The sequence below is a fragment of the Tateyamaria sp. 7Alg 36 genome, from assembly GCF_059882455.1.
The window spans coordinates 1357055-1414137 of the sequence record NZ_CM187613.1 but is presented as its reverse complement, the minus strand read 5'-3'; the positions used below and the strand labels follow the sequence as shown (position 1 = coordinate 1414137).

Genomic DNA, 57083 nt, shown 5'->3' with positions numbered 1-57083 from the left:
ATAAAGCTGTAGGCGCTGATATCCATCGAGTTCTTGAAGTTGGCGCGGCTGGTGTTCAGGAACCGCCCCGTCAGTTCGGATTTGTCGGAAAAGGCAACGGCGTGCACGACGAAGTCGATTGTGGGCCAGCGCGACGACAGGGCCGCAAACGCGGCATCCAGCGACGCGTCATCGGTCACGTCCACATCCACCATGAAATCCGACCCGACGCTTGCCGCCAGCGGCTCAAGCCGTTTGCCGAAAGCCTCGCCCTGATAGGTAAAGGCAAGCTCTGCGCCCGCGTCTGCCATCGCCTTGGCAATACCCCACGCAATAGAGCGTTCATTGGCGACGCCCATGACGAGGCCGCGTTTCCCTTTTAACAAATCCGACATGTCTATTTCTTACCCGTGAAATTTCGAAAGGATCATCGACCCGTTGGTGCCACCGAACCCGAAAGAGTTCGTCATCACGCTGTCCAGCCCCGCATTGCTGCGCAATTCGGTTGCGATCTCGGATGGATCGATGGCGGGGTCCAGTGTTTCGACGTTGATGGAGGGCGCAATAAAGTCGTGTTCCAGCATCAATAGGCTAAAGATCGCTTCGAGCGCGCCGGCGGCCCCTTGGGCGTGGCCGGTCATCGACTTGGTCGAGCTGACGGGCGGGGTGGAGCCTTGGCCGAAGACGCGGCGCACGGCTTCGATCTCGCCCACATCGCCCACGGGCGTCGATGTGCCGTGCGCGTTGATGTAGTCGACGCTGCGCCCTTCGGGCAGGGTTTGCAGGGCGACACGCATGGCGCGTTCGCCGCCTTCGCCGGACGGGGCAACCATGTCGTGGCCGTCGGATGTGGCGGCATAGCCGGTCACTTCGGCATAGATTTTTGCACCACGGGCGCGGGCATGTTCCAGTTCCTCCAGAACAACGATGCCGCCGCCGCCGGAAATCACGAACCCGTCGCGGTTGGCGTCAAAGGCGCGGCTGGCCGTGGTGGGGGTGTCGTTGTATTTCGAGGACATCGCGCCCATCGCATCGAACAGGCAGGACAGGGTCCAGTCCAGTTCTTCGGCACCGCCTGCGAACATGACGTCCTGCTTGCCCATCATGATCTGTTCGGCAGCGTTGCCAATGCAGTGCAGAGAGGTCGAACAGGCCGAGGTGATGGAGTAGTTGATGCCCTTGATCTTGAACGCGGTCGCAAGGTTCGCGCTGATGGTCGAGGACATGCATTTCGGCACCGCAAAAGGGCCGATCCGCTTGGTCGCACCGGTTTTCAGCACCGTCTGGTGCGCGCTGAGCATGGCCGACGTGGACGGCCCGCCCGAACCGGCCACAAGTCCGGTGCGCGGGTTTACGATATCGCTTTCCTCAAGACCCGCGTCGGCAATCGCCTGACTCATTGCGATATGGCCGAATGCCGCGCCGGGGCCCATGAAACGCAGGGTGCGTTTTTCCACATGCTCGGTGACATCCAGTTTCAGGGTGCCCGCTATCTGGCTGCGAAAGCCGTGTTCGGCCATTTCAGGGCTGGCGACGATGCCGGACGTGCCCGATTTGAGCGAGGCCAGAACCTCGTCCACGTTATTCCCGATGGACGAGACGATGCCCAATCCTGTGACGACGACACGGCGCATACGCGGGCTCCTTCATCTATTATGTTGCGCCCCATGTAGGACACAGGAGCACGGGCGCGCAACCATATTGGCAGGGGGATGCGGGGCTTGGGCGGTGATTTGGGCAAGAGGTCGCGCTTTTGTCGCAGTGCGATCGGCAAGCGCCGCTGCGGGGCCGCACGTCCTATCCGTCGCGGGCGGGGTCGTCGGGGTTGGAGGAGAACAGCGCGATCTTGTTGCCTTGGGGGTCGCGCAGATAGCTGACATAGAAACGCGCCCCGTAGTCGGCGCGAAATCCCGGCTGGCCCTCATCCGTACCACCCACCGATAGCGCGGCGGCATGCAGGGCGCGCACGCTATGCTGGTTTGGGGCCTCGAAGGCCACCATCGCCGCGTTTCCGGCAGAGGCCGCGCCGCCATCAAAGGGCGGTTTCACATAGAAGTCGGGAAACACGGGTTTGTCACCTTCCGCCACGGGCAAGGCAAAGGTGAGGCCCTCGGGCCCTTCGGACAGGGTATAGCCAAGGGCAGGCAGGAAGGCGCAGTAGAAGCGTTTGGCGAGGGCAAGGTCATCGGCACCCACGGTGACATATGAGATCATCCCGCCCGTGCCCCCTTTGCGTCACCTTGCGGTCGTCGCGGGCAGCCCGTTGGCCCCCCGCGTTATGTTTCGGTCGTGACAGCGATATGCGCGATGGCATCCGCTTTGCCGCCTCAGCTTTCGCTCAGCGCGACTTTCATGTCTTTGACCTCATAAATGACCTCGCCATCCGCCTCTACGATACCGTCCGCGACACCCATGGTCAGGCGGCGGGTTTGCACGGCTTTGGTAAAGTCGATCTTGTAGGTCAGCATCTTGCGGTCAGGGCGCACCATGCCTTTCAGCTTCACTTCGCCAACGCCAAGGGCATAGCCGCGCCCCTGCCAGCCGCGCCAGCCAAGGTTGAAGCCAGTAAGTTGCCACAGGCCGTCCAGTCCAAGACAGCCGGGCATGATCGGGTTGCCGGGAAAGTGGCAGTCAAAGAACCACAGGTCGGGCGTGATATCGAATTCGGCCGTGATGTGGCCCTTGCCATGCGCGCCGCCATCGGCGGAGACATCGGTGATCCGGTCCATCATCAGCATCGGAGGCGCGGGCAATTGTGCATTTCCAGGTCCGAACAATTCGCCGCGGGCGCATTTCAGCAATCCCTCTTTGTCAAAGCTGGTGGGATAATCTGCCATATTTTCCTCATAATTGCGCACATTTACCGGTCTGTACCGGACTTTGATCCATCTAGCACCGCGTGACCGTGCCACGCAAGGGCGCGCCGGATGCCGCCGGATGTGCTGCGCGCGCTGACTGCGTGGCCAGCAAATTCGCATCCAAGGCAGGTCCGGCATATGTGCATCGCGCCCGTAGCAAATCGGGCGTGGCCCTATTTCCAATTGAATTCGGCTTCTACGGCCCTTTATATAGCGGGAACGGAAGTTGAGGATCGCAATGGCACTGGATCAACACGAGGTGGGAACCACATGGCTGGCGGGCGCGGGACTGCGCCCTACGCGCCAGCGTGTGACGCTGGCCGCTTTGCTGATCGGTGACGGGCAGCACCGCCATGTCACCGCCGAGAGCCTGTTTGAGGCCGCCAAATCGCAGGGCGAGGCCGTGTCCCTTGCCACCGTCTACAACACGTTGCGCGCTTTTTGCGACGCGGGCTTGGTACAGGAAGTCACCGTTGACGGCTCCAAAAGCTATTTCGACACAAACACCCATGATCACCCGCATTTCTTCTGGGAAGATGATGCGCGCCTGACCGATGCACCTTCTGACCAGTTGGTGATCGCGCAATTGCCCGATGCGCCCGAAGGGGCCGAGATTGCCTCGGTCGATGTGGTGATCCGGCTGCGCCGCAAGTCCTGATCCGTTATGTCCTTTGCCAGTTCGGATGACGCCGCCACCTATCAACGGGACGGGGTTGTCCTGATCCGTGGCCTGTTTGCCGATTATGTGGAGGCGTTGCGGGCAGGGGTTGCGCGCAACATGGCCGAACCTGGCCCCTATGCGTCGACCAATGACCGCGCGGGTGAAACGGGGCTTTTCTTTGACGATTATTGCAATTGGCACCGGATACCGGAATTTCATGGCGCGGTGCGCAGTGCCGATGTGATCGACACCGCCGCGACGCTGATGGGGTCGCAGTCGGTGCAGATGTTCCACGATCATGTGCTGGTCAAGGAACCGGGAACCTCGATGGCGACCCCGTGGCATCAGGACGGGCCCTATTACTTTGTGCAGGGTACGCAAACCGTCAGTTTCTGGTCGCCCCTTGATCCAGTCAAGGACGCGACCTTGCGCTGCGTCGCAGGATCGCATCGCTGGCCCAAGGATGTGGTGCCGACGCGGTGGGTGTCTGAAACCGCGTTCTTCGAGGGCGACTACATCCCCGTGCCCGACCCCGAGGCCGAAGGAATGCGGATCGTCGAGTTCGAAATGGAACCGGGGGATGCCGTGGCTTTTCACTTTCGCACGCTGCACGGCGCACGCGGCAACCAAAGCACGTCGCGGCGCAGGGCGTTTTCGCTGCGGCTGGTGGGGGATGATGCGCGCTATGCCGATCGGCCCGGTCCGACCTCGCCACCCTTCCCGGGGCACGGGATGGTCGCCGGTCAACGTCTGCGCGAGGACTGGTTTCCGATCCTGCGGTAAGGGGGCGTTTCGGCGCGTAGGTCGAAAACGTGCGCCATCAGCGAAGCGCGAGTGCAGCCCTTAAAACCACTGCCCCGGCTCCATCAGCCCCAGATCAAGCAACTGGCGCGAATGCCATTCAAACGGGGCCGAGTTGTGCCATTTGAACGTTCTGATATCGAAAGTACTGCCGGGATTCAGCTTGAGCGCCTTGGCCGTGCGGAAGGAACAGATGGCCGATGTCAGGTTGTGGTGCCACTTGCAGGAATAGGTGTTGTATTCCTCGTCGTTGAACGTGTGGTCATCACGCACTTTCAGACCCGCCTTGGTTTTGAACAGGGCGATGCGGTCGATTTTGCGCCGCGCTTCGGGCACGTGTTCCTCGTACCGCCAGCGCAGGCCGCCAAAGAAATCTAACTGCCGTTCTTTGGGGTGGCCATGCGCGTCTGGCCGCGCCAGTGCATAATAGCCCGAGCGGTCCAGATGTGCGCGGTCAAGCGCGACGGCGTTCGGGTACTGGTCTAGATCGTCCGCATAAAGGTCGATCACATAGGTCAGCATCGCGCTGCGCCGTTCCTCGGTATGGAAGGCCAGCATTTCCCCGATGGTCCGCGTCTCGCAGAACGGGTGGAACAGGAATTCCGCGTTATAGCAGTAATACATCCACGTCCCGACCGGCAGCGTCTGGATCATCGTGTTGACCGCATGTTCCATAGCGCCGGCGACAGACATGTCGTAATCAATGCGGATCACACTATCGACAAGGTCGCGGGGCAGGTCGAACCCCGCAGGCATACAGGCGATCACATGTTTGAACCCCGCCTGCTGGTTGTGACGCAGGGTGGTGTCGACCTCGATCTCGTCTTCGACCAGTACCAGCGCCACAGGGCCTTTCTTGGGAACCGCGTCGCGGTCTTTCTGGAAACTGGCAAGGTTGTCAAAGTGCATGGCGTGTCGGGTGTTGGGGATATCCCCCTTTCATTCGGCCAAACTGCGACGCATTGCAAGAGAAGTGCCGCACTGATACATCGCCACCTTGATCTTTCCCTAGCCTTGGATGCCCCAATGACGACGCCGAAAAAGCTGTTCATCAAGACATATGGTTGCCAGATGAACGTCTATGACAGTGAACGCATGGCCGAGGCGCTTGGCGGGCAGGGCTATGTCGAGACGAAGTCCGCCGACGATGCGGATATGATTTTGCTGAACACCTGCCACATCCGCGAGAAGGCGGCGGAGAAGGTGTATTCCGAGTTGGGGCGTTTGAAAGCACTGAAAACCGACAAACCCGATCTGAAGATCGGTGTTGCCGGATGTGTGGCGCAGGCCGAAGGGGCCGAGATCATGCGCCGCCAGCCTGCTGTCGATCTGGTGGTCGGCCCGCAAAGCTATCACCGCCTGCCCGAGATGGAGGCGAAGGCCCGCGCGGGTGAAAAAGCGCTGGATACAGATTTCCCCGAAGAGGACAAATTCGAACGGTTGAAATCGCGCCCCAAAGCACCCCGTGCCCCTGCGGCGTTTCTGACCGTGCAGGAAGGGTGCGATAAATTCTGCGCCTTCTGCGTGGTCCCCTATACCCGTGGTGCCGAAGTCAGTCGCCCCGCCGGTCGCATTCTGGACGAAGCGCGCGATCTGGTTGAACGCGGCGTGCGCGAGATCACTCTGCTGGGCCAGAATGTGAACGCCTATCACGGCGCAGGGCCGGACGGATCGGATTATACTCTGGCCAAGCTGATCTGGGATCTGGACCGTATCGACGGGCTCGAGCGTATCCGCTTTACCACCTCGCACCCCAACGACATGTCCGACGATCTGATCGCGGCCCATGGCGAATGCGCCAAGCTGATGCCCTATCTGCATTTGCCCGTGCAATCGGGCAGCGACCGCATCCTCAAACGGATGAACCGCAGCCACACCGCCGAAAGCTATTTACGTCTGATCGAACGTATTCGCGCCGCGCGCCCCGATATTGTGATGTCGGGCGATTTCATTGTCGGTTTCCCCGAAGAAACCGAAGAAGATTTCCAAGCCACGCTCGATTTGGTGAACGAAGTGAAATACGGCTATGCCTATTCCTTCAAATACTCGACCCGTCCCGGAACGCCGGCGGCAGAGCGCGCGCAGGTCGATGTGGCCGAGGCCGACGACCGCCTGCAACGCCTGCAAGCACTAATCACCCAGCAGCAGCAAGAGATCCAGCAAGGCATGGTGGGGCGTACCGTTAAGGTCTTGTTTGAAAAGGCAGGTCGCCTTGAGGGACAGATGGTTGGCAAGTCCGATTATCTGCATGCGGTGCACGTAGCGGACGCAAATGTTGCCGTGGGGGATATCGCGCCGGTCAGAATCGTGTCAGCCGGTACAAATTCGCTTGCGGGAGAATTGATCTAATATCCCCTATTTGGCGAAATTGTCGCTGTAATGTGCCCTGTTCTTGGTAAGTGTCGCCAAAATCGACACAATATCTGGTAATTACCGCTTCACAGATCATTAAACTTTGCCTACTGTTTGCAGCAGTGTGGCAAGGGTCGGTCTCGTTTAAACGTGTTGTCGACCCCTGCGGGGGACCAACAATAAAGGGACAGAACTGTGAAGAACTTGTTTTCCCGAACAGCAAAGAAATTTCTGACAACAGCGGCTGTCACCGCTGTGGCACTGACGTCCTTGATTGCTTCGGACGCGGCCGCACAGGCATTCGGTCAGACACGCTCGCAAGGCGGACGTGACAAGGGCCAGTATATTCCAACGATCTGGGTTGATCCCGACGGGTGCGAGCACTGGGTTATGGACGACGGGGCCGAAGGTTACATGACCCCGCACACCAACCGCAAAGGCATTCCGGTTTGTCGCCGTGGCAACCTGTGCGGCGTGATGCAGTCCGACCAGTTCTTTGCCACCGACAGCCACCGCATCCACGCAGCGGGCCGCCAGCGTCTGGCGCAGTTCTTTCAGAACTCGACCGCGACCAGCTTTATCATCGTGGGCCACACCGACAGCCGCGCCTCTGACGCTTATAACATGCGTCTGTCGCTGAACCGTGCCAACGCCGTTGCCTCTGTGGCGCAGCAGGCCGGTGCACGGATCGCCGATGTGCGCGGTCTGGGTGAACGGGTGCCAGCAGCCTCCAACAGCACGGCGGGTGGCATGGCCAAGAACCGTCGCGTTGAAATCATTTGCATTCAGTAAGGGGCATTAAAATGACTAAACTGAAATTCGTCCCCCTTCTGATCGCGGCCCTTGGCGTCGCGGCCTGTGACGGCGGTTATCCGGCGGACAAAACAATCGACCGTGGTTTTGACAGCAAAGACCTGAGCCAGCTGCGCGCCGGTATCTGGGTCGACCCGAACGGCTGTGACCACTGGATCATCGACGACGGCCTCGAAGGGTACCTGTCGGCGCGTCTGGACAAATATGGCAAGCCCGTCTGCTCTGGCGTGGCGCAGCCCACACAGACCGTTGGCGACTTCAAAGGCGGATCGGGCGTTGGCGACCCGAACTAAAATCGGCAAGAATTGTCTGAAAGGCCGGAGCGTGAGCACGCTCCGGCCTTTTTTGTTGCAGAAATGCGAAAATGGCCCAGACCGCATTGCGCCGCTGTTTGGAACTTGCGACGCTTGGGAAACACCGACTCAAAGGAGCAGGCATTGACTTTGGATCAACCGCCGAAAGAAGTGGTTCTTGAATTTCCCGACAACAGATTGCTGATTGATCTGTGTGGCCCCTATGACGGGCATCTGACCGCCATAGAAACCGCGCTGGAGGTGCAGATCGTGCGCCGTGGCAATGTGCTCGCCATCCTGGGCGAGGAAGACGGCGCATCCCGCGCGGCCGCCGTGCTGAACGCGCTGTACCTGCGTCTTGAGGCAGGCAAGGGAGTCGAGCCGGGAGATGTGGATCGCGAATTGCGCATGGGCGGGTCCGAAGAGGACACCGGCACGCAATCGGGCGATCAGCTGGAAATGCCTGTGGGCAACCGGATCGAGATCAAGACCCGCAAGAAACTGGTCGAACCGCGCACTGACGCGCAAAAGGCCTATGTCCAGTCGCTGTTCGACAATGAAATGGCCTTTGGCATCGGGCCTGCGGGTACGGGCAAGACCTATCTGGCCGTGGCTGTGGGCGTGTCGATGTTCATCTCGGGCCATGTGGACCGGATCATCCTGTGTCGTCCCGCTGTCGAGGCGGGCGAGCGGCTTGGCTTCCTTCCCGGCACGCAAGAGGAGAAGGTCGATCCCTATATGCAGCCGCTTTACGACGCGTTGCAGGATTTCCTTCCGGGCAAGCAGTTGGCCAAGCTAAAAGAGGACAAGGCGATCGAGATCGCGCCATTGGCCTTTATGCGGGGCCGCACCCTGTCGCGCGCATTTGTTGTGCTGGACGAGGCGCAAAACGCCACCACGATGCAGATGAAGATGTTCCTGACCCGTTTGGGTGAAGGGTCGCGCATGGTCATCACCGGTGACCGCACGCAGGTTGACCTGCCGCGTGGCGTGGCTTCGGGGCTGGCGGATGCGGAACGGTTGCTGAAATCCGTACCCAAGATCGGGTTCAACTACTTCACCTCGAAGGATGTTGTGCGCCACCCGCTGGTTGCGGCCATCATCGAAGCCTACGAGGCCGATACCGAAGCGAACGCGCGCGCATGATCTTATTGGCAGACGCGCACCCTAGTGCGGCTTCGTATTGCATGGCATGGGACCGCGCCGCGAAATGAGCATGGATATCGTGATTGAGGATGAACGTTGGGCCGCCTGCGATTTAGAAAGCATTGCGGGCCGCGCAACGGATATCGTGCTGGCCGAGTTCGGTCTGGGCGACGCGGAATTCTCGATCCTTGCCTGTGATGATGCGCGCATCGCCACACTGAACGAGGAATTTCGCGGCAAGCCGACCCCGACCAATGTGCTGAGCTGGCCCGAAGAAGACCTAAGCGCGGAAGATGATGGTGACGCACCTTTCGCACCAAGCGCCGATCCGGACGGCACGTTTTCGCTTGGCGACATTGCCATCGCCTATGAAACATGTGCCCGCGAGGCCGAAGAACATGGTAAGCCGTTTCAGGCCCATGTGACGCATTTGATCATTCACGGGGTTTTACATTTGCTCGGCTATGACCATATCCGTGACAAAGACGCCACGCGTATGGAGGCCATTGAGGTCAAATTGCTTGGCATGCTGGGGGTTGCTGACCCATATTAGGGCAAATCGCCTGCACCCCGCTGTGGGGGGCAGGGTAAATTGGACAGGAGCCGATGGGCGAAAACGACGGATCGTCTGACGCGGCGCAACGCGCGCAGTCAGAAATTGACACGGACCAACAGGGTCCACAGGGCGGATTTTTTGCACGCGTGATTGGCGCGCTCAGCCCGTCCGAGGACATGACCGAAGGCGACCACTTGCCGCTGTCGCCGCGCCCTCAAAGCCACGGCATCATGAACCTGCGCCGTATGCGGGTCGAGGACGTGGCCGTGCCCATGGCCGAAATCACGGCTGTTCCCGATACGGTGTCGCTGGAAGAACTGGTGGCGGTGTTCAAGGAAAGCGGTCTTACGCGCTTGCCTGTGTTCGAAGGCACCATCGACACGCCCATCGGGTTCGCCCACCTCAAGGATATTGCGCTGGATTACGGCTTTAACGGCGGGTCCAAGGATTTCGACCTGCGTGCGGGCCTGCGCCCGTTGCTGTTTGTGCCTCCGTCCATGACTATCGGCGTGTTGCTGACCAAGATGCAGACCGAACGGCGCCACATGGCCCTCGTCATCGACGAATATGGCGGGGTCGACGGGCTGGTCACCATTGAAGACCTCATCGAACAGGTGGTTGGCGAGATCGAGGACGAGCATGACGTGGATGAGGACGTGCTCTTTACCCGCGAGAAAACGGGGTCTTACCTTGTTCTGGCCAAGACACCGTTAGACGAGTTCGAGAACGAGATCGGTGTATCCCTGACCACCCATGATGATGTGGACGAGGAAGAGATCGACACGTTGGGCGGCTTGGTCTTTATGCTGGCCGGTCGTGTGCCTGCACGGGGCGAGGTTGTGCCACATCCCGACGGGCCCGAGTTCGAGGTGATCGACGCCGACCCGCGCCGGATCAAGCGGATGCGCGTGCGCCTGCAAGGGCGGGACGCCGCAGAATGACCAAACTGGCCGCGCGTTTCGCGGCGCTGCCGCGATGGGCGCGCTTGGCACTTGCCGCAGCGGCGGGCGCGTGCGGTGCGCTGGCCCATGCGCCTTTCGACTTTGTGATTGCGATCTTCGTGCCAGTGCTGGCGGGCTTTGCGCTGCTGGGCATAGCGCGCAACGGGCGTGAGGCCTGTTTGCTGGGCTGGGCCTTGGGCTGGGGCTATTTCGCGCTGACCCTTACGTGGATTCTTGAGCCGTTTCTGGTGGATGCGGCTGTCACGGGCTGGATGGGCCCCTTTGCGCTGGTGCTGCTGGCGTTGCTGCTGGGCAGTTTCTGGGGCGCGGCCCTTGGTCTTGCCGTTTGGGCGGGGGCGCGTCCGTGGATGCTGACGCTGACATGGGCAGGGGCCGAGATGTTGCGCGCCTATCTGTTCACGGGATTTCCATGGGCGACGCCTGTGCAGTCACTTGTCAATGTCTGGGCGGGGCAGGGGCTGGCGTGGCTGGGGCCGCATGGTCTGACCCTCGCGCTGTTCCTGCTTGTCGCGCTGTGCGTATCGGCCGGGCGCAAGGTGCTTGTCGCGCCGCTTGTTTTAGTCATGGCGCTCGGGTTGATCCCCGTGGGGCAGGGGACTGCCCCAATGACCGCGCACACGGTTCGGCTGGTACAGCCCAACGCACCTCAGCGTGATAAATGGGACTCTACGAAAATCCCGATCTTCATGAACCGCCAGATCGAATACACGGCTGCGGGCAAGACGCCGGACCTGGTGATCTGGCCGGAAACCGCGCTGCCCTATCTGGCCGAAAATGCGCAGGTCGTGTTCGATGTGATTGCCGAGGCCGCCGAAGGTGCCCCCGTGGTGCTGGGCGTGCAACGACGCGAGGGCATGGATTATTTCAACAGTCTGGTCGTGTTGGACAGTTCGGGCCAGATCGAACAGACCTATGACAAGCATCACCTCGTGCCGTTCGGGGAATACATGCCGTTCGCATCGCTGTTCCGGCATATAAATGTGGGCGGCCTCGCGCAGCGTGCCGACGGCGGCTATGCCAAAGGGCCGGGGCCTGCATTGCTGGACCTCGGCGCGATGGGCCATGCACTGCCCCTGATCTGTTACGAGGCAGTCTTTGCCCATGATGTTGGCGGCACCGAAGAACGCCCTGCTTTCCTGATGCAATTGACCAATGACGCATGGTTCGGCGCACGTTCGGGCCCGCAACAGCATCTGGCGCAGGCGCGCATGCGTGCGATCGAACAGGGGCTGGCGATGGTGCGGGCGGCGAACACAGGCATCTCGGCGGTGATTGATCCCAAGGGCCTGATTACCGCGTCGCTTGGCCTGAACAAGGCGGGATATGTCGATGCATCTTTGCCCGCTGCTGCCGCGCCGACCCTCTATGCGCGCACGGGCGACATGCCATGGGCGCTGATCCTGCTGATCGGCATCGGGGCGCTGGTGTTGCGCCGCGCATGGAGCTTGCGTGCGCGCAGGATTGACGCCACGCTGCCCAACGCGTAAGTGCGTCCGAACCTGTCACAACGGCTTCCTGACGTGACGGATGGTCTTTAAATGGAGCACTTATGTCCCGCAAGAACTATACGTTTACCTCGGAATCCGTTTCCGAAGGTCACCCCGACAAGGTCTGTGACCGCATTTCGGACGCCATTCTGGATGCTTTTCTGGCTGAAGAACCCGAAGCGCGTGTGGCTTGCGAGACTTTCGCAACCACGAACCGCGTGGTTATCGGCGGTGAGGTCGGCCTGAGCGATCAGGACAAACTGCACGATTACATGGGCAAGATCGACGGAATCGCCCGCGCCTGCATCAAGGACATCGGCTACGAGCAGGACAAGTTCCACTGGGAAACCTGCAAGATCACCAACCTGCTGCACGAACAGTCGGCCCATATCGCCCAAGGCGTGGATGCGGCGGCCGACAAGGACGAAGGCGCAGGCGATCAGGGCATCATGTTCGGTTTTGCGACCAAGGAAACGCCCGAGCTTATGCCCGCGCCCATCCATTACGCCCATGCGATCCTGCGGCGTCTGGCCGAAGTGCGCAAGAACGGCACAGAGCCTGTCTTGGGCCCTGACGCGAAATCGCAGCTTTCAGTGGTGTATCGGGACGGCAAGCCGGTCGGCGTGTCCTCGCTGGTGCTGTCGACACAACACCTCGACGAGTCACTGACCAGCAATGATATTCGCGAAATTGTCACCCCCTACTTCCACGAAGTGCTGCCCGAAGGCTGGCTGACCGATGCGACCGAGTGGCACGTGAACCCCACCGGCAAATTCGTGATCGGCGGCCCTGACGGGGACGCGGGCCTCACAGGCCGCAAGATCATAGTGGACACCTATGGCGGTGCCGCGCCCCATGGCGGTGGTGCGTTCTCGGGCAAAGACCCGACCAAAGTGGACCGCTCCGCCGCCTATGCCGCGCGCTATCTGGCGAAAAACGTTGTGGCGGCAGGACTGGCCGACAAATGCACGATCCAGTTGAGCTATGCCATCGGTGTGTCCAGACCGCTGTCGATCTATTGCGACACGTTCGGCACCGGCGAGGTCGAGAATGCGGCCATTGAGAACGCCGTAGCAAAAGCGATGGATTTGACACCACGCGGCATCCGCGAGCATCTCTCGCTTAATCGTCCGGTCTATGAGCGCACGGCGGCCTATGGCCACTTCGGGCGCGCGCCCGATCCGGATGGCGGCTTTAGCTGGGAGCGGACCGATTTGGCCGAAACCCTGAAGGCATCCTTGTAAAGCCAACGTTGCGTCTTTGGGGCTCTGCCCCAAACCCCGAGGTATTTTTCACCCAAAGACGCAACGGTTTATTAACCAGAATCCGATCTTCTCGGAACTGCGGTACAGGCGGAGGCGCCGATGGCCGTACCCGAAGACGCCCTTGGTGAGTTTCTTGCCAAGGGCGCGCTTTGTCTTTGGGTTCAAAATACCTCGGGGAGCGCGAGGGGCTGGCCCCTCGTTCCCGCCAGAAGCCATCCGGCACCTTCGTTCTACCATGTTGCGATAGGTGCCGTGCGTCCGAGAGGCCTTGCTCTTATGGCCAACAAGCGCTATACGCCCGCACGTCGCTAAGGTGTAAACACCACGCAGAACATCGAGAAGAGCAGGGTCGGAACAGTCCGGCCCTCTTTGTTTTGCGGTTTATATCCCGAATGGCCACATAAAGCCCGCTTTCGGCGGGGCGAATCCCAGACCGGCGGAGACAACCGCACGGCCCGATAAAACAGATATAGTTAGGAAAACGACGCCACATGGCTGATAAAATGATGGAGGAATTCGAAGCCCTCCTTGAAGAAAGCTTCGAAATGGACACACCCGAAGAAGGGTCTGTCGTTAAAGGCAAAGTACTCGCGATCGAAGCGGGTCAGGCCATCATCGACGTAGGCTACAAGATGGAAGGCCGCGTCGAACTCAAAGAATTCGCAAACCCAGGTGAAGCCCCTGAAATCGCCGTTGGCGACGAAGTGGAAGTCTTCCTGCGCTCGGCTGAAAACGCCAAGGGCGAAGCGGTTATCTCTCGCGAGATGGCACGCCGCGAAGAAGCTTGGGACCGTCTGGAAACTGCATACGCTGGCGAAGCACGTGTCGAAGGCGCGATCTTTGGCCGCGTCAAAGGTGGCTTCACTGTCGACCTCGGCGGCGCTGTGGCGTTCCTGCCCGGTTCGCAGGTTGACGTGCGCCCCGTGCGCGATGCGGGCCCACTGATGGGTCTCAAGCAGCCGTTCCAGATTCTGAAAATGGACCGTCGCCGTGGCAACATCGTTGTGTCGCGCCGCGCGATCCTCGAAGAATCGCGTGCCGAACAGCGCGCCGAAGTCATCGGCAACCTGACCGAAGGCCAGACCGTGGACGGCGTCGTCAAGAACATCACCGAATACGGGGCCTTTGTGGACCTTGGCGGTGTGGACGGCCTGCTGCACGTCACCGACATGGCATGGCGTCGTGTGAACCACCCGTCGGAAATCCTGACGATTGGCGAAACGATCAAGGTGCAAGTCATCAAGATCAACAAAGAAACGCACCGCATCAGCCTTGGCATGAAGCAGTTGCAGGAAGACCCATGGGATCTGGTTGCGGCCAAGTACCCGCTGGAATCCACGCACACCGGTCGCGTCACCAACATCACCGATTACGGTGCCTTTGTTGAGCTGGAGCCAGGTGTTGAAGGCCTCGTGCACGTTTCCGAAATGTCGTGGACCAAGAAGAACGTCCACCCAGGCAAGATCGTGTCGACCAGCCAAGAAGTCGAAGTCATGGTTCTGGAAATCGACGGTGCCAAGCGCCGCGTTTCCCTTGGCCTGAAACAGACCATGCGCAACCCATGGGAAGTGTTTGCAGAAACACACCCCGAGGGCACAGAAGTCGAAGGCGAAGTCAAAAACATCACCGAATTCGGTCTGTTTGTTGGCCTGCCAGGCGACATCGACGGCATGGTTCACCTGTCCGACCTGTCTTGGGACCAGCGTGGCGAAGAAGCCATTCAGGATTACCGCAAGGGCGACATGGTCCAAGCGGTTGTGTCCGAAGTCGACGTTGAGAAAGAGCGTATCTCGCTCTCGATCAAAGCGGTTGGCGGCGACAAGTTCGCCGATGCCGTTGGCGGCGTGAAGCGTGGCTCGATCGTGACTGTCGAAGTGACAGCCATCGAAGACGGTGGTGTCGAAGTGGAATACGAAGGCATGAAGTCCTTCATCCGCCGCTCCGACCTGTCGCGTGACCGTGCCGAACAGCGCCCCGAGCGTTTCTCGGTTGGTGACAAGGTTGATGTGCGCATCACCAACATCGACAGCAAAACACGTCGTCTGGGTGTGTCCATCAAGGCGCGCGAGATCGCAGAAGAGAAAGAGGCCGTCGAACAGTATGGTTCCTCCGACTCCGGCGCGAGCTTGGGCGATATCCTTGGCGCGGCTCTGAAGACCGAAGACTAAGTCAGACGGTTTACGCCGACTTGAAATTCAGGGAAGGGGCTCGGAAACGGGCCCCTTTTCGCATTTCAGCGCCCCTGCTGTGCGCTCCGAATCGGCAGTGTTAGCGCGACCGGTGAAAGCCCCCTGTTTGCCATGGCGGCGGGGGATCACTGCCAATTTCCCGCGCGCGGCGCGCTTCCAAGCGGTCTTGAGGCGGTAAAAACCCGCTTAGACCAAAGGCTTCCTATTCACGGGACGATTTATTCTTCCTATAGTCGGGTCGGAAGAAACAAGCAGGCGACGCGTCGCTTCGGGGGGAATTGCTATGATCCGGTCTGAGCTGATCTTGAAGATCGCCGACGAAAATCCGCATCTTTACCAACGCGACGTTGAGCGGATTGTGAACACCATTTTCGACGAGGTCACGAACGCGATGGCGCGCGGCGACCGTGTCGAGTTGCGCGGCTTTGGCGCGTTTTCGGTCAAGAAGCGTGACGCACGTGTCGGGCGCAACCCGCGCACCGGCGAGACTGTCGAGGTCGAGGAAAAGCATGTCCCGTTCTTCAAGACCGGCAAGCTGTTGCGCGACCGACTGAACGGGAAAGCCTGATGCGTTATATCCGCTATGCCTGCATCGCCTTGTTTGCGGTGGCCCTAATTGCTGTGGCGTTGGCCAACCGTGGTCTGGTCACCTTGCAACTGTTGCCGACCGAGATTGCGGGCCTATTTGCCGTGGCCCCCAGCATCCAGTTGCCGCTGTTCCTTGTGATCATGGGCGGTATCCTTGTGGGGCTGCTGGTCGGGTTTATCTGGGAATACCTGCGCGAACATTCGGTGCGTGCCGAAAACGCCCGCAATGCGCGCGAGGTGCGCCGGCTGGAGCGTGAAGTGAAGCGCCTGAAGGCCGACAAGCACCAAGGCGAGGACGAGGTTCTTGCCCTGCTGGACGGCACCAGCTAAGCCGCCCCTATGCCCCCTGTCTCTGTAAAGATTTGCGGCCTCAGCCGCCCCGAACATGTTGCCGCCTGCGTTGAGGCGGGGGCGAGCTATGTCGGGTTGGTGTTCTTTGAGAAATCGCCGCGCAATGTCTCGCTTGAGACCGCGCGCGCGCTGGCGCTCGAGGTGCCTGTGGGTATCGCCAAGGTGGGTCTGGTCGTGAATGCCGACGATGCAGCGCTTGATGCGCTGACCGCGACAGTGCCGCTCGACATCTTGCAACTGCACGGCAAGGAAAGCCCCGAACGTGTGGCGCAAATCAAGGCCCGCTATGGCCTGCCGGTGATGAAAGCCGTGGGCGTGGCCGGACCCGAAGATCTGGCCGCGCTGGACACCTATGCGCGGGTGGCGGACCAGATACTGGTGGATGCCAAGCCGCCGAAAGACGCCGACCTGCCGGGGGGCAACGGATTGTCCTTTGACTGGCGGTTGATCGCGGGTCGCCGCTGGCCTGTGCCGTGGATGCTGGCGGGTGGGCTGACGCCGGACAACGTGGCCGAAGCGGTGCGCCTGACAGGGGCGCGGCAGGTCGATGTCAGCTCTGGCGTCGAAAGCGCACCGGGCGTGAAGGATGCGGATATGATCGCGGCCTTTGTGGCGGCGGCCAAAGCGTCGTAAGTTCGGAAATTCACAGAGCATTCCGCGACCAAACCCGCTCCGATCTACACGAGGTGCGTACCTGCGCACAAAGGGTCGCACCGATCCGGCCCCATTCAGGCGGCGGCTTGGCTTTACCCCCTCGCACATCAGGTATAAACGCGACCTAAGCTGATGGCGCGAGGGATCTCATGGCGAACGACCTTTTCAACTCTTTCATGACCGGCCCCGACGAACAGGGACGTTTTGGCGACTTTGGCGGGCGGTTTGTATCCGAAACGCTGATGCCGCTGATCCTGTCCCTCGAAGAGGAATACGAGAAGGCCAAGACAGACGACAGTTTCTGGGCCGAGATGGATTTCCTGTGGAAGCACTATGTGGGCCGTCCAAGCCCGCTGTATCATGCCGAGCGCCTGACCGAGCATCTTGGCGGGGCCAAGATTTATCTCAAGCGGGACGAACTGAACCATACGGGCGCGCACAAGATCAACAACGTGCTGGGCCAGATCATTCTGGCGCGCCGCATGGGCAAAACGCGGATCATCGCGGAAACCGGCGCGGGCCAGCACGGGGTGGCCACGGCCACTGTCTGTGCCAAGTTCGGGCTGAAATGCGTGGTTTATATGGGCGCGCATGACGTTGAACGTCAGGCCCCGAACGTGTTCCGTATGCGCCTGCTGGGGGCCGAGGTTATTCCCGTCACGTCCGGTCGCGGTACGCTGAAGGATGCGATGAACGACGCGCTGCGCGACTGGGTGACCAACGTGCGCGACACGTTCTACTGCATCGGCACGGTGGCGGGGCCGCACCCCTATCCGGCGATGGTGCGCGATTTCCAAAGCATCATCGGCAAGGAAGTCCGCGAACAGATGCAAGAGGCCGAGGGCCGTGTGCCCGATACGCTGATCGCCGCGATTGGTGGCGGGTCGAACGCGATGGGCCTGTTCTATCCCTTCCTTGATGACAAGGATGTCGCAATCATCGGCGTCGAGGCGGGTGGCAAGGGCGTGAATGCCAAGATGGAACACTGCGCCTCCCTGACCGGCGGACGGCCCGGGGTGCTGCATGGCAACCGGACCTATCTGCTACAGGACGATGACGGACAGATCCTCGAAGGGTTCTCGATCTCTGCGGGGCTCGACTATCCCGGGATCGGGCCGGAGCATGCGTGGCTGCACGATATCGGGCGCGCGCAATATGTCTCGATCACCGACAAAGAGGCGCTTGAGGCGTTCCAGCTGTGCTGTACCCTTGAGGGGATCATTCCTGCGCTGGAGCCCAGCCACGCGCTGGCTCATGTGATGAAAATCGCGGGCGATCTGCCTGCCGATCACATCATCTGCATGAATATGTGTGGGCGCGGGGACAAGGATATCTTTACCGTCGCACGCGCGCTCGGCTTTGACATGTCCGGCCCCGAAGGGCGCAACGTCGAATAAAACCTGCGCCAGCGCGCCGTTACAGGCTGTGCTGGCGCAATACGTCCAGTGGCACGATGTCGAGCGCGCGCATATGCGTGGCCGTCAATGCCACCTTGGGCGCGCAGCCCTCGTCATGGGTCTGTAGGAAGCGCGCCGCGCACAGGCACCAGTGATCGCCCGCCTTCAGACCTGCAAAGTTGTACTCGGGGCGGGGGGTGGACAGGTCGTTGCCCACATATTTCGAAAAGGCGAGGAATTCGGCCGTCATCACGGCGCAGACCGTGTGGCTGCCCTGATCGGCAGCGCAGGTGTTGCAGTGGCCGTCGCGGAAAAATCCGGTGACCGGATCCGCGCCGCACAGGGTCAGGGCGGTGCCAAGTACGTTGACGCTGTCATCGGGTTCCATGGCTTATCCTTTTGTGGCTGCGACGATCTGGCGGAACATGTCGATATTGCTATCACTCACGCCCGCCTCGCGGAACTGGCGATCCGCCGCAGTGGACACGATCACCACGCCCGCCTCTTGGTCGATATAGAGGTACTGGCCGTAAATTCCGCGCCCCATGAACTGCCCGCTGGTCGCGCCGACAGGGATCCACCACTGATAGCCATAGCCGATCTCGCCCTCTTGGGTGGGGGCACTGGGCACGGTCGAGGCCGCGACCCAGTCGGCGGGAACGATCTGGCGGCCTTGCCATGCGCCGTTTTGCAGGATCATCTGGCCAAAGCGCGCATAGTCGCGGGTGGTGATGTTAAGCCCGCCCAGCACAAAGGCGACGCCGACCCCGTCGGTGAGGTACAGTGGCGTGCGTTCCAGACCCAGCGGCGCAATCAGTTTTTGCGACATGAGGTCGGGGATGCTTTGCCCCGTGGCACCGCGTGCCACCATGCCGACCACATGGGTGTCGATCGAGGTGTATTTCCATGTCTCACCTGCGGGGGCAAAGGTTTCTGTCAGCCCCGCGGCAAAGTCGTCCATCTTGCCTCCCAAGGCCAGAACGCGGCCCATCCGGTTGATATCGCTGTCGTAATCCAGATAGTCCTCGTCAAAGGTAATGCCGCTGGCCATCTGCAACACGTTGCGCACGGTGGCCCCGTCATAGGCGCCGCCGATCAGTTGGGGCGCGTATTTCGTGACCGGATCATCAAGGGAGTCGATGGCCTCTTCGTCCACCAGAATGCCGAACAGGGCCGACAGATAGCTTTTCGCCACCGACCAGCTGATCCGCAGATCACCCGGCCCCGTGCCTCGGTAATAGGCCTCGTGCACGATCTTGCCGTCCTTGAGAACCAGCGTGGATGTGACGGTGCGCGCCTTGACCCAATCGTCATAGGCGGCGGGCATGGTCATCTCTCGACCTGCAGGCAGGGGGCTGACCGGATTGTCGCCTCTGGGGATATCTCTGTGCAGGAACGCGGCCTGCATGTTGGAGAAATTCGATATAATGTGATCTTCGTCAAAAAGAGTGTTCACAGCCAGCAGGCGGCTGATCTCTTCCCGCTTCCAGAATCCAACCAGAAGCGCGGCGATTATCAACGCCAGACCTACCCTGATTGTCCATTTTAGAACCACACGCATGACATACCCCCATTGCCGGTTCTTCATGCATAGCGAACGGATGTCAGCCCGTCCAATTGATCCAGCGTCCATGGAAATCGGCCCGCCCAAGACGTAGGGTCACATCCCCCGGCCACAGGCGCAGGGTCAGCGCCGCGCCGATGGCACCGGTGGTGTCGCCATCGGTTTCCATCTGCATCCACGCAAGGGGTGTTTCGGGGGTGGCACGTGCGCCTGCCTGTTCGATCAGGGCGGTGCCACGGGCCTGCGCGTCGGGCGGGAAATACTGCCATGCGACGGTGTGCTGGATGATGTGCATATGCCCTTCGGGCACTGCCTCAAGACGGTGCGCCAACCAATTGATCGCATCGCCTTTTTCGACCTTACCCGCAGAAACCGACGCCGCCGCGCGGGTGAGGGTAAGTCTGTGGGGTTGATCGGCCCAGAGATAAGCAGTGAGCCGCAGCAGGTCCGCCGGATCCTTTGGATTCAACGGGTTCAGGTCCACGCCTAACCTGTCCACAACCTGTGGATGTGCGGGCGGCGGTGTTGGGCCGGTCCAGTCGGGGCTGAGGGTCAGCGCCGCGTCCTGCGGGCCATGATCCGTGTCGCCTGTGCGCAAGGCAAACCTGTCCCACATCAGGTTCAAACCGGCGCTTGCGCCAAGCTCTGACAGGACGATGGGGCGGTTGAAATGCGACCAAGCCACATGGGCCATGGCGATTAGTGCCGCGCTGCGCCGTACCTCGTTGGTTTGGGGGGCGCTGGTCGTCCAGTCGATCAGGGCGTTTTCGTGCGTTTTCAGCGCGCTAAGCACCGCCTGTTCAAGCGTTGCATCATCGGCGTCATGTGGTGGGAAGACAGCGGCAAGGGCCGTATCCTGCCCCTTGAGCACCAGCGCATGTAGCCCGCCCGCGATGCGCAACGGCAGGGAATGGCCCGCCGGTCCGATGTCGCCCGTATAGGCGGCCATGGCGCGCCCGAGGGCGCTGTCCCTGTCCCAGTGGTCGGCCAAGATGTTCAGCAGGCGGCCCATGAAGGGCGAGTCCATCCGCGTACAGGTCGCCGCCTGATCGCGCAGCGCCGCCTCGAGCGTCACGAGAAGCGATCCTTGAGCCGTTGCAGTGGCGAGCGTGTGTCCGGTTCCTCGACCACTTTTGGCGCGGCGGGGGCCTTCGGTTTTGGCGTGGCGGCACCGCCACCGGAACGGGGCGGGGCGACGCGCAGGGCAACGGCGTTCATGAACTTGGGGCCATCGCCACGTGCCAGATGCGGCGCGCCGTCCGAACAGCCGCGCAGCACATCGTCCAGCCAGTCCGCGTCCGCCTTGGGGAAGTCGCGCAGCACATAGCCGGGCACGGCGTCCTTGTGGCCCGGATGTCCCACGCCCATGCGCACGCGGGCATAGTCCGCCCCGATATGTGCGTGGATCGAACGCAGTCCGTTATGGCCCGCGTGACCGCCGCCGACTTTCCAGCGCACCTTGCCCGGGGCGAGGTCGATTTCGTCATGCAGCACGATGACATCTTCGGGGGTGAGTTTGTAGAACCGCATCGCCGCGCCGACGCTATCGCCGGACTTGTTCATGAAGGTTTCGGGCTTGAGCAACACAGCGCGGTCCGAGCCAAAGCGCCCTTCGGAGACGACGCCCTGATGCTTGGACTTCCATGCGGGGAACCCGTGATCGGCGGCCATCATGTCCAGCGCCATGAAGCCGATGTTGTGACGGTTGCGCGCGTATTTCGCCCCGGGGTTCCCGAGACCGACAATGAGTTTCATGGGATCCTCCTGCGGGTTTGCTGCGGCGCAACATAAAGCGCGCCACAGGGGCGAACAAGCACCGTACGCGCAACGGCGGGGCGGGGTCGGTGGACGCAACGTCAGAGGGACCGCGTTAACCCCTTTAAAACAAGGCGCGCCGCCGAAGCACATCCCGTACACAGCCCGTGCACAAACTGTGCACCGCAGATGCACGTTTTTGCGGATTTCGCGGGGTTAACGCAGCGTGCGGTCGGGTTTGTGAAGAAAGGGTTAAGGCCCTAGCCGTCCCGTGCGTCCGGCCACAGGTGCGTGCCGGAACGAAAAAGGCCGCCCAGTGCTGAGCGGCCTTAAATCATCTTGCAGAAAGCTGCGACTTAGTCGTCGTTCTGCTCGGTTGCGGGTACTTCGTCCGCATCCTGATCGTCGTTGTCGTCATCCGCAGCGCGCAGACCCGACGGCGCCGAGATGTTCGCGATCACGAAGTCACGGTCGATTGTGGGCTTGGCGCCTTCGGGCAGTTTGACCGAAGAAATGGTGATCGCGTCGCCGATTTCACATTCCGACACGTCGATGGTGATGTGATCAGGGATATCGCCCGCGGTCACAACCAGTTCGACTTCGGGGCGAATCAGGGTCAGAACGCCACCTTTTTTCAGGCCGGGCGAGACTTCTTCGCCAGTCACTTCCACACCGATGAACAGGTTGATCTTTGTGGTACGCTTGAGGCGCATGAAATCAACGTGGGTCGGCAGGTCTTTTACAACGTGGCGCTGAACGTCGCGGCAGATGACGCGGACGTCGTCGTGGCCTTCAACCTTCAGGTTGAACAGCGTCGAGCGGAAACGCCCAGCGCGCAGCATTTTCAGCAGCTTGTTGAAAGGCAGATTGATCGGCAGCGGATCTGTGTCGCCACCAAATACAATCCCCGGAACCATGCCGTCGCGGCGTGCCTGACGAGCGGCGCCCTTGCCTGTCCCCGTCCGTTCCAGAGCTTCGAGATCAGGAATCTCTCCAGCCATGATAATTCTCCATATGTTTAGGGCGGGATGCCTCCAAGGCTGTCACCCCGCGTGAAGTGCGCGACGTACACCGGTTTGTCCGTTTTGAAAAGTGCAAATCCGTGCGCCTTTGCGCTGGACGGGGCAGGGGGATCGTGACAGCCCGTTGCCATGCGACTTTTGAATGATCTTGTGGCCTCGCGCCGCGCCTTGGCTGCCTTTGCCGTGATCGGTATCGGCTGGGCCAGTTTTTCGGCCCAGATGCCGGTGATCAAGGCGCAGGTGGGCGTCGGTGACGGGCTATGGGGGACGTTGATCCTTGTGGGTTCGACGGGGGCGCTGATGGCGATGTGGCTGGCGCCGCTTGTCTACCGTCTGGTGGGGGCGTGGTCGATTGCCGTGGGGGTGCTGGCGATGGTCGTCGGCTTCCTTGTGACGGGCGCGGCGGACAGTCCGGCGATGGTGGGCCTTGGCCTTGTGGTTGCGGCGGGTGGGTCGGGCGTGGCGGATGTGCTTGCCAATGCCGAAGTAAGCGAGGCCGAATCCGAGACAGGCCGCAGCCTGATGAACCTGAACCACGGGTTGTTCTCGGTCGCCTATGCAATCGCCGCCATCGCGGTGGGGGCCGCGCGCGAGGCGGGCTTTGGCCCGCTGGCGGTGTTTGCGGGCATGGGCCTGCTGGTCGCAGTCCTGATGGTGTGGATGCGCCTGCCGGACCGCAGAGCGGCGCAGGAACTCTCTGAACAGCCGCAATCCATGTCTTTTGGCCTTGTCTGGGTCGGCGGGCTGGTCGTGTTGGCGGCGTTTCTGGGCGAGGCCGCCTCCGAAGGCTGGTCCGCCCTGCATCTGGAACGCACGCTGGGCGGTGGGCCCGCGCAAGGCGCGCTTGGTCCCGCATTGCTTGGCACAGGCATGGCCATCGGGCGGCTGGGCGCGCATGTGTTCGGCGCTGGCTGGCCGCCAATGCGTGTAATGGTGCTGGCCTCTTGCGTGGCGGGCACCGGTCTGGCGCTCGCGGGCGCGGCCCCGTCGCTCGGGCTGGCCTATGCGGGCTTCTTCCTCGGCGGGCTGGGTGTGTCGGTGGTCGGCCCGCTTGCGCTGGGCCTTGTCGGCCAAGCCGTCGCCCCGCGCCACCGCCTTGCCGCGATCTCGCAGGCAGCGGCACTGGGCTATGCCGCCTTTTTCCTCGGGCCTGTGGTCATGGGGTTTGTGGCCGAAAGCTTTGGCTTGCGCGCCGCCTTCTTTGTCATCGCCACAGTGATGTTCGCCGTGGCGGCCATCCTGTTGCCGGCGTGGTCGCGGATGCTGTCAGCGCGGCGCTGATCCAAAGGCGGGATATGCATATTTTTGGAACAATGATGGGGTGGGGTCTGTCCTGACCATCATTGTTCTTCAAATATGTACGATCCTGACTTTTGCCGCTGGCGCTGCCTTCAGTCTTGCCAGCGCCCTTCGAAATCTTGCGGGATGAGCAGGTTGTGGCGCCCGAGGTTCGAGACTTGGGTTTCGCCGCACAGGGCCATGGTGGTGTCGAGTTCTTTCTGGATGACCTCTAGTGCGGACGTGACACCTTTTTCGCCCATAGCGCCAAGGCCGTAGATGAAGGCGCGGCCGATATAGGTGCCTTTGGCCCCCATGGCGACGGCTTTCAACACGTCCTGACCGGAGCGGATGCCGCCGTCGAGGTGGACTTCGATCTGGTCGCCCACGGCGTCCAAAATCGACGGCAGGGCGCGGATGGAGCTGATGGCGCCATCCAGTTGCCGCCCGCCGTGGTTGGACACGATGATCGCATCCGCGCCGACCTTAAGGGCCATTTTGGCGTCTTCGGCGTCGAGGATGCCTTTGAGGATGACCTTGCCGCCCCATTGTTCCTTGAGCTTGGCGATCTTGCCCCAGTCGAGGGAGGGGTCGAATTGTTCGGCCGTCCATGCGCCCAGTTGGGACATGTCGGACACGCCGTGCACGTGGCCCACGATATTACCGAAGTGCCGCCGTTTGGCCGACAGCATGTCGATGCCCCAGCCCCATTTCGTGGCCAGATTGGCAAGCGTCTTGGGCGTCAGCTTGGGCGGGGCGGAGAGGCCGTTTTTCACGTCCTTGTGGCGCTGGCCGAGGATTTGCAAATCAAGCGTGATCACGAGGGCCGAGCATTTTGCGTCCTTGGCCCGCTGGATCAGGCGGTTCACGAAATCCTCGTCCTTCATGGTGTAAAGCTGGAACCAGAAGGGGGCGTTTGTGTACCCTGCCACGTCTTCGATCGAGTTGATGGACATGGTCGACAGGGTGAAGGGCACGCCGAACTTTTCAGCGGCGCGGGCGGCTTTCATCTCGCCATCGGCGTGCTGCATCCCCGTCAGGCCCACGGGGGCGAGGGCGACGGGCATGGCCACGTCCTGTCCGATCATCTGGCTTTTGGTACTGCGGCCGGTCATGTCCACAGCCACGCGCTGGCGCAGGCGGATCTGGTCGAAGTCGGAACAGTTGTCGCGGAAGGTCTGCTCGGTCCAGCTGCCCGATTCGCAGTAGTCGTAGAACATCTGCGGCACGCGCCGTTTGTAGAGCCGCTTAAGGTCTTCGATGTTGGTGATGGTGGGCACGGAGAAACCTCGCATATTGGTCAATTTTCATTACCAATCCGGCGATAACCCGTCAATCGTTCTGCGCGCCCGTGTCCCCACGTGCCATTGCGCGGGGGCGCTGTGCGCGTTACATGCCGCGCCATGACAGACAGACCCCATCGCAATTTCTATGGCCGTCTCAAGGGCAAGACCCTTAAGGACAGCCAGAAACGTTACATCGCCGAAGATCTGGACGCCTTGTCGCCCGGCCCTGTGTCATGGGAGGACAATCCCGAGCGCGCGCCGTTGGACCTGAGCGCCCTGTTCGGGGAACGGCCTGTGTGGCTGGAAGTCGGGTTTGGCGGTGGCGAGCATCTGGTACATCAGGCCGCGCAGAACCCGGACGTGGGGATCATCGGGGCAGAGCCGTATATCAACGGCGTCGCCATGTTGCTGGGCAAGATCCGCCGTGCGGGAGTCGAGAACCTTGCCGTGCACCCCGGTGATGCGCGCGATCTGATGGATGTGCTGCCTGAGCAGAGCATTTCGCGGGCCTTTCTGCTCTATCCCGATCCGTGGCCCAAGGCGCGCCATCATCGCCGACGTTTTGTCACGCCCGAACATCTGGAGCCGCTGGCGCGGGTGATGAAGCCCGGTGCGATCCTGCGCGTGGCGACGGACATTCCCGACTATGTGCGCCAAACGCTTGAGGAAGTGCCGAAGGCCGGATTTGAATGGCTGGCCGAGGGGCCGGAGGACTGGCGCGTGGCGTGGGATGACTGGATCAGCACCCGTTACGAGCAAAAGGCGCTGCGCGAGGGGCGTGTGCCGCATTACCTGACCTTCCGCCGTCAGGGCTGACACCCCACCCACCAATTTCCTGAACCTGACTGACCGCCGCCATAGACGCGGCGGCGTGCTACTTGCGCCTCGGCTCTGGACGCTTGGCGGGGGAGGCGGTAGGTGTGCGCGGACCATTCAAGAAGCGAGTTTCACATGTCCAGCCACGGCGCTCCGATCCCGATGACCTCTGCCAAATGCGGCCCCCTGAACGGGACGGCAAATGTGCCCGGTGATAAATCCATTTCGCACCGTGCGCTGATCCTTGGCGCGATGGCCGTGGGCGAAACCACGATCAACGGCCTTCTGGAAGGGCAGGACGTGCTGGACACGGCCAAGGCGATGCGTGCCTTTGGCGCAGAGGTGACGAACCACGGGGGCGGCAAATGGTCGGTCCACGGTGTTGGCGTTGGCGGCTTTGCCGAGCCGGATCAGGTGATCGACTGCGGCAACTCGGGCACCGGTGTGCGGTTGATCATGGGGGCGATGGCGACCTCTCCGATCTCGGCCACGTTTACGGGCGATGCGAGCCTGAACAAGCGCCCGATGGCGCGTGTGACCGATCCGCTGGCGCTGTTCGGGTGCAAGTCGGTTGGGCGCGAGGGCGGACGCCTGCCCATGACGCTGGTGGGCGCTGCCGATCCGGTGCCTGCGCGCTACACCGTGCCGGTGCCATCGGCACAGGTGAAATCCGCCGTGTTGCTGGCGGGGTTGAACGCGCCGGGCCAGACGGTTGTAACCGAGGCCGAAGCCACCCGCGATCACACAGAGCGGATGCTGGCGGGGTTCGGTGCGACCATCACCACCGAAATCACCGACGAAGGCCGTGTCATCACCCTGACCGGTCAGCCCGAGTTGAAGCCGCAGCATATCGACGTGCCGCGCGATCCGTCCTCGGCGGCGTTTCCGGTCTGTGCGGCGCTGATCGTGCCGGGCTCGGACGTGTTGGTACCGACCATCGGGTTGAACCCGACGCGGGCGGGCCTGTTCACCACGCTGCGCGAGATGGGCGCGGACCTGACCTATGAAAACGAGCGCACCGAGGGCGGCGAGCCTGTGGCCGATCTGCGCGCGCGCTTCTCCCCCAACCTCAAGGGGATCGAGGTGCCGACCGAGCGCGCGGCGAGCATGATCGACGAATATCCCGTACTGTCGGTGGTGGCGTCCTTTGCCACGGGCAAGACCCACATGGCGGGTGTGAAGGAACTGCGCGTCAAGGAAAGCGACCGGATCGAGGCGATGGCAAGCGGCCTGCGCGCCGCTGGCGTGACGGTCGAGGACGGGCCGGACTGGTGGACCGTGACCGGCCTTGGCCACGGCAACGTGCCGGGCGGGGCGACCTGCGCCAGCCATCTGGACCACCGCATCGCCATGGCGTTTCTGGTGATGGGCATGGCGACCAACGCGCCCATGTCCGTAGATGATGGCGGGCCGATTGCCACGTCCTTCCCGATTTTCGAGCCTTTGATGGCGGAACTGGGCGCAAAGGTAAGCCGCGACGCATGAAGACCCGTACCGAACCGTTCACCGTCGCCATTGATGGCCCCGCCGCCGCAGGCAAGGGCACGATCAGCCGCGCCGTCGCGGCGCAGTTCGGTCTGGCACATCTGGATACCGGATTGCTGTATCGGGCGGTGGGTGCGCAGGTTCTGACAGGGGCTGACCCGATCGAGGCCGCGCGCAATTTGCAGGCCCAAGCGCTGGAGGACGATGCGTTGCGCACGGCGGCGGTGGCACAGGCGGCCAGCAAAGTTGCCGTGATCCCCGAAGTGCGGGCCGCATTGCTGGATTTCCAGCGCGCGTTTGCCCGCAGGGCAGGGGGCGCGGTTCTGGACGGGCGCGACATCTGCACGGTGATTTGCCCGCAGGCCGAGGTGAAGATGTTTGTCACCGCCACGCCCGAAGTGCGCGCCAAGCGCCGCTTTGACGAACTGACTGAGCGTGGCCACGGCCCCGTTTACGAGGACGTTCTAGCCGATGTTAAGGCCCGCGATGCGCGTGACAGCGAACGCAGTACTGCGCCGCTGAAACCCGCAGAGGGCGCGCATGTGCTGGACACATCCGAGATGGGGATTGATGCCGCCGTGGCGGCGGCTATCGCAATTGTGACGGCGGCGCAGGACGCCTGATCAGGCGCTGTGCGCGCCGTCCGACAGGGATTTCACGAACGCCAGCACGTCCGCCGCGCTGTCGCCTGCCGCGATACGGCTGACGATGGCCGATCCGACCACAGCGCCGTCCGCGACCGACGCGATGGCGCGGGATTTTTCTGGCGTGTTGATGCCAAAGCCAACAATGACGGGCAGGTCCGTTGCGGATTTGATGCGCGCCACTTCGGGGCCGACATCGGTCGCTTCGGCCTCGGCCGCGCCGGTGATACCGGTGATCGACACATAATAGACAAAGCCGGATGTGTTTTGCAGCACGCGGGGCAGGCGTTTGTCATCCGTGGTGGGCGTTGCGAGGCGGATGAAGTTCAGCCCCGCCGCCTGTGCCGGAATGCAGAGTTCGCTGTCTTCTTCTGGGGGCAGGTCCACAACGATCAGCCCGTCGATACCGGCCTCTTTCGCGTCGACCAGAAATTTGTCCACGCCACGCGAATAGATCGGGTTGTAATAGCCCATCAGCACAATCGGCGTCTTGTCATCCCGCGCGCGGAAATCGCGCACCATGTCGAGTGTGCGTTGCAGGGTCATCCCCGCCTCAAGTGCGCGCTGGCCAGCCAGCTGGATCGTCGGGCCATCGGCCATCGGGTCGGTAAAGGGCAGACCCAGTTCGATGATGTCCACGCCTGCGGCGGGCATGCCACGCACGATTTCAAGCGACCGGTCATAGTCGGGGTCGCCCGCCATCACATAGGCGACAAAGGCCTTGCGCCCCTGGGCGGCCAACTCTGCGAATTTGGTGTCGATGCGGGTGGTCATGTCAATCTCCGGCTGGTTGGCCTTGACCTGCCCCAAGCGGCGCGCGAACGCAAGAGCCGCGCGGATCAACGCCCGCAGGCTTGCGCCTGTGCGCGGTCCTGCTAGAAGCGGCCAAACGTCGCAAAAAGGGGACTGTCATGGGCTTTAAGATGGGAATCGTGGGGCTGCCCAATGTGGGCAAATCGACCCTGTTCAACGCATTGACTAAAACCGCTGCGGCGCAGGCGGCGAACTTTCCGTTCTGCACCATCGAGCCCAATGTGGGCGAGGTGGCGGTGCCCGATGCGCGTCTGGACAAGCTGGCCGAGATTGCCGCGTCCAAATCCATCATCCCCACACGCATGACATTTGTGGATATTGCGGGCCTCGTCAAAGGTGCGTCCAAGGGCGAAGGGCTGGGCAACCAGTTCCTTGCCAACATCCGCGAGGTGGACGCGATTGCCCATGTGCTGCGCTGTTTCGAAGACGGCGACGTGACCCATGTGGAAGGGCGCGTTGATCCCGTGGCCGATGCCGAGACCATCGAAACTGAATTGATGCTAGCCGATATCGAAAGCATCGAAAAGCGCCTGCAAAACATCGTGCGCAAGGTGCGCGGTGGCGACAAAGAGGCCGTGCAGCAAGAACGCCTGATGCGCGCTGCACTGGCTGCGTTGGAAGATGGCCGTCCCGCCCGCTTGGTCGAGGTGGACGACGACGACCGCAAGGCGTGGAACATGCTGCAACTGCTGACCACCAAGCCGGTGCTGTATGTCTGCAACGTGGGCGAATCCGAAGCCTCCGACGGCAACGCGCATTCGGCGGCTGTCGGTGAAATGGCCGCAGCGCAAGGCAACGCCCATGTCATTATCTCGGCCCAGATCGAGGAAGAAATCAGCCAGTTGGAGGCTGACGAGGCGCAGATGTTCCTTGAGGAAATGGGTCTGGCCGAAGCGGGTCTGGATCGCCTGATCCGCGCGGGCTATGAGCTGCTGCACCTTGAGACCTATTTCACCGTCGGCCCCAAAGAGGCGCGCGCTTGGACGATTCCCGCTGGCACGTCGGCCCCCAAGGCTGCGGGCGTGATCCACGGTGACTTCGAAAAAGGGTTCATCCGCGCCGAAACCATCGCCTATGACGACTTTGTCACGCTGGGCGGCGAAGGCCCCGCGAAAGAGGCGGGCAAGATGCGCGCCGAGGGCAAAGGTTACACGGTTAAGGACGGCGACGTTCTGCACTTCCTGTTCAACACGTGAAGCGCGCACTGCGATCTGGCGCATTCGGCGCACTGCTGGCGGGGTTTGCCCTGCTGGCAGGTGTCGCACAGGCCGCGGATTTTGTCGGCAGCCGCGCGCGTTCCAGCGTGCAGATGGTGGAACGCGATGTTGCCTCACCCCGCATCGGGGGACGCGAGTTGCTGGCGATCTTCCGGCGTGCGGCAGCGGCGCAAGGCCTGCAGATGGCGCCCGAGTTCAGCTATTCCAACAGCTACGGCCTTGAGGGGCTGTCCCAGCAATTCACCACCCCGACGGGTCGGGGCGGGCGTCTGGATGTGCTGGCCAGCACCCCCGCGACCAAACGGCAGAAACAGGTGATTACGATGAACCTGACCCTGACCAAACCGCGTACTCTGTCGCCCGACGAGGCCGCGATGATCGAAACGACCATGCGCACAGCCGTCAACGCACTGCCCGCATTCCAGATCAAACGCATCAAGAAGTAGGGCCTGCGCACGCGGTGTATGGCGACGGCGCAAGAGGTCACAATCTCTGCGTTTCTGGTCTTGCCCTCCTGAAACCACATCGTTAGACGGGTCAGCGGAGACGTGGCCGAGTGGTCGAAGGCGCTCCCCTGCTAAGGGAGTAGGCCCGGAAGGGTCTCGAGGGTTCGAATCCCTTCGTCTCCGCCACCGCGCCTTGATATCATATTGATTTTTATGAAAAATACCAGCAATCACGCAAATCGTTCCCACATTTGTTCCCACATCGCGCTTCCGCTCAGATTGTGCCGTTTCAATCTAAATCAGACGTATTTCCGGTAATCAGCTTGCGTTGTTCATCCCGACTAATTTGGCCGTAACTGCGCAAAGTGGTCAATACATCCGTGTGCCCAAGGTTCTGAGACGTGGCGACCAATTCTGCTACAGATGTGCAATGTTTGGCCGCATGGCGGGCCAGCATGTGACGAAAGGCGTGTGGGCCATAGTTGGGAACGCCTACAGCCTCATACGCTATGCGAACGATTTTACGCACGGGTTCGGTAGTTTTCCAATGTTCGCGCGTAAATCCGTTTGCTGCGAAACCTGAATTTGACTTTGCAGTTATCGCGGTTGCTGGGAACAAAGGATCATCGGGACCGTACAAGGCTACCTCATCGCAATAGGTCATCCATTCCGTAAGGGCGGTTTCTGCGTCATCAAATCCTTTTGCAAAGAAAGTGTCGATGACCTTGCCAAACTTGGTTGCCACTTCGCGCGGGTTTTGGGTGACGGACTGTTCCTGCAAATCAATGTGTTTGATCTTGAGCGATACCAAAGCCGCGACACGAACGCCTGTTAGGCAAAGAAGGGCAAAGACAGCCTTGTCGCGTTTTTGTTGTGGTGTGGCGCTGGGCATAAGGTCAAGGGCGCGCTTGGCTTGGTTTATGCTGGGTGCAGGACGTGGCGGGGACGCGCGGGCCTCTGCTTCATCCCGACGCGATAGATTGAAATAATCTGCGTCCGCTGCTTTGATACGACTGCGAAACCCGTCTTGCTGAGAAAGCCACAAGATAAATTCCCGCAAGGTCGCCAATACAGACCGCATTGTCGATTTGCCCAAAGGCTTTCCAGTATTCGTCTTGCTTTGTTCCAAGTGGGTGCGGAACCCCATCGCCTGCTCAATATGAAAGCGGGCGAAGTCCTTTCGCCCGTTCCAGACGTCAAACCGTTCAAGGGCTGCGATTTCACGATCCAGCGTCTTGTCCGAAAGCTGGCGGGCAAACTTGCGATATTCCAGAAAGCGGCGTTTCAGGCGTTCGTTCTTCTCGTTGGGGCGTTTGGTCATGGTAGGCTCCTAAGCTTGGGGGCAATTTTGGGACGGGGAGTTTTGGCGGACCAGCATGGTATCTGGCAGTACAATTCCGAGTTTTTGGTAATCAGAGAACACCCGCCATTCCGGCATTACCCGCAATAGGGTCGGTATGCTCAATAGAAGGTTCAAAACAGTGCGTAGCGGGTGACTTTTGAAGGCAACGCAGGGCAGTGGTGGAATGGGAAGTACAGGGGGGCTTATGTCCACCATTATAATGTCGCTTCCGCCCGCTTTATTGTGAGGTCCAGTTTGGAACGGACTTCTTGAAGGCGGGCCAAGGATATTGGCTTGCACACGATGCCTTCACAGACGTCACACAGGGCGGTGAGCATGGCTTTGTTGCCTTCAATTTTGCAATCCGCCATCTCGCCTGCAGGGCGACGGCCCTTTCTGCAACGCAGGCAATAAAACTCACATAGATCAGTTTTAACCTTGCGGCCTTCGCGCTGGGCGGTGATGTGACTGCGCAGGTCATCGCCGCGAATGAGGGGCGGGTATGACGCGTCCAACAGGGGCAACCCATCCCGTGTCCAGTTCCCAATGGTGCGGGTGGAAACGCCGACAAGTGTCGCCGCCTCCGCTTTTGTGTAGCAATGATAAGACTTGATACCACTCAGGCGGGCTTGCTTTGGCACGGCGACCTACTCCGCACCCGTTTGGTATGACGCAAGCCATTCGTGGATGGCCTCAATCTTGATCAGGCGGCGCGTGCCAATCTTAATGCTTTTCAGATCACCTTTGGCCAAGGCGGCGTAGAGGCTTGTCCGTCCGATGCCTGCAAGGCGTGCAGCTTCATCAGGTGATACGGCAATAGGGGTTGTGGGTTGGTTGTTTTGTTTCGAAGTTGTCATCGTTCATACTCCATCATTTGACGATGGGTGAACTTTGGCGGACGTAAGGTGGATCAAAACAGATCGTGAGTTATGATCCAGTTATGATCCACTTTCGACTTCGGACACGTATCTCTTAACTGTCGATAACGATGGGCATTTTATGTCTGGAAATTGGATTTGGAACTCAGCTTGAAGCGCCTTGGCTTCGGTATTTCGTCCCTGCAACGTGCGGCCTTGGCTGGCCCGAAGTGCGATTAAATCACTTAGCGGCTTTCTGTAATCATTGGGCCGCCCACCAGTGCGTTGTTCAGGAACCCCCGCGATAGCGCGAAGGTCAGCGACTATGACGAGTTTTCCGGCTATAGGGTCAAAGCTGAGGACGTCGTGCAGTTGTGCCGTTGCATAGGGACGCACCGATAATGTGCCGTTTGAGGTTAGAACCACGCCAGAGGGTGATTTCATTTCACCTGCTAAGGCTGCTTGCAATTCCCTTATATCCTGCGCGTCCTGCAGGGTGGGATGCAGGTACAGCACGACGTCACCTATAGGGCTATCAATGGCCCCAATTCGCCATGTGTCCTTGTCTACGGGCAATGATTTGCGCCTCTTGCAAGCTAGGGCATCTGCAATCTGCGCAGCGAAAGCGCCTAGGTTCGGTTGTATCGCGATAAGCTCGGCGCGGGGTTTTGATATGAAGCCAAGATCAGGGCAATAATACCCATATTGCGAACCCTCATATGAAATCTTTGCATCGTGGGGGTATTCGCATTCATCACAAATCACGGATGATACAACGCCAGTTTCTTCGATCAGCCCTGATTTGATCAGGTCGTCATAGGCTGGGAAAGATGAATACTCGACGCTTCGAACGCGCCCGCGCTGGGCCAGCAGCGTGGCAAAAAGATCTACAGCATTCAATTATACCGCCTCGGTCACATCAAACGGTTCTGGCGGCGGTGCGATCAGTTTCCATCGATCCAAGAGTGCCATGACAAACTGGCGCTCTGCTTCGGTTTTGTTTGGAATGGTGGTGGTGTTAGGGCTGCGCAATGTCACTGTCAAAGTCTTGGCCCGCTTACCGTCGTCGGGCGTCTGCATGATCCGAAGTGTTGCCCCAATGATCGTCCAGCCCGTTGCGTGAATGGGGGATTTCCCACCAAACTGGCGCTCAAGGAATTGGTAAATGGTTTCGTCATCCCCGCGATGTTCAAACCGCGCAAAGCCGCCGCCAACAGAATAAAATTCAAGGGACGAAACTTCGACATTTGCAACACGGTCCGCAGGTTCTGTGGGAAAGCTAGGATGTGAGCGCAGGTTGGCTAATAGCACATCCCGCCGTGGCGTCTCAACGGGTGGGGCTGATTGAGGCGCAAAGTGCTTTGAAAACGATGACGCGTATTCATCGCGCATTTTCTTGCCGCCACGCGCGCAGATTTCCACAATCCGCTCTTTGGCATTGCAGGCGATCCCGACTTCCACAACCCTTTGGACGATTTGCCGCTCCAACCCTTCCGATGGCCCAAACGTCAATTCACTTTCCGCACTGGCCTCAACATAGATAGTCGCCTGTAGAATTTCTGTTTCTTCCCCTGTGATAGGGTGGACGCGGATTGAAGTGTACCAATCTGCTTCGCGTTTGCGGTGTTCTGGCAATTCAAGAATAGCGATTGCATCAGCGACAAAGCCTGCACGGGCTATGTCATCGCCCAGCGCCCAAGGTTTTCCGTCGTCCTCGAATTGAAAGGCGGACCAGTTCTTGCCACCCGTGCGCTGCATCAGGGACGCCTGTACGGCCACGCGTTCAAGTATCTTGGGATGGTCTGTGGCCAGCATGAGCAACACGTCTTGAATGCCCTGCAATCCCTCGAGATCAATGCGCTGGGCGCTGCATATCTGTTCCGCTGCGGTCATGGTCTGCGGGGTGGCCAAGCTGGCAAGGTGGTCCAGTTCCGCTTTGACGCGATCTTGGGCAGTCTCGGCCAACTCGGCAATGAGGCCGTTAATGTCATTCACAAGCGCAGTTCCGCGCCCTTCACTTTGCCAATTAAAGTCATCGGGGGCATTTACCCCTTTTGCGTTTAGAAACGACACCAAACGTGCGTCGGGAGATTTACGGATAAAGCCGCTGAATGAAGCCATATTTTGTGCCCATAATTGCTGTATAGGCTATATGTGGTGTTCACGGACGCGTGATACAAGTCTTGATTGAGAAAAATACCCACTCACTACCGATTTCGCGTTTTGCTATCTGCCTGTTACTCGGTTGGTAAGAGGGCGTCTTTGACGATATCTTGAATGCTCATTCCAGAGAGTTGGGTTTCAAACCGCACATCAATTCCGCTAGTTTTCAGCCCAAAATATGACTCCGCGTGTCTAATTTTTTGGGCCTCAAGCTCCGCCAAATCAATTGCAGTCTTTCCCTTTGTCTCAACAACAAGCCCTAACTGGGACCGACCATCTGTAGATTTCAGAACGTAGGCAAAGTCAGGCGAGTATGAGCCTCCTCCGATCAAGGGTATGCGGATTGAATTTTTGGGAATCTTAGAGTAAACAATGACTTCTAGAATGTCGGTGCGAATGTTTTCCAACTCTAATTGGCCATCGTAGTAGGCATCTTCGAATAGGTAGCTCTTAGGCGTATCACCTGCATCATGTAAAACGCCGACATTGCCGCTTTCAATTTCAGCCTTTGGCTGGCCGTCTGAAACCGTCAGTGCGGTTGGGTGTACCTTGTTGCTTGTTTCGCGATAGCCCACTTTGAATTCACTGAAGACTTTCTGCAGCAAATAATCGTTGAAACCTTTGTGCATTTTCCGAATAGTTGTTTGGCTCAAGTAGGCATTGATATCAAAATCCGCTTGGACAGCCGAAAAAGCTTTGTGTAAGCCCGCAATGCTCAAGGTAACCTTTTCAGACAACGCCTCAAGAAACGCTTTGTAGCTCATCAAGCTTAACGAAGTGAATTGGGTTTCAGATACCGAACTCTGCGTTCCGACCTGTTGCCCCAACTTCTTGATAGTGATGATTTCTGTTTTCGCGCCTGTAAGCACATAGTCCCCGACATGGGCCTTCAGATACTCTAGGAACAATTCAGACAACTTTTCTGGGCTGTCGAATTGATACTCCAGAACCACCTTACGGTTGAGTTTTTCCCATAATTCTTTCAGCTCTGCATATTGCCCAGCGCGGATCGTGGTTTTGGGTTTATCGCCGCCCTTCGTTACCTTGCCCTTTTTCAGCCCAGCGTCAAAGGCATCAGCATAGTCAGCCCTTAGCGTGTCATATCCACCATCTTTGAACTTTTGCGAGATAGAGATAATACCCGCACCGACAAGCGCCTCTAAAAGTTCATCCTCATCGTTGTTGAACTGGGGGTATTGCTTCAGCAATCGTTCTTTCAAAGCAACATCAAGCTTGTTCATATCAAACACTTCGCTCGACTTGCTGTTGATTTCAGAAACCAAGCGTTCGACAAAATCGCTTTCTGTGAAATCAACAAAGTAGTTGAGATAGTAAGTCTTGCTCTTATCCCGCGTCATATACTCATTGACTGGTAAACGGAGACCACGGCCTACTTCTTGTAGCTTGGACGTTTCAGACCCACTGGACCTTAGCTTACAGATTGTGAAAACATTGGGATTGTCCCAGCCTTCGCGCAGTGTCCACTTGGAAAAGATGAAACGTCGTGGGTTGGCAAAATCCAGCAAACGCTCTTTTTCGTGCAAAATTTCCAGCGTCTCTTTTTCAATCGCTTCGTCTTTGTCGGAGTTGTCCTTTGAGAAATATCCACCATGCAGCGCCGCAATATCTGCCAATGCAGTCTCTAGGTGGGCAACATAGGCAATATCCGTTTCAACGACTAGCAAAGCCTCAATATGCGCCTTCACCATCGCTTCAAAGTGCAAACGCATGGCACCATCTTTGTCGCGATAGCTGTCGATATTATCAATGAAGAACAGCGTAAGCGGCTTGATCCGTGGACTGGCCAAGAACAGATCGCGTTCGTTTTTAAAATGCACTTGGATAGCATTTTGCATCATCTTGTCACTTAGGCTTTCAGCATAGCTGAACGGGTTGATCTTTGACCCCTTCGACAGCTCCAGCCCGTTCGAAAGGACCAATTTGGACTTGTTCATTGCAGCAACAGTTAAGCCGTACATTTCAGCATGAATGGTTTCAAAACTCTGCCCTTTGCCCAGCGCGTGCTTTGTTTTACGGCCAGCATCGTCCAGTTCAAACTTGGCTTCATCGCCTGTCAAATCTGTCAGTTTAAGCGTGACGTCGTTACCTTCATCAAACCGTTCAACATGGGCCACAATGCCTTTGACCAAATCGTCATTGAAGGCTTCAACAGCGGTCAGCTCATTGGCCATATTAATCAAGTCGCCGTCAAAGGTTGCGCCATATCGTAAGGTGAACTGCGGCTTGAAGCGCATCATCTCTTTGTAGGTTTTGTTCCCACGGCGAAACATATGCGGCTCGTCCACGATCAGAACAGGGTTGGTGTGCGCGATACCCGCAAAGGGCTGGTTAAATTCATCCCAGAGAGCCACGTCAAACATCTTGCTCATCGTCTTGGATGTGATCATTCCCGCATTGATTACCATCACATGGATAGCCTTTGTGTTCATCGCGATGTCTGCGCGACAAAAATCGGCAATCGCCTGGGGCATGTGGTCTTTCTTGGCTTTGCTGCCCTTTTGGCTTTGAACCTCATAGACCTTGATATCCCGACCAAACTCATCGCGAAAATGTTCACGCACAGCGTCGGACTTCAAAAAGCCAACCGTGCCTGCTTTGATCGCCACGCGGGGGACGGCCACGATGAACTTGGCAATTCCTCTCTGCCTGTTCAGTTCGAACATGGTTTTGGTGTAGGCATAAGTTTTGCCTGTGCCCGTTTCCATCGAGATATCGAAAACCTGTTCGCTTGTGTCGATGGTGTAGGCTTGGCTAAAGCCGCGTTCCTTGCGAAGACCCTCCAGATTGCTACGCAATAGCGCTTCTTGCCCTTGCAGACCCAGAACGGGGTTCTGTGAGCCGCGCTGGGCCGGTGCAATACCAACCCCATCAAACGCGCTTAGGACGCCCTGTACGGCGCGGGTTTGGTGGGGCAGGTCTTTTTCAAATACAAATCCCATGATTAAAACCGCTGGATGAAGTCGAGCTGCAGGTGCTTACGGTTGGGGGCATTCACGGCCTCTGAGAACTCGCGCAATTGTTTGTCGTTGAACCTGTAGTGGAACACGACAATCTTGCGCGGGGTGAAGGTGGGGTCATCGTCAATGCGGGCCAGTAGGGCTGCGATGTGTTTGATGTTCAAACTACGGTCCACAAAATAGAGCTTATCGCCGCCCTGATAGGCGGTATAGCCGTCCAGATCGACGGGGATCAGATCTTGATGTAGGGGTAGGCCGTCATATGCTTTCCATGTTGTCAGTAGGGCCGCGATGGCGTCATCATCTAGCGCCATGCCGTTGAAAGGCACATAATCCTCTAACGTTGCGGCATCATCGAGATAGCCCCTAAACTGGTCCTCATTGGCGGGGATGGTTTTGAACTCCTTAAAGCCAAAGTCACACGTGGCGTCTGGGTGATCCTCTTTGATTTTGGCCGCTGCGCGTTTGATCCGTTCGCGGGTGATGTCAAAGATGGTGTCATAGCCCGCCTTGCGCGCCTCTGACTTTTCACCCGTGGGTTCATCGAGTTGAACAGAGATGTGTTTGCGGTTGCCCCCGTCTTGGGCATTGAGGGCCATGACGGCGTGGGCGGTTGAGCCAGAGCCCGAGAAGAAGTCTAGAACCAAGGCGTCGTTGTTCGCGCCCATCGTTGTGAGAATTGAGATTAGATGAACTGGTTTTGGAGTTTCAAAAACTGCTTTTTCATCAAATAATTCTTTGAGTAATTTCTTTGAAATTTCGGTTGTTGAGGCTTCATCTGCAAAGATAATGGTTTCCGGCGTCAGACCTCTGTCTTTGGAGTTCAAATATGTCTTGACGCGTGGCACTCCGTTTCCGGTCTTTCCGAACCAGATTTTCCCTTGCGCAATTTCTTCTTCCATCACCTCTTTGGTAAATAGCCAACACCGACCACTTTCCAGCTCATGGATTTTGCCGTTTGGTGCAACCAACTCATAGAATTGTGTCGCGGTTCCGTGTCCCGCCTGCGCCGTAGCAGGATCGGATTTCCAATCTCCTCTTGGATCATCGTCGGGGTTTTTATAATTCGCGAGCGCCTTTGGTGACATTGGAAGTTGTCGAATGACCTTTTGTCCATCGTTGGTCGCGCGATAGGTCATGATTACATCATGGCGCGTTGATACTTGTTTTCTATTTTCGCGATTTGTTCGCTTTTCCCAAATAAAGCTTGCGACGAAATTCTCTTCTCCAAACACCTCATCGCACAACAGCTTCAATTGTGCCTGCTCATTGTCATCAATGGAAATGAAGATCACCCCATCTTCACGCAACAATTCCCGCGCCACATAGAGGCGGGGATACATAAATGTCAGCCATGCGGAATGGGAGTTACTGGACGATTGCGTAAAGTCCAGAATGCGCTGGGCCTCGTCCTCGTCAACCCCTGCCAGCCGCTGCAACTCCGCAACCGTGAACTTGCGCGTGTCGTTATACACAAACCCGTCCGACCCCGTGTTATAGGGCGGGTCGATGTAGATCATCTTCACCTTTTCAGCATAGGCATTGCAGAGGTGTTTCAGCACATCCAAGTTGTCCCCTTGGATCAATAGGTTCTCGGACTCCGCATTTTCTGGCAACGTGTTGTGTTCGGCATTGGGGGACAGCAACGTCTCAGTTTTTAGGTTGGCCAGCAACCGCGCATAGGACTTGCCCAGCCAGTCTAGCTTGTACCCCTCGCGGGTAATATCCCCCCCGCTGGCCCGCACGATGTCTTCCAGCTTGTCAGGGCGAAAACGGCCATCCTTGTCAAAGCAGGACGGAAACTGGAGCTTGAGCGCTGCCAACTGTTCGGAGTTGGCCGTGATGTCTTTGTTTTTTTTAATTTCGTCTTGCACTATAGGGTCCGATGTCTGCCAAGGGTGGATTGTTCGCCCCGTTAAACAGGATCAGACCCGTTCAGGAAAGTGCAATCACGTTCGCGCCCAAGTTTTCGGGGGTGGCCGCATTGGCCCAAGCCTGCATCAAGTCGTGGCGTTTGTCGAAAAGGTCGGATCGCGCATAGGCGGCTTCGGCCTTGTCCTTAATCCCGTGGGCCAGCGCCGCTTCGATAACTTCGCGCGGAAAACTGGTGGTTTCGCCCGCCCAGTCACGAAAGGTGGACCGAAACCCGTGAACGGTAATGTTGTTGTATTCCATGCGGCGCAAAAGGGCGGTCATGCTCATATCTGAAATAGGCTTGCCTGCTTTCGTTTCGCTACCAAAGACAATGTCTATGTCCTGTCCCCGTGGTCCAAGTTGAGCAATGGTGGCGGGCGTTAGTGGAACGCGGTGTTCTTTGCCTGCTTTCATGCGCTGGGCAGGGATGGTCCAGATGCCGTTTTCCAAGTCGATTTCTGCCCACGTCATGCCACGGGTTTCGCCCGACCGTGCCGCCGTTAAGATTGTAAACGTCAACGCCCGTGCCGAAACGCCTTTGCGGCTTGATAGCGCGGCCATAAAGTCTGCAATGTCTGCATGGGGCAAGGCAGGGTGGTGTTGCACCGCGCGCACCTTTGTGGGCTTTGGCAATAGATTGTCTAAATGCCCGCGCCAGCGTGCAGGGTTGTCCCCTTCGCGGATGCCCAGCGCGGACGCATAGTCTAAAACCGCTTCGATCCTTTGACGAACGCGATTGGCCGTTTCAGGTTTTTGGGACCATATCGGTTTGAGCGCCCCAACCACGTCTGCAGTCGCAATCTTTGTGACTTGCATTGGACCAAGCGTGGGGAAGACATAGGCCTCCAGCGTAGACGCCCACTGGGCGGCATGTTTCGCGTTCTTCCATCCAGACCGTTTGCTTTCGATCAATTCAAGCGCGGCGTCTTTGAACGTCTTTGGTTGGGCTTGGCGGCGTTTGGCAATCGGGTCGTCCCCGTCCAAAATCATACGTCTTGCGTCGGTCGCCTTTTGTCGTGCCATTGCCAAAGTCACATCGGGATAAGCGCCCAAGCCAAGATCATGGCGTCGCCCCTGCACTTGATATCTAAGCACCCATGACCGCGCCAAGGTGGGTTTCACATACAGGAAAAGCCCGCGCCCGTCGCCGTGGCGTCCAACCCCTGCCGTTTCCACCTTGCGCGCGCTGAGCTTCATGTCGTTCCCACACCTGTTCCCACACTTAAGTTAGATTTAAGATGAACGGGTCCGAACGTCAATGCGCGTATGTGGATTTAAAGCATTGAAGTTAAACAGTTTAGATGAACCTTGGCGAATGTGAGCGAACCCTCAAAGACAGGGGGCATACGGACTTCGTCTCCGCCATAATTTGGCTAACCCGCTGACCGGCCTTCAGTTTACCTTGGGCGAAACTGGTAAATGTGCCCTTGGTCAGAGAATTCTCCCTAACAATCGAAGCCCACTCACGTGTTCCTATTTGGACCGCACGCTGCAGCCTGTTGCGTTGTGGCCGGAACTGTCTACGCGCTGGAGGGATCTCCAATCTATACAGCACGCGCTGACCACTACGATGGAACAATTCCCGCTTAGGTCCGTTTTTCCTACAGAAACAACTTTGGAGGAAGCCATGAGTGACGACAAAAAGCACCCGAAGAACGACGAAAAGGGCAAGCGCCGTCCTGATAAGGAGGATGAGCTGCATCGTCCCGAAGCGACGTTGGGCGAGGCCCCTGCAGGGGGGCCGAATGCGCAGGAGCGTTCGCGTTTGGCGGACTGACGTCTGTGAGAAACAATATGCCCCGCACCCGGTGCGGGGCATATTTTTTGCCCTGTGGGTTTATGCGACGTCTTGCCAGCCGGGGACGAACTGCCGCCAATCGGGGGTGCTACCAGCGGCGTAGTCCATTCCGATTTTTACCCAGTCGATGTCACCGCCGCGGAGCGACGATGTATCGCTATGCCCGCCGTAGTGAATAACCCTCTGACCCTCTTCGAAGTTAGCCAACGACTGTTCCCATCTTTCACCTTCCCAATGCAGGGCCATGCGTCGGTGCAGGGGCTCGTATTCTGCGGTGAACAACGTGCCGAACCCCTCGGCATAGCAGTCCTGTTTTAGTGGCGATTGCTGGAACCGGCCTGCCAGCGTCGCGGGCGCGACGGGGTCGGACAAAAGCGCGTTCAGGTGGTCCCTACGCTCGAACGTCTTGGTGAATGCGCCGCGGTCCGGTGCGCTGCCGTCATTCTGGTGGTTCGTTGCCACCGCGCGCGGCTGTACCTTGGCACCGCCGCCTGCGTAGATTTCCACGCTGGCCCGCGCGCCTGACGCGTCCGCGACGACGATGTTATAGGGCATGTGGGACGGCACGCGTTGCAGCACGCGCAAGGCTTGACCGACCGTTTCGCACGTCTCTAAAACATAGCGCAGGATGGTGGTGATCCCGAAACCGCGGCCCACTTCCTGCCGACCGCCATAGGCCAACGCGATGCTGAGGCCCGCGTCGTTGATGCCGTCGGACAGGCCCCACAAAAACTCGACCATGCCCATGACGGGGCGACCGGTCCATGCGGTGTGCAGCAACAGCCCCTCGTTCAGATCGGGGGACAGGTCGTAGTTTCGTACCAGCCGGATATCGTCCTTTGAAACCGCACAGGCCAGCGAGCATCCCCCGAGATAGCTGGGCGGGCACCATGTGGAGAGGAACCGCGCCGCACGGTCGGAACCGCCCGCCACCTTGACCAAGGCGGCGTGTACCGGAACCAGTTCGGGCATGTATTCCTGCAATGCGGCCTCACAGGCGGCACGGTCTGGGCCAGTGTCGCCGCCATTGCCGACAAACCACGCCTCGTAAGCGGGCCATGATCGCGCCCAGCGGGCCGCCCATTTCGGGCCGGGGGTGGCTTCGGATACCGCGTCGAAGGTTAGGGAATGGGTCATATCATGCGCCTTTCGCAGATGTTTCGAGGAAGAACCGGACCATTTCGGCGCTCGCATCGGGGCCGCTGGTGTCGGTGTAGGAACCTGCCGAGTTGCCGCCGGACCATGCATGGCCCAAGCCGTTGATGCGCCAGTGTTCGACCAGTGCCGCGCCGGTGGGCGACAGCACGGTTGTGCGAGTGTAGCCGCGCCCTTTTACGGTTGCGGCGTCGATGATCTCGGTCCCGCCCGCGTGTGCGTCTTCTGCGATGCGCTGGCCGTTTGACGCATGAACAGTGCTGTCCGCCGTGCCGTGGAAGACGATTGTCGGCACGGGCCGCGCCGCGACCGAGGGCGCGCCGGAGACGCCCGCGCCCATGACTGCAAATGCCGAGGGCATGTCGCGGGCGGATTTGTAGGGCAGGCCGGAATGCGCGCCGACGGCTGCAAAGACATCGGGATAGGTGCGTCCCAGAATGACGGCCATGGCGGCACCGGCGGATAATCCGGCGACAAAGGTGCGTTTCGCGGAAATGCCGAATTCCTGCTGAAGCTGTTGCGTCAATCCGGCGAGGATTGCAGGCTCCCCCTTGCTGCGGTGTTGATCCGTGGGGCCGAACCAGTTCCAGCATGATTGCATATTCGCGCCACGCGATTGCGCGGGGTAGACGACGATCAGGTTATCCTGCTCTGCCAGCCGGTTCATGTCGGTGCCATTCGCGAAATCCACTGGCGACTGCTTGCACCCGTGCAGCATCATGAGGAGGCCGCTGGGCTGTTCGGATCGCGGCGTAGGGATGTAGAGCCTGTAATCGCGGCTGCCTGCCGTGGTCGAGAATGTGCCCCCGTCAAAGCGCGCGCCAACGGGGAGGGGCGGTTCTGTCGAGTAGGGGCCGGGGTTGGGCATCTTAGCGGCCAGACCTGCGAGTGTTTCGCGCACTCCGCTGCGCAGTGACGGTTGCGTTATTCTCGGCGCTGATGTTCGCGGCGCGCCGGACTGTAGGCCTGTGCCATTCAGTGCCGACTGGATCATTTCCGTGGCAGCAACAGGGTTACCCGCGCGCACAAGTTTATTGGCTCGGCGCATGGCCGAGGTGAAATCGTCTTTCATCATTTTTATCCTTGGTATGTGGGCGTTAGCTGATGCGGCTGGCGAGTGCTTTCTTGACCTCGGCGCTGGCCTGTAGGGTGCCGAGCACATTGATGGACCCGATCGTCGCAAGGGCGAGTTCCGGCGTCACGTCACCGGCGATCCGCGCAAGGCCGACGACCTTGATATGCAGGACTTCATTCGCGGCTTTCACGGCTTCCAAGTCGGCAGCGGAATAGTCGCACAGGCCAAGCTCCATCGTGTGCCGGTCGATGGAGCGCGTGACCGTGTCGGATTGATTTTCCAACTGGTTGCGGATCGCGGTGCGGATGAAATCGCTGCGGTTGGAATAGAAACCCTCCTGCACCAGCAGGTCGATGCGGCCAAGGTCCACAAAGCCGAGGTTGATCGTGATCTTTTCATTCTCTGGGAACTTGTCCCTGATCTGTCTGACATTGCTCATCGCGGACTCTCCATCTGTATGGATGGTATATGGATGTTAATGGGCTGGGTGCAAGGGGTCTATCGATGCGGACCCTTGAGGAAGGCGATTTTGGCGTGTTGAGCAGACGAAGGGGTAAGCGTGGCAGGGGGGATGAAGAGTGTTTGGGGCGCCTCGTCCGTTCAGACCGGCCTTGGCGTTGCTGTCCGGTTCTGGCCTGCTAGGCGACGCCTTTGCCACCAGCGTTGTATTTCCGGCGTTCAACGGCTATATGACAGGTACGAAGTTACGGTCTTCTGCGGCACAGGCGCATCTGCTCTGCCAGAGCGGACCATAACCCTTCATCATAAAAAATTCAGCTGTCACGTCCCTTTGCGGGGATTTGATGTTTGGGAAGGTTGCCGATGATTTCGCGCACGACCGGTACCATCGTGACAATCGCCCGCCGTTCGGGGGGCAGGGCAGGCCGATGGTTTGTCCGCTGACCCCACGCGGTTTCGCCCGACGGCTCTGCCTTTGCGAGGCCGTGCTTGGCCACATGCTGACGAAAAACGACGAGTCGATCGACCTGCCAGCACGGCGGGCAGTCAATGCCGCGCGCCTTGGATCATGGCGACCAAAACAGGGCAGGGGCGCAAGATCGGGCCAGTAAAGACCAGAACATAAATAGAAACAATAAAACGGCGATTTTGCCGTCAAAGGATAGAAAATGACATTTCCCGAATGGACAAAACCCGCGGCATACGGCGCTGTAATTGGCGCAGTCGCTGTCTCTCTTCTCGGCTTTACTTGGGGTGGGTGGACCACCTCTGGCGATGCACGCGACATGGCGGACAGCTTTGCCGAAGACAGCGTCACCTTGGCCATGGTGCCGGTGTGTCTGGACCTTGCGAAAGCGGATGCCGACCGCAGCGCGAAAATGACCTCCATCCGGAACGCATCAAGCATCCAGCGGCGCAACGCGATGATGGATACAGGTTGGGCCACCTTGCCGGGTACCGAAGCGCCGAGCCGCGATCTCGCGGATGCCTGTCTTGAGGGGCTTGAGTTGAATGAATCGTAAATCACACCTCAGCAAGGTACGCGCGCCTTATGCAATCGCCGCGTCTGGCCCCGCGCAGTCACGGACAATCATCGCGTTATTGGTTGGTTCGGTCTTGGCGGTTTTGCTTCTGGCGCTGCCCGCCTTGGCCAGTGTTGGTCCATTCCCGATGCCCAACTGACAGGATGAGTTCCTAACCGGCCGCGAACTGGCGCACATCCTGCCCTCGTACGCTGCGCATTACCAAATTCCGAGACAGGTGCGTCCCGATCAAGCGCCACCTGCATCAACATGAACAAGTGAGAATCCAATGGATACGAAATCTGATACTGTCGACACCATCCGCCGTCCGGTCCGAGGGGCGCAAGCGCCACCGATGAACCGGAATCGCCCGACCCGAGCGCTGCCGAAAACGCCGGCCAACCGCCAGCCGTCGGCGGTGGTTTATTGCGAGGGGAATTTCGCGCAGATTGATGGCAAAACGGCGAATGGCCTTGTCCGCCATTCGCAAGCCTATCGCATCCTGTCAGTCATCGACAGCACCTATGCCGGTCAGGACAGCGGTGCCGTTCTGGACGACAGGATCAACCAGATACCGGTTTTTGCCGATCTGGCCGCAGCAGTCACAGATGCTGTCGCCATTCCCGATACGCTGATCTATGGCATGGCACCGTCGACAGGGCGACTTTCGACCGCGGATCGGGGCGTTGTTTTGCAGGCGATTAACCTTGGCATGAACATCGTCAGCGGTCTGCACGAATACCTGAGCGATGATTTTGAAATCGCCAGTGCGGCGGCGGCACGGCATGTCACCATCCGCGACATCCGCAAGCCGAAACCAAGCAAGGACATGCGCCTGTTCGATGGGCGTGTCGCGAGTGTAAAAGCGCTGCGGATCGCGGTTCTGGGCACCGACTGCGCTATCGGCAAGCGGACGACAGCAACCGTTCTGGCGCGCGCCCTGAATGCGAAGGGCATCAAAACAGTGCTTGTCGGCACGGGTCAGACAGGCCTGATGCAGGGCGCGAAATACGGCATCGCCATGGATGCTGTGCCACCGCAGTTCTGCTGCGGAGAGCTTGAGGGCGCGATTCTGGCGGCGTCTGACGGCGAACAGCCCGATGTGATCCTGATCGAAGGGCAGGGCGCGCTGAGCCACCCGGCCTTTTGTACCTCTGCCTTCATCCTGAGGGGGAGCCAGCCCGATGCGGTCATCCTTCAGCACGCGCCGAAACGCGCCCATCGCTGCGATTTCCCCGATATGGCGATGCCCACGGCAGCCAGCGAGATCACCTTGATCGAAGCCTTCGCAGATACAAAGGTGATCGGCGTTACGCTTAATCACGAGGGGATGTCGGAGGCCGAGATCACCGACACCATCGTGGACCTGTCGCACACCCTCGGCCTGCCTGTCACAGATGCTTTGGCACGTCCGGCCGCTGACCTGCTTGCCATGGTCACTGCCGCCTATCCGGCGTTGACGCAAAGGCCCGCCGTGGCGGCGATATGACCTGCCCGCGCATCGAGGTGGACCTGTCGAGGATACAGGCCAATACGCGGACGCTTGTCCGGCGTCTGGCCCCGCGCGGGATTGGTGTCACCGGCGTGACCAAGGGCGTCTGCGGGCACCCCGCGATTGCCCGCGCCATGCTTGATGGTGGGGCGTCGGGGCTGGCAGAGGCGCGTATCGAGAATGTGCTACAGCTGCGCGCGGCGGGGCTGACCAACCCGATCACGCTGATCCGCACCCCGATGATGAGTCAGGTCGATCAGGTCGTGCAGTGCTGCGCTGCGAGTTATAACACAGAGGTTGCGGTGATCATGGCCTTGGCCACCGCCGCGACCCGCATCGGGACGGTCCACGGCATCATCCTGATGGTCGAGATGGGCGATGGTCGCGATGGCATTCCCATCGAACAAGTGGCCGGTATCGCGCAGCAGGTTACGCAGATGCGCGGTGTCGCGCTTCAGGGGATCGGGGCAAACTTCGGGTGCCTGAACGGGCGCGCGCCGACGGCGTCGCAGATGGCCGCGTTGAGTGAACTGGCGGCTGAGGTTGAGGGCGTGTGCGGCACCGTCCTGTCGATCGTTTCGGGCGGCGGTTCTGCCAACCTGCCATGGGCGTTTGGCGATCACGCAACAGGCCGCATCAACGATCTGAGATTGGGCGAGGCGATCCTTTTAGGGGTTGAACCCCTTTCCGGCGACCGCATCGCGGGGATGCACACGGACGCCTTCACTCTTGTCGCCGAAGTGATTGAAACGGGCGCAAAACCTGCGCCTCTCTCAATCGCATTGCCTAAACCCTTCGCGGAACACGGGCGCAGCCCGCCCGCCCTTGTGGCTTTTACACGCATGATCCTCGCCCTCGGACATCAAGACACCGACATTCTGGGGCTTTTTCTGCCAGAGGGGCTGACCGTGATCGGCGCCACCAGCGATCACCTCGTCGTTGCCACGCACCGCCCCCCGCCGCCTGTCGGGGGCGAGGTGAAAATCCGAATGAACTACACAGCGTTGATGCACGCCATGGCCGCGCCCGACATCCACGTGACCCCCTTGGGCGATGCGCCCGTACGCCCGTCGCGTCCCAACCACGGCAGGGCCGAACTCCTCGCGCCGGCCTGAAAGTCGCCGGCAAGCCCAACCGGCATTGAACCACAAAGGAAACACAAAAATGAGCAAACGCACCAAAGACAACCTGTTCAAAGCCTACGACGCCAAACCGGAAACGGCCTTGGACAAAACAACCCGCGTCGTTCGCCAAATGGTCGACGAAGAGGCCGAACAGCGCGAGGCCAAGAACGCCAGACTGCGCACCGCGCGGCTTGAGCGGGAGGCGAACACGCCCCCCAAAACCGCGGCGAAAACAGCCCGCAAACCGCGCGGCGCGCCCGCCGCCGCGAAGCGGTGATCAAGCTACGTGACATTCCTGTTCCGCTCTGTCGTGACTTGGGCAATAAGCGCATCGAGCGCACAGGAATCGGTGATTGCCGCGCTTTGATATTCAAACCCACCCACCCGTCATCAAGGATCCCATCATGACAAACCCCGAGGGTTCAGCGGAAAAAGTCCACTATATCTGCCAGACATATGTCGAGGTGAAACAGGGGCGTAGTGGGCAAACGGGCCTGAAAATTGCCAAGCAGTTCGAATATTCCACAGCCCAAGAAGCGCAGAACCGCGCCGAACGAGAGGCCTTGTCCGAGGACTGCGCGGGCGCGGACGCCTACATGATCAGCGAAGACCCCGACAGCGGCGAAGTCGCCGCCCCAACCTTCCTCGTGCGGCTGGGCAATGTGCCGGAGTTCGACGAGTTTTAAGACGCTGGGGGGATGATGTGGGGGAGTCGCCCCCCTAAACCCCCGCCGTAGCCTTCACCTCTGCCTCCAGCCTCTGCGCCGCTCCGCCGGGGGCGGCGCCCCAGACGGCGATCCAGCGGTAAAAGATGGGCGTCAGGAACAGGGTGAACACGGTGGCAAAGCCCAAGCCGCCGACGATGACCCAGCCGACGGCGATGCGGGCTTCGGCACCTGCGCCGGAGGTCAGGATCAGGGGCAGGCCGCCAAAGACAGTCGACACCATGGTCATCATCACAGGCCGGATGCGCAGGCGCAGTGCGTTGCGGATGGCGTGGTCGATATCCGCGCCTTCCTCGCGCAGCTGGTTGGCAAATTCGACGATCAGAATGCCGTTCTTGGCCATGACCCCGATCAACATCACAAGTCCGATCTGGCTGTAATAATTCAGCGATCCGCCGCTGATCGAAATGGCCATGACGGCAGCGGCAAGGCCGAAGGGCACGGTCATCATGATCACGACCGCGCTGGCAAAACTTTCGAATTGCGCGGCGAGGACCAGAAGGACCACGATCAGCGCGACGCCAAACACAAGGTACATGCCGGCTTGCGAGTCATTAAGGGTCGCCGCCTCGCCGGTGAATGTGATGCCCATGCCGTCGGGCAGCACCCCGTCCGCGATGGCAAGCACGCGGTTCATCGCGTCCGACAGGTCCACGCCCTCGCCAAGGTTGGCTTGCAGTGACACCGACAAGGCCCCGCCAAGGCGTTCGATCTGCGCGTCGCTGACCACCATGTCGAGCGATGCGACCGAGGACAGCGGCACATAGGCACCGCTGGCAAGGCGGATATACATGGAGGCGATGTCGGACGGATCGTCGATAGGCGGACCGCCGGGCAGGACGTTGACGTCGACCTCGACATCATCCGAAAAGACGCTGACCGCGACGTCGCCCTGCACCATGGCGCGCACCAATCCGGTGACATCGGCGCTGTTCAGACCCATGTCGCCCGCCGCGCTATCATCGACTGTGACGGCCAGTTGCGCGTTCACGCTGTTGTTGGACAGTTGCGGGTTCAGGAAAGTCGCGTCCTGCGCCATCGCCGCCACGAGGCCGCCTGCTGCTTCGGTCATGTTGGCAAGGTTCGTGCCCGTCACCGCAAAGCTGAGCCCGCCACCTGCGCCACGGATGTTGAGACTGTTTGTCGACCGCGCACTGACCTGCACCCCGGGAACCGAGCCGAGGCGGCCACTGATCTGCGCGATGATGTCCTGCTGGGAAAAATCACGCTCGGCCCAGTCGGGCAAACGCACGATGATAAAGGCCCGTGTGCCGCCGATGCCGATGATACTTTGCACGGTAGCGATCTTTCCGCTTTCCTGAAACGGGTCGAGGATGTCCTCGACCAGCCGCACCTGCGTGTCGAGATAGTCGATGGTCGTGTCCGACGCGCCGCGTGCCTGCACAAGGAAGAACCCGCGGTCCTCTTCCGGTGTGACGGACGAGGGCAGGGTCATCGCGGCCCCCATGGCGATGATGGCAAAGCCGATGGCCACCGACAGCACCAACAAGGGCGTGCGGATGGCAAAATCCATCACCTGATCAAAACCGCGCGCAAGGGCGCTTGGCTGGGCCTGTGTCGCGTTGGCCTGCGTCTTGCCGGGGTCGAGAAGGGCGGACAACACAGGGGCCAACGTCAATGCGGTGATCGAGGACAGCGTGACCGCAAAGGCAAGGACAAAGCCGAACTCGGAAAACACGCCGCCCGCCTGTCCGGGCAGGAACGAGATCGGGATAAACACAGCAGCCAGCGTCGCAGTGGTCGAGATGACCGCAAAGAACACCTCGTTCGTGCCGGAGGCGGCGGCGGCATAAGCCCCCATGCCCGACTTGCGTTTGCGCACGATGTTTTCGACCACCACGATGGCGTCATCCACCACCATGCCGGTCGCCAGCACCAGCGCGAGAAGGCTGATCGTGTTCACCGAAAAACCGGTGATCCAGATCGCCGCAAGCGTCCCCACCAAGGCCACGGGGATCGTGACCGCAGGGATCAACGTCGCACGGGGCGAGCGCAGGAACAGGAAAATCACGGCAACCACAATGCCGGTCGCCATCAGGATGGATTTGCCCACTTCGTTGATGGAGCCGTTGATGAAAATGCCGTCATCGGTTGTGACCAAAAGCTGTACGCCGTCGGGCAATTGCGTGCGCAATTCGTCGACCGCTACGGCGACGTCGCGGGAAATTTCCAGCGTGTTACCAACCGACTGGCGGGTGATATCAAGACCGATGGCGGTTTCGCCGTTAACGCGAGTGTAGACGCTGGTGTCTTCGGGGATCAACTGGACGAAAGCGATGTCCGCCACCTGCGTCGTTTCGTTGATGGGCAACTGATTGATCGTGTCGACGGTCACATCCTTGGTCCCGACCCGCAGCGACAGCGTCTGGGACTCGCTTGTCAGCGACCCGAGTGCGGTATCGTCGCGCAACTGCGTCAGCGCGGTGGAGACATCAAAAATCGTCAACCCGCGGCTGAGCAATGAGGGCATGTTCACCGCCACGCGGAATTCGTTGGCGCGGTCGCCGCGCAGGGTCACCTCGGCGATGCCGTCAATCAGCGACAGCCGTTCATAGACCATCCCCTCGGCCAGTTGGGTAAGCGTATCCAGGCTTGCGTCGCCCAGCAGGGCCAGACGGATGATCGCGTCGGCGTTGCTATCGCTTTTGCTGACGGTGGGGTCTTCGATGTCTTCGGGAAGGGAACGCATGGTGCCGGACACAATCTCGCGCGCCTCGTTGGCGGCGACGTTAACGTCGGTGCCGTCGGACAGGTCGATGGTGATCCGGCTGGAACCCGCGCTGGAGGTGGATTCGATATAGGACAGCCCCTCAAGCGCGCTCAGCGCGTCTTCAAGAACTTGCGTGACTTCGGTGTCGACAGTGCTGGGCACCGCGCCTTCATAGGTGGTGCGCACCGATAGGACGGGGCGGTCCACATCGGGCATTTCACGGATGTCGACGCTGGTGAAGGCCGCAAGCCCCGCAATGATGATCAGCAGGTTCAGCACGATCCCGAAGATGGGCCGCGATACAAAAAGATCGGCAAATCCGGCCTTGTGCGCTCTTTTCTCGAAGCTCATGCGCCTGGACCTTTTGTGTCACTTGCATCGGTAACTTGCGCGCCTTCGCGCAGTTTCGCCGCACCTTCGGCCACGATCTGCGCGCCAAGGGGGGCGTCGGTTTCAATCCACACGCGATCGCCCTCGCGATAGCGGATGGTGGCAGGCACGCGGCGGGTCACGCCCTCTTCGGCGATCCAGATGCCCGCGCCGGTACGGTCCCATGTGATCGCCGTGGCGGGCACAACGGGCAGGGGGTCGGTCTCTTCGGTCATGCGGATGGAAAAGGTCATGCCTGCCAGCAGCAGGCCCTCGGGGTTTGCGATCTCGGCCTCGACCGTGGCGCTGCGGGTCACGCTGTCCAAGCGGCTGTCAAATGCGGTAATCGCCCCTTCGAATATGCGGCCCGCATAGGTGGGGGTGGACACAAGGACCGGCTTGCCCTCGGCCAGCAACCCGATGGAGCGTTCGGGCACTTCGAATGTTGCGAGCAGGCTGCTGGTGTCGTCGATGGTCACAATTGAATCGCCGCTGGTCAAACGGTCACCGACGCTCACATCGCTCAGCCCCAGACGGCCTGCGATGGGCGCGGTGATCGTGCGGTCATCCAGCGCGACCTTCGCCAGACCTACGTTTGCCTGGGCCAGCCGCAACGCGACACGTGCCTCGGACAGGGCCACATCCGTCACAACCGAGGTGCCGTTGCTGCGCAGCCCTTCATAACGGGTGACGGTCGCCTGTGCCTGATCGCGGTTGGCCTCGGCAATCTCGAGCGCGAGACGCTCGGTGCGGTCGTCCAGACGCACAAGCACATCGCCCTTTTCGACCAGCGCATTGGCGCGCAGCGCGGTTTCCGCCACTTCGCCCGCGTCAGAGGCAACAACTTCGGTCCGGCGCAGTGACACCGCGCTGCCGACCGTGCGCAGCACCAGCCGGTAGGGGGTGGCCTCTAGCGTTGTCAGAACCACGGTGGTTGATCGCCCTTGCCCGCGCCGCCCTGCCAGTGCCTTGTCAGGTGCACCGGATGGCGCGGCCGCGTTGCCGTTCCACAGCGTGGCCATCGCCTCTGGCACACCGAAAGCGATGCCATAGGCACCTGAAATCACAAGGACGGAGAGAATGGCATAGATTATCTTTTTCAAGGTCTTCAAGGCTCCTGAACGGGGGCAAGCTGTGGTGGGGATGGGATCGCTCTGGCGTGTCAGATTACCTTCGCGCGGGGCGCGAAAAATCGATGGCGTGATCTGCTGTGGCTGGGAGTGCTTTGGTGGCGTGGGATCCCTTACGGTGCGAATGCTTCCTTATGATACGAGCATCGGATCGGTTTCCGTCGCGCGAAATGCAAAATTTTCCGCATTTTCCGACGTTTATTTTTGCGCGGGGTGCGGCACGGGCAAAACTGGGTGAATTTCGGCGTGTGGGGAATGGCTGGCGCATGCGAAAATACGCTGTTTCAAGCGGGTTTCGACGCTTTTTCCGGAATTGCGCGGGTTGTGAGCATCGCAGCCTGCGCAACGGGCACTTGAGGTTTATCTACCCCAATCACCACCCCAAAGCGCGCTATCTTCCCGCAACCCCTTGGAAAGATGACGTCGCTGCCCCCGATCAGGCTGATTTTCACTTGATCAATTAATTATGTTATCTATCTCAAAAAGTCGCCTTCGATGCATGCGACCCGCCGCATGATTCCCCTTTTTTCAGGCCTTATGGATCCACGCTATGAATATTGATCTGGATGCGATCTTTGCGAATGCACCTTCGCCCTACATTCTGCTGGATCCCGATTTGCGCATGGTCTGGGCCAACAACGCCTATCTTGAGGCGACGGGCCGCACCCGCGAGTCCATCATCGGCCGCCTGCTGACCGAGGAATTTCCCGCACCGCCTGACTCTATCTCGGACGAGATGTTGCGCGGGTCGTTCCGGCGCGTGCTGGCCACGGGCAAGGCAGATCATCTGCCCTTGATCCCCTATCCAATCCAAGCCCCCGACGGGCAGTTTGTCGAACGCTATTGGAGCGCGACACACACGCCCATTCCCGACAAGGACGGGCGGATCGAATATATCCTGCAAAACACCAATGACGTGACCGACCTTTATCGCGGTGAACAACGCGCTGGCCCTGCCGACATCTCGCGTAATGCCGCCCTGCTGAAACGTGCCGAAGCGGTGGCGTCCGAGAACCTTGCGTTGGGCAAGGCGACCGAGTTCTTTCAGGCCGCTTTCGATCAGGCCCCCGGCTTCATGGCGATCCTGAACGGGCCGCAACATGTATTCCGCTTCGTCAATCAGGCCTATACCGATCTGATTGGCACCCGCGATGTGATCGGCATGCCTGTGCGCGAGGCACTGCCGGATATCGACGGGCAGGGGTTCTATGAACTGCTGGACCAAGTCTATCAGTCGGGCGAGCCGGTGACTGTCAAATCCATGTCCGCCACCATTCAGGCGATGCCGGACGCGCCGCCGGAACAGCATTACGTCGATTTCATCTTCTTCCCGCTGAAGGACGAAACCGGCGCGCCCATGGGTATCTTTGTGCAGGGCAACGACATCACGGGCCAGAAGACCGCCGAGGCGGCGCTGACCGCCACGCGTGAGAAATTCCGCACCATGGCGCAAACCATGCCCGTGCACGTCTGGACCGCCGACAAGGATGGCGCGTTGAACTGGCTGAACGTGCGGGTCTACGAATATACCGGCTTTGTCGAGGGCGAGCTTTATGGCGAGGATTGGGTGCGCGTGCTCCATCCCGACGATCTGGACGCCGCCGTGCAGCAATGGAACGACTCGATCCAGAATGGCAAAAGCTATGAGACCGAATTCCGCATTCGCAAGGCCGATGGGAGCTTTCGCTGGCACATCGTGCGCGCCTCGCCGCTTCGGGCCTTTGACGGAACGCTGACGGGCTGGGTCGGGACCAACACCGATATCGAGGAACGCAAAAACGCCGAGGCCGAGATTGCCAAGCTGAACGCGACACTCGAAGACCGTGTAGAGACGCGCAATCAGGAACTGATCAAGCTGAACGAGGAGCTTCGCCAAAGCCAGAAGCTGGAGGCGATTGGCGGCCTTGCTGGCGGTATTGCCCACGATTTCAACAACCTGCTTCAGGTGGTGATGGGCAACCTGCAAAGCGCGATGCGCGGCATGCCCAAGGATTCGCCGGTCCAGAACCGTCTGGATCAGGCCGTGACCAGCGTGAAACGTGGTGCGACACTGGCCTCGCAACTGCTGTCCTTTGCGCGGAAGCAACCGCTGGCGCCGGTGGTCATTCGTCTGAACCGATTGATCGAAGGTTCGCTTGAAATCCTGCACAGCGCCGTGGGCGAAGGGGTCGCGCTTGAGACCCGTTTTCAGGACGATCTGTGGAACACGAATATCGACCCTGCCAGCATGGAAAACGCCCTGCTGAACCTTGTGATTAACGCGCGCGACGCGATGGAGGGCAAGGGGACGCTGACCATCGAGGCGTGCAATGCGACCCTCAATTCCGTCGATGCCAAAGCGCCCGCCCATGCGGTGTCCGGCGAATATGTCCGCCTGTCCGTGACCGATACGGGCTGCGGCATGTCACCCGAGGTCGCCCAGCGTATTTTCGAGCCGTTCTTTACCACCAAGTCGAACGGGCGCGGCACCGGTCTGGGCCTGTCGATGGCCTATGGCTTTGCCAAGCAGTCGGGCGGTCACATGACCCTCGACAGCACCTTGGGCAAAGGCACCACGATGAACATCTATCTGCCACGCTCGTTCGAGGACGCGCAGGCACTGGAGCCTGCGGCTGACTACGGCATGACCGGCGGGACCGAGACGATCCTGTTGGTCGAAGATGACGACGACGTGCGTGATACGGCCAGCCATTTGCTGAGCGAACTGGGCTATACCGTTCTGCAAGCGGGCGATGCCGAACAGGCGCTGAGCCTCCTTGATGCTACGCCGAAGATTGATCTTTTGTTCACCGATGTGGTCATGCCGGGCAAGATGAACGGCCATGAACTGGCCCAGCATGTGCAGGGTTTGCGCCCCGATCTGCCGGTGCTGTTCACGTCGGGTTTTGTGCAGGATGCGGTGCTGCATGACGGGCGTCTGATCGACGGGCTGCAATTGATCGACAAGCCCTATACCCATGTCGAACTGGCGCAGAAAGTGCGTCAGGTTCTTGGCGGCGAAGGTATCCCGCTGCCCGACGCGCCTGACGCGACAGTGGCACGTGACAAGTCCACGCCAGAGGTCGAGGCCGAGGTGGACCGCGACGGTCTACGCGTGCTGCTGTGCGAGGATGACGCCATCATCCGCATGGATCTGGCCGAAGCGCTGCGCGAAGCCGGACACGAGGTGTACGAGGCCGGAACTGTCGCAGGCGCGCTGGACCTGTTGCGGTCGGAAAATCCCGATCTGCTCATAACCGATGTCGGCTTGCCCGACCGCACGGGCGAGGATTTGGCCCAAGATGCGCGCAGCGTGAACAGTGACCTGCCGGTAATCTTTGCCACGGGTGGCGTCGACGTGCCCGCGGCCTTGACGCTGGGCAATTGCAAGGTGCTGACGAAACCCTTTGCCAATGCGGTCCTGCTTGAGGCGATCAATACCGTAATGCGCAACGAGGCACTGGTGTCCTGATACGTACCTTGTCGCTCAGCCCTCTTGCTGGCGCAGCGCATCCAGCAGGTCGGCCTGACTGACCGGCTTGGCCAGCATGGACAGACGCCCATTGTGCCATGGCGGCAGCGCCCCCGCCTCTGGCAGGCGTGACGAGATCAGGATTGCACGGGCGTCAGGGTTCGCTTCCAGCACGGTGCGGATCAGCTCCAACCCCGTGTGCCCGTGATCAAGGTTCAGGTCGGACACGATCAGCGCAAGCGCAGGGCCGGTGGTGATCAGGCGGCGCGCTTGGGCAAAGCTGGTCGCGAGGGCGGTGTCATACCCGAAAGAGGATAGAGCCGCTTGAACCGCCTTGGCCGTGGCGGGCGTGTCATCCACCACCAGTGCATGACCTGTCCGAACGGCGTCAATCGGCGTGTGCGGCAGGGCGGGGGACAGGGGGAAGCGGATCGTAATCTCGGTTCCGTCCCCGAGGGCCGACTGGATGTCCATCTGCCCGCCCGACTGGGTGACAAATCCGTAGACCATCGACAGGCCCAGCCCCGTGCCCTCGCCATTCGGGCGGGCGGTAAAAAACGGCTCGGACGCGCGGCGGCATGTGTCGGCGTCCATGCCCGCGCCATCATCCCTGATCCGCA

54 protein-coding genes, 1 tRNA gene and 1 riboswitch (2 of these 56 running past the window's edge) are annotated in these 57083 nt (G+C 59.9%); of the genes, 29 read left to right on the top strand and 26 right to left on the bottom strand.

From position 1 onward, the window contains the following. The 4 genes from AC6GQJ_RS06850 to fabA all read right to left on the bottom strand — a co-directional run. Positions 1–374, bottom strand: the beginning of a protein-coding gene (locus AC6GQJ_RS06850) for an enoyl-ACP reductase FabI (RefSeq protein WP_500773072.1). The gene continues 418 nt to the left of window position 1, outside the view; 374 of the gene's 792 nt are visible here — the first part of the coding sequence; it begins with the start codon at positions 372–374; its stop codon lies beyond the left edge, outside the window. Between the two features lie 9 nt (positions 375–383). Beyond that, a complete protein-coding gene (gene fabB, locus AC6GQJ_RS06845) occupies positions 384–1613 on the bottom strand; it encodes a beta-ketoacyl-ACP synthase I (protein ID WP_500773070.1) in 1230 nt (409 codons plus the stop codon). Between the two features lie 163 nt (positions 1614–1776). After that, positions 1777–2193, bottom strand: coding sequence for a VOC family protein (locus tag AC6GQJ_RS06840; RefSeq protein ID WP_500773068.1), 417 nt, complete (start codon positions 2191–2193; stop codon positions 1777–1779). Positions 2194–2306: 113 nt separating this feature from the next. After that, positions 2307–2816: a bifunctional 3-hydroxydecanoyl-ACP dehydratase/trans-2-decenoyl-ACP isomerase gene (gene fabA / locus AC6GQJ_RS06835; protein WP_500773066.1), complete on the bottom strand. Its 510-nt coding sequence runs from the start codon at positions 2814–2816 to the stop codon at positions 2307–2309. Positions 2817–3075: 259 nt separating this feature from the next. On the opposite strand from fabA, the gene irrA reads away from it, so the two are divergent. Together irrA and AC6GQJ_RS06825 are read left to right on the top strand one after the other, a co-directional pair. Next, the gene (gene irrA / locus AC6GQJ_RS06830) at positions 3076–3495 is read left to right on the top strand and encodes an iron response transcriptional regulator IrrA (RefSeq protein WP_500773064.1); all 420 of its coding nucleotides are present in this window, start codon (positions 3076–3078) and stop codon (positions 3493–3495) included. Positions 3496–3501: 6 nt separating this feature from the next. Next, entirely contained in the window at positions 3502–4281 is a 780-nt protein-coding gene (locus AC6GQJ_RS06825) for a phytanoyl-CoA dioxygenase family protein (RefSeq protein WP_500773062.1), read from the top strand. 60 nt (positions 4282–4341) lie between these two features. Here the strand turns inward: AC6GQJ_RS06825 and AC6GQJ_RS06820 are convergent, their stop codons facing one another. Beyond that, entirely contained in the window at positions 4342–5208 is an 867-nt protein-coding gene (locus AC6GQJ_RS06820; protein ID WP_500773060.1) for a glycosyltransferase family protein, read from the bottom strand. 117 nt (positions 5209–5325) lie between these two features. Here AC6GQJ_RS06820 and miaB point away from each other — a divergent pair, with 117 nt between their 5' ends. From miaB to trpB, 13 genes are all read left to right on the top strand, one after another. After that, positions 5326–6648 carry a tRNA (N6-isopentenyl adenosine(37)-C2)-methylthiotransferase MiaB gene (gene miaB, locus AC6GQJ_RS06815; protein ID WP_500773058.1) on the top strand — a complete coding sequence of 441 codons (1323 nt, stop codon included), beginning with the start codon at positions 5326–5328 and terminating at the stop codon, positions 6646–6648. A gap of 198 nt (positions 6649–6846) precedes the next feature. Beyond that, positions 6847–7443 carry an OmpA family protein gene (locus AC6GQJ_RS06810; protein WP_500773056.1) on the top strand — a complete coding sequence of 199 codons (597 nt, stop codon included), beginning with the start codon at positions 6847–6849 and terminating at the stop codon, positions 7441–7443. 11 nt (positions 7444–7454) lie between these two features. Continuing rightward, the gene (locus tag AC6GQJ_RS06805; RefSeq protein WP_500773054.1) at positions 7455–7757 is read left to right on the top strand and encodes a hypothetical protein; all 303 of its coding nucleotides are present in this window, start codon (positions 7455–7457) and stop codon (positions 7755–7757) included. Positions 7758–7901: 144 nt separating this feature from the next. Then, positions 7902–8903 (top strand): PhoH family protein, encoded by a 1002-nt coding sequence (locus AC6GQJ_RS06800; RefSeq protein WP_500773052.1) that lies wholly within the window; start codon positions 7902–7904, stop codon positions 8901–8903. Between the two features lie 64 nt (positions 8904–8967). After that, positions 8968–9456 (top strand): rRNA maturation RNase YbeY, encoded by a 489-nt coding sequence (gene ybeY / locus AC6GQJ_RS06795; RefSeq protein ID WP_500773050.1) that lies wholly within the window; start codon positions 8968–8970, stop codon positions 9454–9456. Positions 9457–9509: 53 nt separating this feature from the next. Continuing rightward, positions 9510–10400, top strand: coding sequence for a hemolysin family protein (locus AC6GQJ_RS06790; RefSeq protein WP_500773048.1), 891 nt, complete (start codon positions 9510–9512; stop codon positions 10398–10400). Further along, a complete protein-coding gene (gene lnt, locus AC6GQJ_RS06785; RefSeq protein ID WP_500773046.1) occupies positions 10397–11908 on the top strand; it encodes an apolipoprotein N-acyltransferase in 1512 nt (503 codons plus the stop codon). The genes AC6GQJ_RS06790 and lnt overlap by 4 nt, the downstream gene beginning before the upstream one ends. Before the next feature lie 9 nt (positions 11909–11917). After that, positions 11918–11967: riboswitch (SAM-SAH riboswitch) on the top strand. Positions 11968–11970: 3 nt separating this feature from the next. Continuing rightward, on the top strand, positions 11971–13152 hold the full coding sequence (gene metK / locus AC6GQJ_RS06780; RefSeq protein ID WP_500773045.1) for a methionine adenosyltransferase: 1182 nt from the start codon (positions 11971–11973) through the stop codon (positions 13150–13152). Between the two features lie 512 nt (positions 13153–13664). Then, positions 13665–15341, top strand: a complete 1677-nt coding sequence (gene rpsA, locus AC6GQJ_RS06775) for a 30S ribosomal protein S1 (protein ID WP_500773043.1) — start codon at positions 13665–13667, stop codon at positions 15339–15341. A 304-nt stretch (positions 15342–15645) separates the two neighbouring features. Next, positions 15646–15930: an integration host factor subunit beta gene (ihfB, locus tag AC6GQJ_RS06770; RefSeq protein ID WP_500773041.1), complete on the top strand. Its 285-nt coding sequence runs from the start codon at positions 15646–15648 to the stop codon at positions 15928–15930. Continuing rightward, positions 15930–16280 carry a LapA family protein gene (locus AC6GQJ_RS06765; protein WP_500773040.1) on the top strand — a complete coding sequence of 117 codons (351 nt, stop codon included), beginning with the start codon at positions 15930–15932 and terminating at the stop codon, positions 16278–16280. The genes ihfB and AC6GQJ_RS06765 overlap by 1 nt, the downstream gene beginning before the upstream one ends. A 9-nt stretch (positions 16281–16289) precedes the next feature. Further along, a complete protein-coding gene (locus AC6GQJ_RS06760; protein ID WP_500773038.1) occupies positions 16290–16934 on the top strand; it encodes a phosphoribosylanthranilate isomerase in 645 nt (214 codons plus the stop codon). Positions 16935–17104: 170 nt separating this feature from the next. After that, positions 17105–18352 carry a tryptophan synthase subunit beta gene (gene trpB, locus AC6GQJ_RS06755; RefSeq protein ID WP_500773036.1) on the top strand — a complete coding sequence of 416 codons (1248 nt, stop codon included), beginning with the start codon at positions 17105–17107 and terminating at the stop codon, positions 18350–18352. Between the two features lie 19 nt (positions 18353–18371). On the opposite strand, the gene AC6GQJ_RS06750 is transcribed toward trpB, so the two are convergent. The 5 genes from AC6GQJ_RS06750 to AC6GQJ_RS06730 form a co-directional block, all read right to left on the bottom strand. Then, a complete protein-coding gene (locus AC6GQJ_RS06750; protein ID WP_500773034.1) occupies positions 18372–18740 on the bottom strand; it encodes a DUF2237 family protein in 369 nt (122 codons plus the stop codon). A 3-nt stretch (positions 18741–18743) separates the two neighbouring features. Further along, positions 18744–19913: a serine hydrolase domain-containing protein gene (locus AC6GQJ_RS06745; RefSeq protein ID WP_500773032.1), complete on the bottom strand. Its 1170-nt coding sequence runs from the start codon at positions 19911–19913 to the stop codon at positions 18744–18746. A 43-nt stretch (positions 19914–19956) separates the two neighbouring features. Continuing rightward, entirely contained in the window at positions 19957–20991 is a 1035-nt protein-coding gene (locus tag AC6GQJ_RS06740) for a DUF2332 domain-containing protein (protein ID WP_500773030.1), read from the bottom strand. After that, on the bottom strand, positions 20988–21671 hold the full coding sequence (pth, locus tag AC6GQJ_RS06735) for an aminoacyl-tRNA hydrolase (RefSeq protein ID WP_500773028.1): 684 nt from the start codon (positions 21669–21671) through the stop codon (positions 20988–20990). The genes AC6GQJ_RS06740 and pth overlap by 4 nt, the downstream gene beginning before the upstream one ends. Positions 21672–22027: 356 nt before the next feature. Next, positions 22028–22672, bottom strand: coding sequence for a 50S ribosomal protein L25/general stress protein Ctc (locus AC6GQJ_RS06730; RefSeq protein ID WP_500773026.1), 645 nt, complete (start codon positions 22670–22672; stop codon positions 22028–22030). 150 nt (positions 22673–22822) lie between these two features. Between AC6GQJ_RS06730 and AC6GQJ_RS06725 the strand changes: the two genes are divergently transcribed. Then, positions 22823–23974 (top strand): MFS transporter, encoded by a 1152-nt coding sequence (locus AC6GQJ_RS06725; RefSeq protein WP_500773024.1) that lies wholly within the window; start codon positions 22823–22825, stop codon positions 23972–23974. A gap of 110 nt (positions 23975–24084) precedes the next feature. Here the strand turns inward: AC6GQJ_RS06725 and AC6GQJ_RS06720 are convergent, their stop codons facing one another. Continuing rightward, the gene (locus AC6GQJ_RS06720; RefSeq protein WP_500773022.1) at positions 24085–25251 is read right to left on the bottom strand and encodes an alpha-hydroxy acid oxidase; all 1167 of its coding nucleotides are present in this window, start codon (positions 25249–25251) and stop codon (positions 24085–24087) included. Between the two features lie 123 nt (positions 25252–25374). Here AC6GQJ_RS06720 and trmB point away from each other — a divergent pair, with 123 nt between their 5' ends. The 3 genes from trmB to AC6GQJ_RS06705 all read left to right on the top strand — a co-directional run bounded on the left by trmB (position 25375) and on the right by AC6GQJ_RS06705 (position 28181). Further along, a complete protein-coding gene (gene trmB / locus AC6GQJ_RS06715) occupies positions 25375–26073 on the top strand; it encodes a tRNA (guanosine(46)-N7)-methyltransferase TrmB (RefSeq protein ID WP_500773020.1) in 699 nt (232 codons plus the stop codon). Between the two features lie 135 nt (positions 26074–26208). Beyond that, complete coding sequence (aroA, locus tag AC6GQJ_RS06710) at positions 26209–27558, top strand: 3-phosphoshikimate 1-carboxyvinyltransferase (RefSeq protein WP_500773018.1); 1350 nt, start codon at positions 26209–26211, stop codon at positions 27556–27558. After that, the gene (locus tag AC6GQJ_RS06705; protein WP_500773016.1) at positions 27555–28181 is read left to right on the top strand and encodes a (d)CMP kinase; all 627 of its coding nucleotides are present in this window, start codon (positions 27555–27557) and stop codon (positions 28179–28181) included. The genes aroA and AC6GQJ_RS06705 overlap by 4 nt, the downstream gene beginning before the upstream one ends. Here the strand turns inward: AC6GQJ_RS06705 and trpA are convergent, their stop codons facing one another. Then, on the bottom strand, positions 28182–28976 hold the full coding sequence (gene trpA / locus AC6GQJ_RS06700) for a tryptophan synthase subunit alpha (RefSeq protein ID WP_500773014.1): 795 nt from the start codon (positions 28974–28976) through the stop codon (positions 28182–28184). Positions 28977–29113: 137 nt separating this feature from the next. Here trpA and ychF point away from each other — a divergent pair, with 137 nt between their 5' ends. The 3 genes from ychF to AC6GQJ_RS06685 all read left to right on the top strand — a co-directional run bounded on the left by ychF (position 29114) and on the right by AC6GQJ_RS06685 (position 30864). After that, positions 29114–30211 (top strand): redox-regulated ATPase YchF, encoded by a 1098-nt coding sequence (ychF, locus tag AC6GQJ_RS06695; RefSeq protein ID WP_500773012.1) that lies wholly within the window; start codon positions 29114–29116, stop codon positions 30209–30211. After that, on the top strand, positions 30208–30678 hold the full coding sequence (locus AC6GQJ_RS06690; RefSeq protein ID WP_500773010.1) for a hypothetical protein: 471 nt from the start codon (positions 30208–30210) through the stop codon (positions 30676–30678). Before ychF ends, AC6GQJ_RS06690 begins: the two co-directional genes overlap by 4 nt. A gap of 96 nt (positions 30679–30774) precedes the next feature. Then, a tRNA-Ser gene (locus tag AC6GQJ_RS06685) sits at positions 30775–30864 on the top strand. Between the two features lie 103 nt (positions 30865–30967). On the opposite strand, the gene AC6GQJ_RS06680 is transcribed toward AC6GQJ_RS06685, so the two are convergent. The 8 genes from AC6GQJ_RS06680 to AC6GQJ_RS06645 form a co-directional block, all read right to left on the bottom strand. Then, complete coding sequence (locus AC6GQJ_RS06680; protein ID WP_500773008.1) at positions 30968–31999, bottom strand: tyrosine-type recombinase/integrase; 1032 nt, start codon at positions 31997–31999, stop codon at positions 30968–30970. A 236-nt stretch (positions 32000–32235) separates the two neighbouring features. Beyond that, a complete protein-coding gene (locus tag AC6GQJ_RS06675) occupies positions 32236–32661 on the bottom strand; it encodes a hypothetical protein (protein WP_500773006.1) in 426 nt (141 codons plus the stop codon). 6 nt (positions 32662–32667) lie between these two features. Next, positions 32668–32877, bottom strand: coding sequence for a helix-turn-helix domain-containing protein (locus tag AC6GQJ_RS06670; RefSeq protein WP_500773004.1), 210 nt, complete (start codon positions 32875–32877; stop codon positions 32668–32670). 81 nt (positions 32878–32958) lie between these two features. Further along, the gene (locus AC6GQJ_RS06665; protein ID WP_500773002.1) at positions 32959–33777 is read right to left on the bottom strand and encodes a hypothetical protein; all 819 of its coding nucleotides are present in this window, start codon (positions 33775–33777) and stop codon (positions 32959–32961) included. Then, positions 33778–34998 carry a hypothetical protein gene (locus AC6GQJ_RS06660; RefSeq protein WP_500773000.1) on the bottom strand — a complete coding sequence of 407 codons (1221 nt, stop codon included), beginning with the start codon at positions 34996–34998 and terminating at the stop codon, positions 33778–33780. Between the two features lie 116 nt (positions 34999–35114). Continuing rightward, entirely contained in the window at positions 35115–38000 is a 2886-nt protein-coding gene (locus AC6GQJ_RS06655) for a type III restriction-modification system endonuclease (RefSeq protein ID WP_500772998.1), read from the bottom strand. A 2-nt stretch (positions 38001–38002) separates the two neighbouring features. After that, a complete protein-coding gene (locus AC6GQJ_RS06650; RefSeq protein ID WP_500772996.1) occupies positions 38003–39892 on the bottom strand; it encodes a site-specific DNA-methyltransferase in 1890 nt (629 codons plus the stop codon). A gap of 61 nt (positions 39893–39953) precedes the next feature. Next, positions 39954–41129 (bottom strand): tyrosine-type recombinase/integrase, encoded by a 1176-nt coding sequence (locus AC6GQJ_RS06645; protein WP_500772994.1) that lies wholly within the window; start codon positions 41127–41129, stop codon positions 39954–39956. A 430-nt stretch (positions 41130–41559) separates the two neighbouring features. Here AC6GQJ_RS06645 and AC6GQJ_RS06640 point away from each other — a divergent pair, with 430 nt between their 5' ends. Further along, positions 41560–41709 carry a hypothetical protein gene (locus tag AC6GQJ_RS06640; RefSeq protein ID WP_500772992.1) on the top strand — a complete coding sequence of 50 codons (150 nt, stop codon included), beginning with the start codon at positions 41560–41562 and terminating at the stop codon, positions 41707–41709. 60 nt (positions 41710–41769) lie between these two features. Here AC6GQJ_RS06640 and AC6GQJ_RS06635 read toward each other — a convergent pair whose 3' ends face one another. Genes AC6GQJ_RS06635 through AC6GQJ_RS06625 form a run of 3 tightly spaced genes read right to left on the bottom strand, consistent with a single transcriptional unit; the run spans position 41770 to position 44399 of the window. Further along, the gene (locus AC6GQJ_RS06635) at positions 41770–42867 is read right to left on the bottom strand and encodes a C45 family autoproteolytic acyltransferase/hydrolase (RefSeq protein ID WP_500772990.1); all 1098 of its coding nucleotides are present in this window, start codon (positions 42865–42867) and stop codon (positions 41770–41772) included. A 1-nt stretch (position 42868) separates the two neighbouring features. Then, positions 42869–43957: an extracellular catalytic domain type 1 short-chain-length polyhydroxyalkanoate depolymerase gene (locus AC6GQJ_RS06630; protein ID WP_500773835.1), complete on the bottom strand. Its 1089-nt coding sequence runs from the start codon at positions 43955–43957 to the stop codon at positions 42869–42871. 25 nt (positions 43958–43982) lie between these two features. Further along, a complete protein-coding gene (locus tag AC6GQJ_RS06625) occupies positions 43983–44399 on the bottom strand; it encodes a ribbon-helix-helix domain-containing protein (protein ID WP_500772988.1) in 417 nt (138 codons plus the stop codon). A 688-nt stretch (positions 44400–45087) separates the two neighbouring features. Here AC6GQJ_RS06625 and AC6GQJ_RS06620 point away from each other — a divergent pair. From AC6GQJ_RS06620 to AC6GQJ_RS06600, 5 genes are all read left to right on the top strand, one after another. Beyond that, entirely contained in the window at positions 45088–45441 is a 354-nt protein-coding gene (locus AC6GQJ_RS06620; protein ID WP_500772986.1) for a hypothetical protein, read from the top strand. Positions 45442–45730: 289 nt separating this feature from the next. Then, the gene (locus AC6GQJ_RS06615; protein ID WP_500772984.1) at positions 45731–46930 is read left to right on the top strand and encodes an N-acetyltransferase DgcN family protein; all 1200 of its coding nucleotides are present in this window, start codon (positions 45731–45733) and stop codon (positions 46928–46930) included. Then, entirely contained in the window at positions 46927–48048 is a 1122-nt protein-coding gene (locus tag AC6GQJ_RS06610) for an alanine racemase (RefSeq protein ID WP_500772982.1), read from the top strand. Before AC6GQJ_RS06615 ends, AC6GQJ_RS06610 begins: the two co-directional genes overlap by 4 nt. 49 nt (positions 48049–48097) lie before the next feature. Further along, positions 48098–48334, top strand: coding sequence for a hypothetical protein (locus tag AC6GQJ_RS06605; RefSeq protein ID WP_500772980.1), 237 nt, complete (start codon positions 48098–48100; stop codon positions 48332–48334). A 127-nt stretch (positions 48335–48461) separates the two neighbouring features. Next, the gene (locus tag AC6GQJ_RS06600; protein ID WP_500772978.1) at positions 48462–48743 is read left to right on the top strand and encodes a hypothetical protein; all 282 of its coding nucleotides are present in this window, start codon (positions 48462–48464) and stop codon (positions 48741–48743) included. 34 nt (positions 48744–48777) lie between these two features. On the opposite strand, the gene AC6GQJ_RS06595 is transcribed toward AC6GQJ_RS06600, so the two are convergent. Together AC6GQJ_RS06595 and AC6GQJ_RS06590 are read right to left on the bottom strand one after the other, a co-directional pair. Beyond that, positions 48778–51864, bottom strand: coding sequence for an efflux RND transporter permease subunit (locus AC6GQJ_RS06595; RefSeq protein ID WP_500772976.1), 3087 nt, complete (start codon positions 51862–51864; stop codon positions 48778–48780). After that, positions 51861–52985, bottom strand: coding sequence for an efflux RND transporter periplasmic adaptor subunit (locus AC6GQJ_RS06590; RefSeq protein WP_500772974.1), 1125 nt, complete (start codon positions 52983–52985; stop codon positions 51861–51863). The genes AC6GQJ_RS06595 and AC6GQJ_RS06590 overlap by 4 nt, the downstream gene beginning before the upstream one ends. A 577-nt stretch (positions 52986–53562) precedes the next feature. On the opposite strand from AC6GQJ_RS06590, the gene AC6GQJ_RS06585 reads away from it, so the two are divergent. Continuing rightward, positions 53563–56463, top strand: a complete 2901-nt coding sequence (locus tag AC6GQJ_RS06585) for a hybrid sensor histidine kinase/response regulator (RefSeq protein WP_500772972.1) — start codon at positions 53563–53565, stop codon at positions 56461–56463. Between the two features lie 15 nt (positions 56464–56478). Here the strand turns inward: AC6GQJ_RS06585 and AC6GQJ_RS06580 are convergent, their stop codons facing one another. After that, on the bottom strand, positions 56479–57083 hold the end of the coding sequence (locus AC6GQJ_RS06580; RefSeq protein ID WP_500772970.1) for an ATP-binding protein. The gene runs 1888 nt beyond the window's last position; the window shows 605 of its 2493 coding nt (coding positions 1889–2493); the start codon falls outside the window, past its right edge — the gene reads right to left on this strand; its stop codon occupies positions 56479–56481.

Coding starts and splice junctions, on each gene's coding strand:
- fabB (WP_500773070.1), bottom strand. CDS start 1,613: ATGCGCCGTGTCGTCGTCACAGGATTGGGCATCGTCTCGTCCATCGGG.
- AC6GQJ_RS06840 (WP_500773068.1), bottom strand. CDS start 2,193: ATGATCTCATATGTCACCGTGGGTGCCGATGACCTTGCCCTCGCCAAA.
- fabA (WP_500773066.1), bottom strand. CDS start 2,816: ATGGCAGATTATCCCACCAGCTTTGACAAAGAGGGATTGCTGAAATGC.
- irrA (WP_500773064.1), top strand. CDS start 3,076: ATGGCACTGGATCAACACGAGGTGGGAACCACATGGCTGGCGGGCGCG.
- AC6GQJ_RS06825 (WP_500773062.1), top strand. CDS start 3,502: ATGTCCTTTGCCAGTTCGGATGACGCCGCCACCTATCAACGGGACGGG.
- AC6GQJ_RS06820 (WP_500773060.1), bottom strand. CDS start 5,208: ATGCACTTTGACAACCTTGCCAGTTTCCAGAAAGACCGCGACGCGGTT.
- miaB (WP_500773058.1), top strand. CDS start 5,326: ATGACGACGCCGAAAAAGCTGTTCATCAAGACATATGGTTGCCAGATG.
- AC6GQJ_RS06805 (WP_500773054.1), top strand. CDS start 7,455: ATGACTAAACTGAAATTCGTCCCCCTTCTGATCGCGGCCCTTGGCGTC.
- ybeY (WP_500773050.1), top strand. CDS start 8,968: ATGAGCATGGATATCGTGATTGAGGATGAACGTTGGGCCGCCTGCGAT.
- AC6GQJ_RS06790 (WP_500773048.1), top strand. CDS start 9,510: ATGGGCGAAAACGACGGATCGTCTGACGCGGCGCAACGCGCGCAGTCA.
- lnt (WP_500773046.1), top strand. CDS start 10,397: ATGACCAAACTGGCCGCGCGTTTCGCGGCGCTGCCGCGATGGGCGCGC.
- metK (WP_500773045.1), top strand. CDS start 11,971: ATGTCCCGCAAGAACTATACGTTTACCTCGGAATCCGTTTCCGAAGGT.
- rpsA (WP_500773043.1), top strand. CDS start 13,665: ATGGCTGATAAAATGATGGAGGAATTCGAAGCCCTCCTTGAAGAAAGC.
- ihfB (WP_500773041.1), top strand. CDS start 15,646: ATGATCCGGTCTGAGCTGATCTTGAAGATCGCCGACGAAAATCCGCAT.
- AC6GQJ_RS06765 (WP_500773040.1), top strand. CDS start 15,930: ATGCGTTATATCCGCTATGCCTGCATCGCCTTGTTTGCGGTGGCCCTA.
- AC6GQJ_RS06760 (WP_500773038.1), top strand. CDS start 16,290: ATGCCCCCTGTCTCTGTAAAGATTTGCGGCCTCAGCCGCCCCGAACAT.
- trpB (WP_500773036.1), top strand. CDS start 17,105: ATGGCGAACGACCTTTTCAACTCTTTCATGACCGGCCCCGACGAACAG.
- AC6GQJ_RS06750 (WP_500773034.1), bottom strand. CDS start 18,740: ATGGAACCCGATGACAGCGTCAACGTACTTGGCACCGCCCTGACCCTG.
- AC6GQJ_RS06745 (WP_500773032.1), bottom strand. CDS start 19,913: ATGCGTGTGGTTCTAAAATGGACAATCAGGGTAGGTCTGGCGTTGATA.
- pth (WP_500773028.1), bottom strand. CDS start 21,671: ATGAAACTCATTGTCGGTCTCGGGAACCCCGGGGCGAAATACGCGCGC.
- AC6GQJ_RS06730 (WP_500773026.1), bottom strand. CDS start 22,672: ATGGCTGGAGAGATTCCTGATCTCGAAGCTCTGGAACGGACGGGGACA.
- AC6GQJ_RS06725 (WP_500773024.1), top strand. CDS start 22,823: ATGCGACTTTTGAATGATCTTGTGGCCTCGCGCCGCGCCTTGGCTGCC.
- trmB (WP_500773020.1), top strand. CDS start 25,375: ATGACAGACAGACCCCATCGCAATTTCTATGGCCGTCTCAAGGGCAAG.
- aroA (WP_500773018.1), top strand. CDS start 26,209: ATGTCCAGCCACGGCGCTCCGATCCCGATGACCTCTGCCAAATGCGGC.
- AC6GQJ_RS06705 (WP_500773016.1), top strand. CDS start 27,555: ATGAAGACCCGTACCGAACCGTTCACCGTCGCCATTGATGGCCCCGCC.
- trpA (WP_500773014.1), bottom strand. CDS start 28,976: ATGACCACCCGCATCGACACCAAATTCGCAGAGTTGGCCGCCCAGGGG.
- ychF (WP_500773012.1), top strand. CDS start 29,114: ATGGGCTTTAAGATGGGAATCGTGGGGCTGCCCAATGTGGGCAAATCG.
- AC6GQJ_RS06680 (WP_500773008.1), bottom strand. CDS start 31,999: ATGACCAAACGCCCCAACGAGAAGAACGAACGCCTGAAACGCCGCTTT.
- AC6GQJ_RS06670 (WP_500773004.1), bottom strand. CDS start 32,877: ATGACAACTTCGAAACAAAACAACCAACCCACAACCCCTATTGCCGTA.
- AC6GQJ_RS06660 (WP_500773000.1), bottom strand. CDS start 34,998: ATGGCTTCATTCAGCGGCTTTATCCGTAAATCTCCCGACGCACGTTTG.
- AC6GQJ_RS06655 (WP_500772998.1), bottom strand. CDS start 38,000: ATGGGATTTGTATTTGAAAAAGACCTGCCCCACCAAACCCGCGCCGTA.
- AC6GQJ_RS06645 (WP_500772994.1), bottom strand. CDS start 41,129: ATGAAGCTCAGCGCGCGCAAGGTGGAAACGGCAGGGGTTGGACGCCAC.
- AC6GQJ_RS06640 (WP_500772992.1), top strand. CDS start 41,560: ATGAGTGACGACAAAAAGCACCCGAAGAACGACGAAAAGGGCAAGCGC.
- AC6GQJ_RS06635 (WP_500772990.1), bottom strand. CDS start 42,867: ATGACCCATTCCCTAACCTTCGACGCGGTATCCGAAGCCACCCCCGGC.
- AC6GQJ_RS06630 (WP_500773835.1), bottom strand. CDS start 43,957: ATGAAAGACGATTTCACCTCGGCCATGCGCCGAGCCAATAAACTTGTG.
- AC6GQJ_RS06625 (WP_500772988.1), bottom strand. CDS start 44,399: ATGAGCAATGTCAGACAGATCAGGGACAAGTTCCCAGAGAATGAAAAG.
- AC6GQJ_RS06620 (WP_500772986.1), top strand. CDS start 45,088: ATGACATTTCCCGAATGGACAAAACCCGCGGCATACGGCGCTGTAATT.
- AC6GQJ_RS06615 (WP_500772984.1), top strand. CDS start 45,731: ATGGATACGAAATCTGATACTGTCGACACCATCCGCCGTCCGGTCCGA.
- AC6GQJ_RS06610 (WP_500772982.1), top strand. CDS start 46,927: ATGACCTGCCCGCGCATCGAGGTGGACCTGTCGAGGATACAGGCCAAT.
- AC6GQJ_RS06605 (WP_500772980.1), top strand. CDS start 48,098: ATGAGCAAACGCACCAAAGACAACCTGTTCAAAGCCTACGACGCCAAA.
- AC6GQJ_RS06600 (WP_500772978.1), top strand. CDS start 48,462: ATGACAAACCCCGAGGGTTCAGCGGAAAAAGTCCACTATATCTGCCAG.
- AC6GQJ_RS06595 (WP_500772976.1), bottom strand. CDS start 51,864: ATGAGCTTCGAGAAAAGAGCGCACAAGGCCGGATTTGCCGATCTTTTT.
- AC6GQJ_RS06585 (WP_500772972.1), top strand. CDS start 53,563: ATGAATATTGATCTGGATGCGATCTTTGCGAATGCACCTTCGCCCTAC.